Raw genomic sequence first — 57,671 nt, 5'->3', positions numbered from 1 at the left:
TGGAACACCAACATCGACTACACCACCGGCAACTACGGCTTCGTGATGCCAACCGACCAGTACCGGTCCTCCTCCATCCCGAGCAACGAACGGCGGATCATGATCTCCGTTCACTACTACGACCCGTGGGACTTCACCGGGGAGGAAAACTCCACCATCACCCAGTGGGGCCCGGCCGCGACCAACCCGTCACGGAAGTCGACCTGGGGACAGCAGGACTTCATGGACGCGCAGCTGAAGAAGGTCTACGACAGATTCGTCGTGCAAGGGTATCCAGCATTCGTCGGTGAGTACGGCTCGATCGACAAGACGCCGTTCGACTCCACGAACAACAGGTATCGCGCGGACTTCGCCCGCACCCTGGTGGCGTCCGCCAAGAAATACGGAGCGGCCACCGCGTACTGGGACAACGGCTACAACGGGCAGTACGGGTTCGGGCTGTTCAACCGGAGCGCTGTCACGGTGACCCAGCAGGGCATCATCGACGCCATCATGAGCGGCGTCGGTGGCAGCACACCGCCCACCCCGCCGGTCACCACGCCGCCGCCGACCACCACCCCGCCGAGCACGCCGCCGGCGACGACCACGCCACCACCGGGCGGGCGGTCCTGCTCGGCGTCGTACGCGGTGACCGGTCAGTGGCAGGGCGGTTTCCAGGCCGAGGTGCGGGTGACGGCCGGTAGTTCCGCGATCGGAGGTTGGACGGTGACGTGGACGTTCGCCAACGGCCAGCAGGTCACGCAGTCGTGGAGCGCGACCGTGACCTCCAGTGGCTCGACGGTGACCGCCCGCAACGTCACCTACAACGGTTCTCTCGGCGCGGGTGGCAGTACGACCTTCGGGTTCCTGGCGTCGTGGAACGGCACCAACAGCGTTCCCTCGTTGTCCTGCACAGCCAGCTGAACCGGACCACTGGGTAGGGGCCGGGCGTGCCACGCACGCCCGGCCCGTCAGCTCGGATCAGTCGACCCGGTCACCGGAACGCCGACCGCAGTCGCTTGCTGTTGACGGTCGCGATGACGGCTACCAGGAGCAGGCCGCAGACGACCTGCTCGGCCTTGAGCCACAGGGGGAAGGTGCCGGGCAGCGCGAGAACGGCGGCGATGGCGGCCACCATGACGGCGGAGAGGATACGCAGTCGCCGGTACGCCGAGCGCGAGCCCTTGCCCGCCCGGCTCGCGACGACGGTCATGAGCAGGGCGCTGGCCGCGACGATCGTGCCGCGTACCCATACCGCGGTGTTGACCGCCGCCGCGTCGTGGCGGAGCGCGACGATCGCCGCGAGGGTGGCCAGGCTGATGCCGAGGTACCAGCCGAGGAGCACCTTCACGCGGTGAAAGTGGTTCGGTGTCAGGGTGTCCATGGCGTCCTCACTCTCGAATGGGCAGACTCTCGCAGCGGCGCCGTCTGAAATCGTGCGCCCGCCGGCGCACGGCGAGCATCGGCGCGGGGATGGAACCTGGGTCTCCACCCTGGGGTGGTATGGCATCCACCCACGGTCAGGTCCGCCAGCGCGGTCGCGGCCGTAGTGTTCATGACATGAGCACCGAATCGGCGAGCGTGCCGATGCTCGCCGCCCTCGCCGCATCACGGGCGCAGCGGGAAGCGATGGTGCGCTGGCTGCGTCCGCTGATACCGCTGGTCATGGTCGTTGTGGTGTGGGCGGTGTTGCGGGGCCATCCGCGTCCCGGTCTGAGCGGTCGGAGCCTGGCCGTCTCGCTCGCGCTCGCGGGGTTCGTCCTGGCCGGGCTCGGCGCGCTGGCCACGATGCGTCGCCTCGGTCGCGGTCACCTCGCCGCCGTGGCCGGTCTGCTCGCCGTGTCGACGGCGCTGGCCTGGCTCCAGCCCGACGGGGTGGCCATCGCCGGCGTGTTCCTGGGCCTGTCGCTGTTGGCGCCGCGGTCCCGGGGACATGTGCCGGCCCTGGCGATCGTCGTGACGGTGGTGATCCTGGCGTTCGTGGTGGCGGCCGCCGGCGGCGGACCGGTCACCACGGCCGCGCTCAGCGCGATCACGCTCGGCGCCTTCTACGGGATGATGGTCCTCGCCGTCCGGTTCAGCGAGGCCAACCGGATGGCTGAGCGGCTCCTCGTCGAGCTGACCGAGAGCCGGGCGGCGCAGGCGAGGGCGGCGGGGTTGGCGGAACGGCAGCGGCTCGCGCGGGAGATGCACGACGTACTCGCGCACGCCCTGTCCGGGCTCATGCTGCAGCTGGAGGCCGCCCGCATGCTGGCCGCCGCCGACCCGGGTGACCCGCGGTTGCGGCAGGCCGTCGACCGGGCACACCAGTTGGGCCGGACCGGTCTGATCGAGGCGCGCCGGGCCATCGGTACGCTGCGCGACGACGAACTGCCCGGCCCCGAGCGGCTCGCCGGGCTGGCGGCGCAGTTCGAGCGGGATCGGCGTATTCCCTGCGAGTTGACGGTCGCCGGCACCGCGTACCCGCTCGGTTCCGAGGCCCGCTTGGCGCTGTACCGGGTGGCTCAGGAGGCGCTGACCAACATCGGCAGGCACGCCCACCCCGACCGGGTCGAGCTGCGTGTGGCGTACGAGCCGTCCCGCGTCCGCCTGGTGATCGAGGACTTCGCGGTGGGCGACGGCCCCACGACGGCACCACCGGCCGCCACGGGAGGGTACGGGCTGACCGGCATGCGCGAGCGCGCTGAGCTTCTCGGCGGCACGCTGGCGGCGGGCCCGACGTCCGCGGGCTTCCGGGTCGCGCTGGACCTGCCCCGATGAGCGCCCCGATCCGGGTACTGATCGCAGACGACCAGCGGGTCGTCCGGGAAGGGTTGACGCTGGTACTCGGTCTGCTGGCCGGCGTCGAGGTCGTCGGCACCGCCGCCAACGGTGAGGAGGCGGTCGCTCTGGCCGAAGACCTGCGCCCGGACATCGTGCTGATGGACCTGCGGATGCCCCGGTGCGACGGCGTCGAGGCCACCCGCCAACTGGGCACTCGGGTGCCCGCCAGCAAGGTGATCGTCCTGACCACGTACTCCGACGACCGGTCGGTGCTCGACGCCCTGCGCGCCGGCGCCCGCGGCTACCTGACCAAGGACGCCAGCGGCGACGACATCCGGCAGGCGTTGCGGCGCGTGGCCGACGACCAGGCCGCCATCGACCCGGCCGTGCAACACCACCTGGTGGATGCCCTCACCACTACCCCCGCGGCGCCGCCCGCGCGGTTTCCGGACGGGCTCACCGCCCGCGAGGCCGACGTGTTGTCACTCATAGCCACCGGCCTGTCCAACGCCGAGATCGCCACACACCTGTTCATCAGCGAAGGCACCGTCAAGAGCCACATCAACCATCTATTCGCCAAGATCGATGCCCGCGACCGTGCCCAGGCCGTCACCTACGCCTACCAGCACGGACTGGCCCCACAACCTCCGTAAAAAGGTTGGTGGTCGGAGGCAACCGGACCCGCTGGCCCAGGCGTATGTACTCCGTTCCCATTCGCGGAGGCGCCGATGAGTGACGTCGACGGGTTCGACGAGTTCTACCGAGGCAGCCGGCAACGGCTGCTCGGGTTCGTGTACGTGCTGACCGGAGACCTGGGCGAGGCGCAGGACGCGGTGCAGGAGGCGTTCGTCCGTGCGTGGCAGCGCTGGTCGACGGTCGGTCGTTACGACGACCCCGAGTCCTGGGTACGGGTGGTCGCCTCCCGCATCGCGGTGAGCCGGTGGCGGAGCCTGCGCGGCCGGGCGCGGGCCTACCTGCGGCACGGCGCGGCTGACCCGGTGCCCGCTCCGAGCACCGACACGGTCGAGATCGTCGCGGCCATGCGCCGGCTGCCGGAGGAGCAGCGCGTCGCCCTCGCTCTCTACTACCTGGTGGGTCTCCCGGTCGCGGATGTCGCCCGGGAGACCGGGGTGCCGGTCGGCACCGTCAAGGCTCGCCTGTCCCGCGGCCGCGGCGCGCTCGCCGGCCTGCTCACCGTCGACCTCGAGGAGGCCGCTGATGCGTGATCCCGCGAAGCTTCCCGACCTGATGGCCCGCGACCTCGCGGCGGTGGACTGGCTGGCACCCGGCCAGATCCGCGGCAGGGCTCGGCGGCGCACCATTCGCAACGTCGTGGCGGCGCCGGTCGCCGCGCTGCTGGTCGTGGCGTCGGTGTGGCTGCTGGCCGGGCCGGGTCAGGGTGGTGGCCTGGCTGAGGACCCGGTTGGCGGAAACGGGCCATCCGCCAGCTCGCCTCCCAACTCGCCTTCCAGGCCGGCCGCGAGCCTGCCGGCTGGCTGGTTCGGACCGGAGATCCTCCTGCAGCCGCAGGACGTCGGCCCCGGCTACGAACTGGGCAACGAGAATGCCTACGCTCCCGGCGAGTACCCGGCCTGGCCTTTCGCGGTGGAGCAGTGTGCGGCGTACGCCGGGTTGGGGGTGCGGGCCTTCCTCGGCTACACCTGGATGCGGCACAACACCGTTGCCCGGAGAGCGGACACCGCCACGAAGGGCGACGTCCACGCCGAGCTCAGGAGCTACGCCGGGGTGACGGCCGCGAAACAGGTGGTGTCCGACGCACGCGAGGTCGTGACGGCCTGCCGCGAATACAGCTACGACGGCGGTGAAGGCTCCACCGAGGAGCGACCGGGCAAGGTCGTGCACACCTCCACCATCGTGGACCAGGACTTCGCCGGCGACCAGTCACTGCTGGTCCGGCGCGTGACGCGCGGCGTCGACGCGCGCACCGGCGAACTCCTGCCCGGCAACCAGAGCGTCGGCGTCGAGCTCCTGGCGGTGATACGGGTCCAGGACCGGGTCGAGGTGCTCCAGACCGACCAGGACGATCCGGACCGGCTGCGGGCGATCGCGGCGAAGGCCGGTCAACGGCTCTAAAGAGCCTTTCAGGATCAGACTTTGAGCTACCGCGATGCCCGTCGTGGGCGAGACCGCTGCTCCCGCGGCCTCGCCCTCCGCGGCCACACAACCAGTTCGCCGGTCAGTTGCGGGACCAGACCCGGACCGGTACGCGGGGGAACGCCGTGCTGAGGAACTGCTCGGTGCGGCGGTCGCGAAGCAGGCAGTCCGGCCAGGCGTCGAGCACCTCTGGCAGGGTGCGGTAGCCCAGGGCGAGGTGGAGCAGAGCGCCGGGCGGGATGGCGGCGTGGGTCTGTGGGTCGGTGGATGGGCTGACGGTGCCGCGCGTGGCCGTGACCGCCGTCAGCTCACCGCCGGTGAACTCCAGCCGGGCGGCGTGGCCGTACATGTCGACGGTCAGCGTTGGCTCGGGCCATCGCAGGCCGGCCGCTTGCCAGCGGCGCCGCAGCAGCGGTCGCAGCCGGGCGAGCAGGCCGACCGGGTCGCCGGTGCGGGCGTACCAGCCTCTGGGGCGCCTGGGTACGCCGGGCGGCCCGTACCGCGCCAGTGGGTGGTCCGGGTCGAGCAGGAAGCGCGCCGCGGTGAACGGCTGTTTCGCGGCGGCCTCGTACTGCCGGCCGGCGTCACCGAGGTACGTGTGCATGGCGTCGGCGGCCCGCGGCCAGTCAGCCGGTCGATCGCAGGCCGCGGCGACCACGGTCAGCTCGCCGGTGCCGGACAGCCGCGGGATGTGTACCAGGTATCCGCGAACGTCCGCGCCGTCCACGAGTACGGCCACCGCGCGCCGGGCGATGTCCGCGAGGCGGCGTCCGGCGATCTCGTACCGCCATGCCTCGGCGTCCCGGGAGCAGACCAGGGCGTCGCCGCCGGTGAGCCGCTCGTCGATGCCGGCGAGGCCGGGCGCGTCGGCGACGGTGGCCGGCCGCATCGTCAGGGTGCCGCCGGAGCTGTCCGGCTGACCGTGGCCGGCGATCGGCAGCATGGCGGAGGGCACCGTCGGAGCGCCGTCGTTGGCCAGCGCGTAGTCGTAGCCGAGCCGCCGGTAGAAGTACGGGATTCCCTCGATGACCTGGAGCGGCACCCCGTCGTCCGCGTATCGCTGGTGCAGTTGGGCGAACAGCCGTTCGGTGAGCCTGTTTCCGCGATGCTCCGGCGCGGTGCCGACCAGCTCGATCTGAGCCACCGGCAGCGGGATGCCGGCCAGGCTCCAGTCCTGCCGTAGCCCGACGAGGCTGGCAGCCGGCCGGCCGGTGGTGGTGTCCTCGGCGACCAGGAAGTCGTCGGGTACGACCGAGGGGTGACCGTCCAGGAGGTCTTCGACCCAGGCGGCGATGCCCGGGTGCGGCTGCCCGCCTGTCACCGCCTGAAGCTGCACCGACGCGTGCAGGTGAGCGAGTTCGCGCACGTCGGAGGCTCTGCCGGCCCGGATCTTGTAACGGTCGTGCTCCCTTGTCATACCTTACTTTTAGCAGATCGACCCGAGGTGGTGGTCTGGCGACTGGTGCGATAGCGGCCCGGGGTCGTTCCGATGATGTTGGTGAACGCCGCGATGAAACCGCTGGGGTTGGCCCATCCGCAGGCGTAGGCGGTTTGGGTGGTGTCGTGGCCGTCGGCGAGGAGCACGAGCGCGTGGTAGACGCGTAGCTGCGTGCGCCACTGATAGAAGTTCATGCCGAGTTCGTCGCGGAACAGCCGGCTGAGGGTACGGGTGCTGGCTCCGATCGTCTTCCCGAGTTCGGCCAGCGAGGTGTTGTCTCCCGGCGTCTCGTACAGCATCCGGGCGATGGCTTGCAGTCGGTCGTCCCGTGGCTCCGGCAGGTGCAGTGGCTGTTCGTGTGCCTCGCGGAGCTCATCGACGAGGACTCGAAGGAGGCGAGAGCGCGCGGAGCGGCTGTAGTGAGGCGCTGTGTCGTCGTAGTTGCGCGGGCCGGTCAGGGCGAGCAGGACCTCGCGGGCGAGGTCGGAGGCCAGGAACACGGCGGGATGGTCTGGTATGAGCCGGGCGAGGGACGGCGCGAGAAAGACGATCCGTATGTCGGTGTCGCCATGGGCGCGGTGGTAGTGCGTGAACCCGGCGGGGGTCCAGGCGACCCGGTTGGCGGGAACGATCGACGTGCCGCGCTCGGTGTGAACCGCCAAGATGCCGCTGGCCGCGTAAACCAGGTGTCCCCGTGCGTGCGACTGCACCGCGCTTGTTTCGCCGGATGGCCAGAGGTGACGCCCGCCGGACGGCCAGATATGTGACGTCACACCGGCGATCAGGCGAGGTTGGCGGCGAACAGGCATCGGTTGGCATCCTATCGGTAGTGAGCCACACCGTGATCTGGTGACATTGCCTTCTCGATGACGTGGCTTGAGAGAGAAGGAGAGACGCATGGCGACGTTCGTCCTTGTGCCCGGCGCTTGGAAGGGCTCCTGGTCGTATGAGGCGGTGGTTCCGCTGCTGGAGCGTGCCGGTCATGCCGTTCACGCCCTGACCCTGACCGGCCTGCGGCCAGACGACGACAACGCGACGGCGGCGACCGCCAACCTCGACACGCACGCCAACGACGTATTGCGGGTCCTCGATCGCGCCCACATCACCAGCGCGACGCTGGTCGGCCACAGCTACGCCGGGATGGTGATCTCCGCCGCCGCCGATCGTGCTGACGGCCGGATCTCGCGACTGGTGCATCTCGACGCCTACGTGCCGCGCGACGGCGAGTCGTGCTGGTCGTCAACGAACCAGCACTTCCGGGAGGTCTTCGCCGCCGGCGCCGCGGCCACCGGCTATGCGGTCAGCCCGCCGGACGGCGGCGATCCCCGCCGCCGTCCCCATCCCCTCGCATCGTTCTTGCAAACGATCCGGCTCACAGGCAGGGTGGCCCAGGTCCCCCGTCGGGAGTTCGTCTACTGCTCGGGATGGGAAGACCGGACGCCGTTCGCTGAACTCCGCACCCGGCTCCAAGCCGATCCGGAGTGGCGGGTCCACAACCTCCCAACCGGCCATGACGCGATGCACGAGGCCCCGGAGGCGGTCGCCGCACTACTGCTCGGCGAGTAGATCGTGTAACGCATTCACGTACGTGATTGAATCGGGTAGCATCCACGGCGCGGGAGCCGCAAAGTCGATGCGCAGTCCTCGCCTGCGCGTATGCCCAATCACGAACGTGCTGGAGTAATCATGCAAGTTTCCAAGCGGGCTAGACGGCTCGTCATCAGTGTGGTCGCGGCGGTGGTGGCCGGTTTCACGATGGTCGTCATCACCCAGATCACCCCGGCTTCGGCGCACGGTTCGGTCACCGACCCGCCGTCGCGCAACTACGGATGCTGGGATCGTTGGGGTGACGATCACCTGAACCCCAACATGGCCCAGACCGATCCGATGTGCGCCCAGGCGTGGCAGGCCAACCCGAACACCATGTGGAACTGGAACGGACTGTTCCGGGAGAACGTGGGCGGCAACCACCAGGCCGCGGTGCCGGACGGCCAGCTGTGCAGCGGCGGCCGCACCCAGGGCGGGCTGTACGCGTCGCTCGACGCGATCGGCGCGTGGGTCGCCAAGCCGATCCCGAACAACTTCACCCTGACGATCACGGACGGGGCGCGGCACGGTGCCGACTACCTGCTGATCTACATCACCAAGCAGGGCTTCGACCCGACCACGCAGCCGCTCACGTGGGGGAGCCTGGAGCTGATCCAGCGCACCGGCAGCTACCCCACCACCGGGCTGTACCAGGCCCAGGTGAACGCGGGCAACCGCACCGGGCGGCACGTCATCTACACGATCTGGCAGGCGAGCCACCTCGACCAGCCGTACTACCTGTGCAGCGACGTCATCTTCGGCGGCGGCAGCACCCCGCCGGTCACCACGCCGCCGGTGACCCCGCCGGTGACGACGCCGCCCGTCACGCCGCCGGTCACGACGCCACCGCCGGGCAACGGTGGCTGCACCGCGACGTACAGCAAGACCAGCGAGTGGACCGGCGGCTTCGGCGCCAACGTTTCCGTCACCGCGGGCAGCAGCGCGATCAGCGGATGGACGGTGCGGTGGACCTGGGCCAACGGCCAGAGCATCACCAGTTCCTGGAACGCGACGGTGACGTCGAGCGGCTCTGCCGTGACGGCGGCCAACGCGAGCTACAACGGCCGGTTGAACGCCGGCCAGAGTACGAGTTTCGGGTTCAACGGAGCCTGGAACGGCACGAACACCGCACCAACACTGAGCTGTACAGCCAGCTGAGGTAAAACCGGCGGGGCGGCACCGATACGGTGCCGCCCCGCCGCGTCGGCACCGGGCACCAGTTCGTGGTCCTGGCGTAGAAGAACGGCCTAGTGGGCTTGCGCGACGTCATACGTCATACGATGATGCTAGTCTATGTCGATCGCGTGAGGAGACAGGGCTGTGCAACCTCGAAGACTGTCCGCGCCTTGGATAGGGGCGTTCATGGCCGCCATGCTCCTCATCGCGGTCGGGGCGTATGTCGCCACCTCGGTCACGCCAGCGGCCGCGGCCACCACGGCCGGCTGCGGCAAGGCCCCCGGGCTCAACAGCGGCACCCACACCATCCAGAGCGGTGGCAAGAGCCGCAGCTTCATCCTTCGGCTCCCGGACAGCTACAACAACACCTACGCCCACCGGCTCGCCTTCGGGTTCCACTGGTGGGGCGGCACGGCGAACGACGTCGCGTCGGGTGGCACCGACGGATACGCCTGGGCCTACTACGGCATGCTCTCGCAGTCGAACAACACGACGATCTTCGTTGCGCCACAGGGCATCAGCAACGGCTGGGCCAATACCAACGGTGAAGACGTCACCTTCACCGACGACATGATCCGCGTCATCGACAACGCGCTCTGCGTCGACACCACACAACGTTTCTCGGTCGGGTTCAGCTACGGCGGCGCGATGAGCTACTCGCTGGCGTGTTCCCGGCCCACCGTGTTCCGTGCGGTCGCGGCGATCGCGGCCCCCGGGGCGATCAGCGGATGCGGCGGCGGCACCCAGCCGGTGGCGTACATGGGGATCCACGGCATCAGCGACAATATCGAGAGTGGACGATCGCTGCGCGACAGGTTCGTCAGGAACAACGGATGTGCCGCGCAGAACGCCCCGGAGCCCGCGGCGGGCAGCCGGACACACATCACCACCACCTACGCGTGCCAGGCTGGGTACCCGGTGGTCTGGGCCGCGTTCGACGGTGGCCACCAGCAGGGCCCGGTGGACGGGTGCGCCGGCTGTGAGAGCGGCGCGCGGAGCTGGGTCAAGCCGGAGGTGTGGCGGTTCTTCACCCAGTTCGGGTCCACCCCGCCCACCACTCCTCCGCCGAGCAGCCCGCCGCCGTCGAGCAGCCCGCCGCCCGGCCAGCAGAACGTGATGATCGCGGGCAGCCAGTCCGGCCGTTGCCTCGACGTCCCCAACTCCAGCACCAGCAACGGTGCGCGGGTGCAGCTGTGGGACTGTCACGGCGGCACCAACCAGCGCTGGACGTACACCGCGAGCCGCACGCTGACCGTCTACGGCAACAAGTGCCTGGACGCCAGCGGCGCGGGCGGTGGTAACGGCACCGCTGTGATCACCTGGGACTGCCACGGCGGCGCGAACCAGCAGTGGAACCTCAACTCCAACGGCACCGTCACCGCGGTCCAATCAGGACTGTGCCTCGACGCCGTCGGATCCGGCACGGCCAACGGGACGCAACTTCACCTCTGGGCCTGCCACGGTGGCGCCAACCAGCAGTGGGGTCTGCGCGGCTGAGGCTCGCACATCCTGGGAGGCATCGGGTATGAGCAACCGGAAGAGGCTCCGTCAGGGCCCGCCGCCAGCGCCCACCGCCCGGCGGATCGTGCCGATCGTCGTCGCGTTCGCGGTCGGTGCGCTGCTCGCCGGGCCGGTGGGGGTGGTGTCGGCCGGCGCCGGCGACCCGGCGGGCGAGCGGGTCTCCGCGCTGCGCGCCGAGGAGGCGAAGCGTGACGTCGCGCAGGTGGTCGAGCTGACCGCGCACGCCCGGCGGGTCCAGGAAAGCCTCCTGCCGGTACTCGACGGGCTGGCCGCCGCGGTACCGGTAGGCAAGGCGCCCGGCCCCGCGACCAGCATGTCCACTGTGGAGCAGTGGCAGGTGGTGACGGGTAAGGCGGTCGACGACTTCGCCGACCCACCTTCCGGCGGCACCGGCGTCAACGTCGCGCGTTCCGGCTTGGCCGCCGCGGTACGCGCGCTCGACGGCGCGGTGGACACGTATGCCGCCGCGCTCGCCCAGCCGCCGGCCGCCCACGCCAGCCTGTTCGCGCTCGCCGGCCGGCAGCGAGACACCGCGGTAGCCACCTGGTCCAGCGCCGCCACGCAGCTCGACGTGCTCAATGTCGACGCCGGTAATGGCCATGTCCACGTGTTTCTGCCCGCGGCACCGGGGCAGGGGGCGCTGGCCGCGGACGGCGCACCGGAGGGGAAGTGATGCGCGGTTTCCTTACGTTGATTAGCTAAACCACGTGTTTCACCACCGCGCACCGGTCTTCGGCGAGCCGATGCGAGATTCCCAGCTGTCTGCTCCAGCTAAGGAGTTTTCGTGCCAGCAACTCGCCGAGGTCGCCGTGTACGCGGCGCACGACGTACCCTCCTGTTCGCCGCCGCCATCCTTCTAGCCACCGCATCCGCCCTGGTCGGCGGGGTGGCCCCGGCTCAGGCCGCACCAGCGTCCAGCCAGGCGGCCGAGCCGTTCACCATCCTGGTCTTCTCCAAGACGGCGGGCTTCCGCCACGACTCGATCCCGGCGGGCATCGCCGCCATCCAGCAGCTCGGCGCGGACAACGGCTTCACCGTCGACGCGACCGAAGACGCGGGCGCGTTCACCGACGCCAACCTCGACAAGTACGCGGCGGTGGTCTGGCTCTCGACCACCGGCGACGTGCTCGACGCCGCCCAGCAGGCCGCGTTCGAGCGGTACGTCAAGGGTGGCGGCGGCTACGCGGGCATCCACGCCGCCTCGGACACCGAGTACAACTGGGCCTGGTACGGGGACCTGGTCGGGGCGTACTTCGCCTCGCACCCGGCCAACCAGACGGCGACCATCAAGGTCGAGGACCCGGCGCACCCCTCCACCGCGCCGCTGCCCGCGAAGTGGAGCCGCTTCGACGAGTGGTACAACTTCCAGAGCAACCCGCGCGCGGACGTGCACGTGCTGGCCAGCCTGGACGAGCGCAGCTACACGGCGGGCGCCGGCGCGATGGGCGCCGACCACCCGATCGCCTGGTGCCACGACTTCGACGGCGGCCGTTCCTGGTACACGGGCGCCGGTCACACCATCGAGTCGTACTCCGAGCCGAACTTCCTGACCCACCTGCTCGGCGGCATCCGGACCGCTGCCGGCGCGGTCGACGCCGACTGCGCCGCGTCGCAGACCTCCAGCTTCGAGAAGGTCACGCTGGACAGCAACACCAGCAACCCGATGGAGCTCGACATCGCGCCGGACGGCCGGGTCTTCTACGTCGAGCGCGACGGCCGGGTCCAGATCGTGAAGCCGGACACCCGCACCACGGTCACCGCGGTCGACCTCGACGTCTTCACCGGCAATGAGGACGGGCTGCTCGGCATCCGGCTCGACCCGGACTTCGCGGCCAACGGCTGGGTGTACCTCTACTACGCGCCCAACGACGGCGTCGCCCGCAACCGGGTGGCCCGCTTCACCGTGCAGGGCGACTCGATCGCGCTCGGCACCGAGAAGGTCGTGCTGGAGGTGGCCACTCAGCGCAACACCTGCTGCCACGCGGGCGGCAGCATGGTCTTCGACAGCGCCGGCAACCTCTACCTGTCCACCGGCGACAACACCAACCCGTTCGAGTCGAGCTCGTTCACCCCGATCGACGAGCGCCCGGGCCGCCAGGACTACGACGCGCAGCGCACCGCCGGCAACACCAACGACCTGCGCGGCAAGGTGCTGCGGATCCATCCGGAGGACGACGGGACGTACACGATCCCGGAGGGCAACCTGTTCCCGGAAGGCACCGCGCGGACCCGGCCGGAGATCTACGCGATGGGCCTGCGGAACCCGTTCCGGATCGGCATCGACAAGCGGACCGGCACGCTGTACGTGGCGGACTACGGCCCGGACGCCAACGCGGCCAACCCGGACCGCGGCCCCGAGGGCACGGTGGAGTGGAACGTCGTCACGCCCGGCAACTACGGATGGCCGTACTGCCACGGCGCGAACTACGCGTACAACGACTACACCTTCCCGTCCGGTCCGAGTGGCGCGAAGTTCAACTGCGCCGCACCGGTCAACAACTCGCCGAACAACACCGGCCTCACCAACCTGCCGCCAGCGATCTCCGCGACCGTCGACTACGACTACAGCGGCAACCCGCTCTTCCCGGAGATCGGGGGCGGCGGCGCGCCGATGGGCGGCCCGGTCTACCGGTACGACGAGGCCCTCGCCTCGGACCGCAAGTGGCCGGCGTACTACGACGGCAAGGCGATGTTCGGCGAGTGGAACCAGAACAGGATGTACACCTTCCAGCTCGACGAGGCCGCGAAGTCCCTTGTGGACATCAACCGGATCCTGACCGGGATGACGTTCCTGCGGCCGATGGACTTCGAGTTCGGCCCGGACGGCGCGCTCTACATGATCGAGTGGGGCACCGGATTCGGCGGCAACAACGACAACTCCGGCGTCTACCGGATCGACTACATCGCGGCCGACCGGGCGCCGATCGCGGTGGCCACCGCCGAACCCACCTCGGGCCAGCCGCCGCTTACCGTCCAGTTCTCCAGCGAGGGCTCCCGTGACCCGGACGGCGGCGCGCTCACGTATGCGTGGACGTTCGGTGACGGCGGCACCTCCGACCAGCCGAACCCGTCACACCAGTACACGGTGGCTGGCGACTACACCGCCCAGTTGACCGTCACCAACCCCAAGGGCCGCACGGCCGTGGCCAACGTGCCGGTGACCGTCGGCAACACCGTGCCGACCGTGACCATCGAGTTCCCGCCCGACGGCGGCTTCTTCGACTGGGGTGACCAGGTCGCGTACACGGTGAAGGTGACCGACCCCGAAGACGGCACGATCGACTGCGGCAAGGTGACACTGCAGGTCTACCTGGGCCATGACGAGCACAACCACCCGATGCAGTCGTACACCGGCTGCGAGGGCACCGTGCAGACGGCGCTGGCCGCCTCGCACGGCGCGGAAGCCAACGTGTTCACGATCCTCGAGGCGACCTACACGGACGAGGGTGGTTCCGGCGGGTCCAACCCGCTGACCGGCCGCGCGGTCGAGCAGCTCCAGCCGAAGCGGAAGCAGGCCGAGTACTTCTCCGCCACCGGCAAGGCTCCGGACGGCGTGGGTACCGGCGCTCCGGGCGTGCAGAAGGAACCCACCGCCGACAGCGCCGGCGGCTTCCAGAACATCGGGTCCATTGAGGACGGCGACTGGTGGTCGTTCGCACCCGCCAATCTCGCCGGTATCGACACCCTGCGCTTCCGCGTCGCGTCCGGCGCGAACGGCGGCACGATCCAGGTGCGCGCCGGCGCGGTCGACGGCCCGCTGCTGGTCACGGCCACGGTGCCGGCGACCGGAGCGTGGCAGACGTACACCGACGTCTCCGCCGACCTTCCCGCGTCGCAGCCGGCCAGCGGACCGCTCTACTTCGTCGCCCGCGACAACCCGGGTGACACGGGCGGCGGCGGCCTGTTCAACGTGAACTGGGTCGACTTCCTCGGCCGCGGCGTGACCGACAACGCGCCCCCCGTGGTGAGCGTCCAGGCGGCCCCGACCACGGGCACGCTGCCGCTCGCGGTGCGGTTCACCGGTACCGCCACGGACGCGGAAGGCAACACGCCGCTCACGTACGCGTGGGACTTCGGCGACGGTGGCACGGCTGACACGCTGAGCGCCACGCACACCTACGAGACGCCGGGTACGTTCACCGCGACGTTGACGGTGACCGACAGCAAGGGCGCCAAGGGGTACGCCACCGCCACGGTCAAGGTGAGCGCGCCGAACACGTCCTGCTTCGGGGCGCGCTCGGACGACTTCCCGGGCACCACTCTGGACAAGACCCGCTGGTCCACTGTGGTTCGCGAGAATCAGCTGTACTCCGTCCAAGGTGGAGCGCTGGTCCTGCCCACCGCGGCCGGCGACCTGTACGGCGGCGGGAACGACGCCACCAATATCGTGCTCCAGCCGGCTCCGGGCGGTGCCTGGCAGGCCACGACGAAGGTGACGGTCCCCGTTACCGGCAACTACCAGCAGGCCGGGCTCATCGTGTATGGCGACGACGACAACTACGCCAAGGTCGACCTGCTCTACAACGGCGGCCGGCGGGTCGAGTTCATCCGGGAGACGGCCGGCACGCCGCGCAACGAGGGCGCCGACAGCACCGCCGCACCCGCCGGAGACACGATCTACCTGCGGCTCGCGAGTGACGGCACCAACCTGACCGCGGCGATGTCCGCCGACGGCCAGACCTTCACCCCGGTGGGCCGGGCGGCCGAGCTGGCCGGCATCACCAACCCGAAGGTGGGCCTGTTCGCGTTGAAGGGCGGCACGACCGCTCCGGTCGTCGACGCGACGTTCGACTGGTTCCAGATCTCGCCCGACGAGCCCGCCGGACCGGTGACCCCGTCCGACGAGTTCAACGGCACCAGCCTGGACAAGTGCCGCTGGAACGCGATCCTCCACGAGGACCCGGCCGCGTACCGGGTGCAGGGCGGGTCGCTGCACGTCGACGTCCCGAACGGCGACATCTACACCACACCCAACACCGCCCCGACGAACTTCATACTCCAGGAGGCGCCGTCCGGCGACTGGACCATGGAGACGAAGGTGGACGGCAGCCTGCTGAACGAGCAGTACCAGCAGGGTGGCCTCATCGTGTACGGCGACGACGACAACTATTTGAAGTTCGACTTCGTCGTGGACAACTCGCCCGGATCGACGGTGTCGCGCCGGATCGAGTTCCGCAGCGAGATCGCCAGCGTGATTCAGAACCCGCAGCCCGGTCCCACCGGCTTGACGGCGGCCGTGTGGCACCTGCGACTGGCTAAGGAGGGCAACGTCTACACCGCCTCGTACTCGGCGGACGGGCAGGCATGGACCGAGCTCGAGCCGCTGACCAACGCGGCGGTGGGCTCGACACCCAAGGTGGGCCTGTTCTCGCTCGGCGGGCCGCAGACCGCCCGCAAGACGGTCTCGTTCGACTACTTCCGGCTGAGCGCGGACGACGTGGACGAGACTCCGCCGGTGACGGTGGCCACTGTGGACGGTACGGCGGTCGGAGGCTGGTACACCGGTCCCGCGACGGTCACGCTGGCCGCCACGGACGAGGGCGGCAGCGCGGTGGCTCGCACCGAGTACCAGCTCGACGCCGCCACGACCTGGACCGCCTACACCGAGCCGATTTCGGTGGCCGGGGACGGCACGCACGAGGTGCGGTTCCGCTCCGTCGACGAGGCCCGCAACGTGGAGGCGGCAAAGTCGGTTCCGGTGCGGATCGACGCCACCGCGCCATCGCCAGTACAGGTGACGGGTGTCGCCGACGGCCAGCTCTACGGCGACAGCCAGGACGTGCGGGTCACGTTCCAAGCGGTCGACCCGACCTCCGGCATCCGGTCGGTGGTGGGGACGCTCGACGGCCAGCCGTACCAGTCCGGGACCGTGCAGGCCATGTACGACCTGACGCTCGGCTTCCACGAGCTGGTCGTGACCGCCACCGACAAGGCCGGCAACGCGACGACGGCGAACGTCCGGTTCTTCGTCACCACCTCGTTCCGAGACATGCAGAACCTGACCGACCGGTTCAAGGCGACCGGCCAGCTCTCCGCAAAGGCACACCGGCAGCTGACCAACAAGCTGGAGGCCGCGCGGCTCTCCGAGGCCAGCGGCAACGACAAGCGGGCCATCCAGCAGTTGCGGGCGTTCGTCGCACTCGCGTCGGACACCGCGCTGGTCGCCGACGCCGACGTGCGAGGAGTGCTCGTCCGCGACGCCGAAGCCATGATCGTCCGGCTGGGCGGCGAGGCGACGGCGGCCGGCCAGCGAGCCAACGGCGGGAAGTCGCTGGAGGGCGCCGGCCGCCTCGACGGTGACCCGTCTCAGGTTCCGGAGGGCGGCACGCTCTGACCGCACCGTGTGGGTGGGGCCGGCCGGTTCGTCGGCCCCACCTGTTGGATGGAGGATGCAATGCTCCGCAAGCTCCTGGCGGCCCTCGTCGTCATACCGTTGCTGGCGGTCTGGGCCGCGCCAGCCGCAGCGCACGGCGGTCCCGTGGTACTCGACGCGGCGGGCGACGGCGCGACCGGCGTGACGGTCCGCGCGACGTACAAAAAGGACGGTCACCCGGTCGACAACCAGGTACTGCGCCTGGTGCTCAACGCCACCGGCGAGGGCGGCCGGACAGTCGGCCCGATCCAACTCGCCCCGGCCACCGAAGGCCACGGCTTCTACACCAGCGGATCGGTGCTCACCCCAGGCAGGTGGACCATCGTGGTGACCTCAGCCGAGCCCAACCCCGGCAGGGCGGAGGCCACGGTCGAGGCTCGCGTCGCCCAGACGGCGCAACCCGCGGCCAACCCGCGCACCGAGCCGAGCGAGGGCGGGAACGGGTGGCGGTGGTGGGTGGCCGGTGCCGCCCTGCTGCTGGGCGCGGCCATCGCCCTGGCCGTGGGCGCCCGCCGCCGCGCCCTCCGCTGAGCTCGCCTTATCGAGAGACTTCCATGCTTGACATTCAGACATCATACGAATTACGTTTCTGGTCGGCACGGGAGGCGAGCACATGATCCGGATGAACACGAAGTGGTTTGCCGCGTTCGCCGTGTGCGGTCTGGCGGTCGCCGCCACGGTGCTGGGCGCGGGAGCGGCCAGTGCCGAGTCGAACGGCGGGACCAGGGTCATGCCGCTGGGTGACTCCATCACCGAGGGCACCCAGGTGCCGGGCGGCTACCGGATCGGCCTCTGGCAGCGCCTGACCAACGGTGGTTACACAGTGGACTATGTGGGATCCCAGTTCAACGGCCCGTCCAGCCTCGGCGATCACGACCACGAGGGTCATCCCGGCTGGCGCATCGATCAGATCGACGCGAACATCGTCGGCTGGCTCACCACGTACCAGCCGCGTTCCGTGCTGCTGCACATCGGCACCAACGACGTGCTGCAGAACTACAACGTCAGCACGGCGCCCAATCGGCTGTCCACATTGATCGACCGCATCACCAACAACGCCCCGAGCGCCGACGTGTTCGTCGCGCAGATCACGCCGCTGGCCAACAGCGGCCAGGAGGCGGCGGTACGCGCCTTCAACGCGCAGATCCCCGGCATCGTGCAGAGCAAGGTCAGCGCCGGCAAGCGTGTCCACCTTGTCGACATGCACACGGCGCTCACCACCGCCGACCTCATCGACGGCATCCATCCGACCGCCGCCGGATACGGCAAGATGGCCGCGGTCTGGCACAACGCGTTGCTGTCGGTGCCGGGCAGCATCGGCTCGCCGGGCAGCGGCGACAACCGCACCAACGTGCAACTCGTCGGGGCGCCGTCGGGGCGCTGCGTCGACGTGCCCGGCTCCGCCACCACGAACGGCACTCAGGCTCAGCTGTGGGACTGCCACGGCGGCACCAACCAGCGCTGGACCCACACGGCGAGCCGGGAGTTGCGGGTCTACGGCAGCAAGTGTCTGGACGCCAGCGGACGAGGGACCACCAACGGCACCGCCGCCATCATCTGGGACTGCAGCGGGCAGCCGAACCAGCAGTGGAACGTGAACGCCAACGGCACCATCACCGGCGTCCAATCCGGACTGTGCCTGGACGTGGCCGGCGCCGCGACCGCCAACGGCAGCAAGGTCCAACTCTGGGCCTGCCACGGCGGCACCAACCAGCAGTGGAGCATCCGGCGCTGAGCCGAGCAGCGGAGTGAGAGGAACACGTACGTGAAGTCAGCCGTCTCCACCACCGGAAGGTCGCTGCTCGCCGCCGCGGTGTTCGCCGCCGCCGCGTTGACAGTCACCGTCACCACTCACCTGCCGGCTTCGGCCGCGACCCAGGCCACCTACTACGTCGCCCCCGACGGCAACGACGCCAACCCCGGCACGCTCACCTCGCCATTCAGGACCGTGCAGCGCGCGCGTGACGTCGTTCGCACGATAAACGCGAGCATGACGGGCGACATCTACGTCTACCTCCGCGGCGGAACCTACCCGGTGACCAGCACCATCGAGTTCGGGTCGAGTGACTCCGGCACGAACGGCTACCGGGTCGTCTACGCCGCGCACGCCAACGAAACGCCAGTTCTCGAAGGTGGCGTCCAGGTGACCGGGTGGACCCAGCACAGCGGCAACATCTGGAAAGCCCCACTCGACCGCGCCAACAAGCTGCGTGCGCTCTACGTCAACGGCAAGCGGGCGTTCATGGCCTCGAAGACGATCAACTCGGCGGGCTGCCACGGCACATACAACATCACCGCGGGCCAGGCCGCCTGGGCGTGGGAGTCGGGCTCGCAGTGCGAGGGCGCCAGGTACAGCCTGTCGGACTTTCCCGCCATCGCCCGCAACCAGGACGACATCGAGATCGAGACGGGGACCACCTGGACCACGGCCATCGTGGGGGTACGCCAGGTGACCACGACAGCCGATGGTGCGAACCGCGTCGCGCTGTTCCAGCAACCGGGCGCCGCCATCGCACAGGGCGCGTACAACGGCAACGCTCAGGTCGGCGGCAGCCACAAGGTCATGAACGCCTACGAGTTCCTGGACGCGCCGGGCGAGTTCCACTTCGACAAGACAAGCCGGACCCTGTACTACTACAAGGCCGCTTCGGAGAACATGGCCACCGCGACCGTCTTCGCGCCGAACAACGTGCCGACCCTGCTGCGGATCGCGGGCACCTCGACCAACGCCCATGCCCGCAACATCACGGTCACCGGAATCACGGCGCAGCACTCCGACTGGAACCTGTTCACCGTGGCCGGCTCCGCGTTCAAGCAGGCCCAGCAGGGCAACCTCGGCGCGCAGGCATACGCCAAGGGCAACTTCCACGTCTACTACTACCGCAACGTCGACGTCACTCCCGGCATGATCCAGATCGAGAACGCCGATGGGCTGATCCTACGGCGGAACCGAATACAGCATTCTGGCGCCGACGGGATCAACATGGTCAACGATGTGCAGGGCACCCAGCTGATCGGCAACTTCACCAACGACATCGCCGGATCCGCTGTCACCGTCGGCCATCCGCAGCACGTCTACATCGGCGACCACACGTCGGGCAACCGGGAGAAGTACTCCCCGCAGGTCGAGGGGCTGCCGAAGAACATCGAAATCAAAAACAACTACATCTACGACAGCGCCGTACTGTTCAACGGACACAGCCCCATCTCGGCGTACTTCGCCGACACGCTCACGATCCAGCGAAACCGGATCGAGAAGACTCCGTGGTCCGGGATAACCCTCGGCTGGGGATGGTGGAACTTCGACGGGTCATCGGGCTCGATCGCGCCGAACAGGCCGACCACGACGGCGAGAAACAACGACATCAGCTACAACCACATCATCGACACGGTGCAGCGGCTCAGCGACACGGCACCGATCTACACCCTGGGCAGCCAGCCCGGCACCACCATCCACGACAACTACCTGCAAGGCGTGCCGGCCGGCCACAAGTACGGGCTCCACCCGGACGAAGGGTCGGCGTACATGACCTTCCGCGACAACGTCCTGAGCGTGGACAAGAACGTCACCTGGCTCATCAACTCCGACGACTTCGGGCGCAAGCACGATCTGAGCATCACGCAGATCTACGGCCCCATCAACAAGGTCTCCAACAAGAACCTGCCGAACAGCACCATCCACGACATCCTCGTCTCCGCCGACTATGTCTGGCCCGCCGCGGCGTACGGCATCGCGGTGAACTCGGGACTCGAGGATTCCTATCGGGACATCATCCCGCAGAGCAATCTCTCCCTGCCCGACTACGCGCTACCGGCAAGCACCTTCGTCGGCAGCCAGAGCGCGTCTGTTCCGGTACGGAGCACCGGCGACGCGACCAGGACGATCTGGTTGGCGCCCTCCGGCACCACGACCTTCGCCGCTGGACCGACGATGACCAGCGCTGGCGGCACCGCCACGTCCATCGCCGTTCCGGCTGCGCAGGGCGAATACCGGCTCTACGTCGTCGACGCGCAAGGCAACCGGTCAGCCGAGTCCAAGTCGATCGTCAGGCAGCAGAGCGGCGGCGGCAGCCAGCAGAGCGGCCAGATCGTCGGCGGGCAGTCCGGCCGCTGTGTCACCGTGCCCAACTCGACGACCACGAACGGCACCCAGGTACAGCTGTGGGACTGCTCCGGCGGCACGAACCAGCGGTGGACCCACACCGCCAGCAAGCAGCTGACCGTCTACGGCAACAAGTGTTTGGACGCGTATGGCGCGGGCACCAGCAACGGCACGGCGGTCGCCATTTGGGACTGCCACAACGGCCTCAACCAGCAGTGGAATGTCAACGCCAACGGCACGATCACGAGCGTCCAATCCGGACTGTGCGTCGACGCGAACGGCGCGGCCAGCGCAAACGGCACGAGAGTCATCCTCTGGTCGTGCAACGGCGGCGCGAACCAACAATGGAGCCTACGCAACTGACCGAAATCAGGATCGAGCTTTGTGCTGCCGCGGCGTCCGCCGTGGTCCGTGCCGCTGCTCCCGCGGCCTCACCGTCCGCGATTCACGGGCACACACCCGTGCGACTGTCCGGGTTGGTCGTGGTGACGCGGTGGGTAAGGCCGACGAGAAAGAGAGCGACGACATGCGCCGACATGCCCGTACCCTGCTCGGCGGCGCCGCCGCGACGTTCGCGGCCCTCGCCTGTACCGTGCCCGCCACTCCCGCGGCGGCCGCGGACGCCCCGTACGACGTCCTGGTGTTTTCCAAGACGGCCGGCTTCCGGCACGACTCGATCGCGGTCGGCACCCAGGCCATCCGCGACCTCGGCATGGCAAACAACTTCACCGTCACCGCCACCGAAGACGGCAACCAGTTCACCACCGCCAACCTGAGCCGCTACGAGGTGGTGATTTTCCTCAACACGACCGGCGACGTGCTCAACGACATCCAACAGTCGGCTTTCCAGTCGTACATCGGCTCCGGCGGAGGCTACGTCGGCGTCCACTCGGCTGCCGACACCGAATACAACTGGCCCTTCTACGGCGAGCTCGTCGGCGCGTACTTCGCCTCGCACCCGGCCATCCAGCAGGCCAACGTGAAGGTCGAGAACCGGGCGCACGCGGCGACCGCCCACGCGCCGCAGACCTGGACCCGCACCGACGAGTGGTACAACTTCCGGACCAACCCCCGCGCGAGCGCGCGCGTGCTGGCGACGCTCGACGAGTCGTCGTACTCGGGTGGCTCGATGGGCGCCGACCACCCGCACGCCTGGTGCAAGACCTATTCTGGCGGCCGGTCCTTCTACACCGGCGGGGGCCACACCCAGGCGTCGTACGCCGAGCCGGCGTTCCGCGCGCACCTGCTCGGCGGCATCCGGTACGCGGCTGGTCGCACCAAGGCCGACTGCCGGCCCGAGACCGCCTACACGACCCTCTACAATGGATTGACGACCGGCTGGTCGCAGGCGGGACCGGGCGGCTTCACCAATGCCGACGCCACGCTCAGCTCGACCGGCGGCCTCGGCCTGTACTGGTACAGCGCCAAACAGTTTACCAACTACTCGTTGAAGCTTGACTGGAAGTTGCTCGGCGACGACAACTCCGGTGTCTTCGTCGGCTTCCCACCGTCGAGCGATCCCAACTCGGCGATGACGGCCGGCTACGAGGTGCAGATCGACGCCACCGACGCGGCCGACCGCACCACCGGCTCGATCTACGCCGTCAAGGCCCCCGACACCGCTGCCCGGGACGCCGCGCTCAACCCACCCGGCGAGTGGAACACCTTCGAGGCGCTGGTCGAGGGCGAACGGCTCCAGGTCTTCCTCAACGGCGTGAAAATCAACGACTTCACCAACACCGACCCGGCTCGATCGCTGGCTGGTCATATCGGCATCCAGAACCACGGCACGGGCGACGACGTCTCGTTCCGCAACATCCGGATCAAGGAGCTGGGCGGCCCGACGCCGACGCCTGGCACGGGGCCGATCGTGGGGATCGCGGGCAAGTGCCTGGACGTGCGTAACGGCAGTACTGCCGATGGCACGCAGGTGCAGATCTGGTCGTGTTCCGGTGCCGCGAGTCAACAGTGGACGGTGTCCGGTTCGACGCTGCGCGCCTTGGGCAAGTGCCTGGACGTCAGCGGTGCCAGCACGGCGAACGGCGCGAAGGTGCAGCTGTGGTCCTGTAATGGCGGCGCGAACCAGAACTGGCAGGCGAATCCCGACGGCTCGCTGCGCGGCGTGCAGTCGGGCAAGTGCCTGGACGTGTCGGGCAACAGCTCTTCGGACGGTGCGGTCGTGCACCTGTGGAGCTGCCACGGCGGCGCCAATCAGAAGTGGCAGTTGCCCACCGCGTAACAGGTTCCGGCAAACGACAGAAGGAGTTGCTTGATGTCAAGGCGTAGAGCGGTCTTCGGGCTCACCGCCGTCGTGGCGCTGCTCGCCGCGGCAGTGGTCAGCACGACACTGCCCGGCGGCCTCGGCGGCACCGCGTCCGCCGCGGACGTCGGTGTCGCGGCGGCGACCGCCGGATGCGGCAAGGCACCAACGTTGCGGAACGGCACACAGACCATCCAGAGCAACGGCAAGAGCCGGACGTTCATCCTGCGGATCCCCAACAACTACAACAACAGCAACCCGTACCGGTTGATCTTCGGGTTCCACTGGCGGGGCGGCACCGCCAACGAGATCGACTCGGGTGGCACCAGCGGCAGCGCCTGGTCCTACTACGGCCAGCTCGAACAGTCGAACAACACGGCCATCCTGGTCGCGCCGCAGGGTTTCGGAAACGGCTGGGCCAACTCCGGCGGTGAAGACGTCACCTTCGTCGACGACATCATCCGGAGGCTCGACGCGGACCTGTGTATCGACACGACACAGCGCTTCGCGACGGGCTTCAGCTGGGGCGGCGGCATGAGTTACGCGCTCGCCTGCGCCCGGCCGACGGTGTTCCGGGCTGTCGCCGTCATCGCCGGCGCGCAGATCAGCGGATGCAGCGGCGGCACCCAGCCGATCGCCTACTTCGGACTGCACGGCATCACCGACAACGTCCTGAACATTTCGCAGGGGCGGTCGCTGCGTGACACGTTCGTCAGAAACAACGGCTGCACCCCGCAGAGCCCACGCGAGCCGGCGGGCGGCAGCCGCACCCACGTCACGACGACCTACACCGGGTGCCGAGCCGGGTATCCGGTGCAGTGGGCCGCGTTCGACAACGGCCACATGCCGGGGCCGGTCGACGGCACCTACAACGAAAGCGGCGTCACGACCTGGACCAAGGGCGAGATCTGGAGGTTCTTCGCGCAGTTCCAGAACACCACGCCGCCGACCACGCCTCCGCCGTCGTCGCCTCCGCCGTCCAGCCCTCCGCCCTCCTCGCCTCCGCCGGGCGGCGCCGGGTGCACGGCTTCGGTGTCGCTGAACTCGTGGACCGGTGGGTTCGTGGCCACCGTGCGGGTGACCGCCGGCACCGCCGGTACCAACGGGTGGAGCGTCAGCATGACCCTGCCTGGCGGCGCCAGCGTCACCAACACCTGGAGCGCGTCAGCCAGTGGCAACACCGGCACGGTCAGTTTCACCAACGTGAGCTACAACGGCCGGCTGAGCCCCGGCCAGGTGACGGAGTTCGGGTTCCAGGGCAACGGCAGCGGCACCGGCATGACCCCCACGTGTACCGCCAGCTGACCCGGGATTTTGAAAGGACCTCCCATCGTGCCCCAATCCCACGCTAGACGCCACGTGGCCAGAGCGCTGGTCTGCGCTCTGGCCACGCTCGGCGCGACGCAGGTCGCCGTGCTCGGAGTCGCCTCGCCGGCCGCCGCGGACACCACCCAGTTCCGCGGCGTCAACTGGGCCCGCCTGGGCGACAACTTCCATCAGGGACCGCTGGTGCTGCACGGCTTGAGCAGCACCGACAGCTACGCGACGGTGGTGGCCAAGGCCAACGCCGTCTACACCGGCTTCGAGAACAACCTGGGCGCCAACACCGTCCGCCTGCCCATCAACACCTACACCGTCGGCACGGCATGGTGGAACGCGTACACCGGCGCCATCGACGCCGCTACCGCGAAGGGTTTCAAGGTCGTCCTGTCCTACTGGGACGACGGGGTGGCCGCCAGCGGCGGAAGGATCGTCAACACGGCCGCCTTCAACACCATGTGGAACACCGTTGTCGCCAAGTACGGCGGCAACGACCTGGTGTACTTCGAGCCGATGAACGAGCCGGGCGGCCACAGCGCCAGCGACTGGGCAAACGTGGTCAGCACCTGGATCAGCAGCCGCCCGTCGATACCGCGGAGCCGGATCTTCGTCAGCGGCGCCGGCCTGAACACCGACATCAAGTCGATGTGTGCCGACCGGCGCCTCGACGGGACGCTCCTGTCGCTGCACCACTACACGTTCTTCAGCGGCGCGAAGAACTACGACCAGTGGGTGGCGTTCCTGCGCGACGCGATCGGCTCCTGCGCCGCGCGCACCGTCATCGACGAGTTCGGCGCGCCGATGGACACCGGACTCAACTACCACGATGCCGCGAGCGCCGACAACTTCGTGCGGTACTTCCGTGCCACCACGGCGGTGCTGCGCGAGCTGCGGATCGGCTCCATCTACTGGCCGGGCCTGGGCGGCAAGATCAGGGCCGGCCAGAGCGACGACTGGTACGCCATGCAGAAGCTGCACGGCAGCGGTACCAACCTGACCCTCAGCACGCCCAACGCCAGCGGCCTCGACCGCCTCAGGTACGGCTGGGGCCTGGACGGCGGTGGGCCCGGCCCTGGTCCCGGCCCGGCCAGCCTGCTGCGTAATGTGGCCACCGGACGCTGCCTGGACATCCCGGGCGGCACGACCGCCAACGTCCAGGTGCAGGTGTCCGCCTGCGCCAGCACACCCGCCCAGCAGTGGACGTCGACGGCCGCGGGACAGCTCACCGCCCTCGGCGGCCAGAGGTGCCTGGACGCGTACAACGCGGGGACGACGAACGGCACCGTGGTGGGCACGTACGCGTGCAACGGCGGCGCCAACCAGCGGTGGACGATCGGCGCCGACGGCACCATCCGCGGCGTCCACTCGGGCCTCTGCCTGGACGTGAACGCCAGCACCTCCCGGGTCCAGCTCTGGTCGTGCTGGGGCGGCGACAACCAGAAGTGGCAGGCGCAGAGTTCCTGAGAGACGCGAGAAGGCGGCCCCGCGCCCGGCGGGGCCGCCTTCACTGTCCCATCGCTACGCGCGTGCCCAGCGTTGGTTGGTGCCGCCGTGGCAGCTCCACACGATGACCGCGGAGCCGTTGGTGGTGGCGGCGCCGTTGACGTCCAGGCACAGTCCGGTCTGGGCGCTGCTGATGGTGCCGTTGCCGTTGAGTGTCCACTGCTGGTTGGCGCCGCCGTGGCAGTCCCAGATCTGTACCCGGGTGCCGCCGGTGGCGTTGGGTGGGACGTCCAGGCACTTGCCCAGTACCTGCAGGGCGGCGCCGTTCTGGGTGAACTGCTGGTTGGCGTTGGTGTGGCAGTCCCAGATCTGGGTCCCGGTGCCGTTGGCGGAGTTCGCGGAGCTGACGTCCAGGCAGCGTCCGGAGCCCTCGTTCCGCAGCCGGTTCCCGGTCGGGCCCGGCGTGGTAGGGCCGGGCGTCGGCGTGGTCGGCCCCGGCGTCGGGGTGGTCGGCCCTGGCGTGGGAGTGGTGCCCGCGAACTGCGCGAAGAACCGCCACACCTCCGCCCTGGTCCAGGTCCGGGCGCCGTCCTCACAGCCGGAGCAGCCGTCGACCGGGGCTGGCCCGTGGCCGCTGTCGTACGCCGCCCACTGCACCGGGTACCCCGCCCGGCACGAGTAGAGGGTGGTGACGTGTTGCCCGCTGCCCTGCGACGGTTCGCGCGGGTTCTGGCCGGCGCAGCCGTTGTTGCGCACGAACGTGTCCCGCAGCGACCGCCCCTGCGAGATGTTCAGGACGTTGTCGCTGATGCCGTGGAGGCCGAAGTACGCGATCGGCTGGGTGCCGCCGCTGCACCCGCTCAGCTGGGCGCCGGAGTACACCGCGACCGCTCGGAAGACGTTGGCCCGGGCGCACGCGATCGCGTAGCTCATGCCACCCCCGTAGCTGAACCCGAGGGCGAAGCGCTGCGTCGTGTCGACACAGAGGGCATCGTCGATCCGGCGCACCATGTCGTCGACGAACGTGATGTCCTGACCGCCGGAGTTGGCCCAGCCGTTGCCGATGCCCTGCGGCGCGACGAGGATCGCACTGTTGTTCGACTGCTCCTGCATCCCGTAGTAGGACCAGACGCTTCCACTGCTCCCGCCTGAGGAGACGTCGTTCATGGTGCCACCGCGCCAGTGGAACGCGAAGATCAAGCGGTACGGATTGTTGTTGTTGTAGTTGGCCGGTACCCGCAGGATGAAGCTGCGATTCTGGCCGCTGCTCTGGATCGTGTGGGTACCGCTGTTCAGACCGGGGGCCTTGCCACATCCGGCCGTCGCCGCGAGGGGGACGACGTCGGCGGCCGCGGATGCCAGGCGGATGCCGGCGATACCGGCACCGGCCAGCGCGACCGTGCCGGCGACGGCGATCAGCCTACGCAATCGATGCGATCTGGTGCCCTGTCGCATGAGTGTGCTCCGTTCTCTCGGGGGTGTGGGGGTTCAGCGGTAGCCGGCCGCGACGACGTTGGCCTGTACCGCGTTCTCGGTCGCGTCGGACGGATAGCCGGCGACCATCGCGCCTTCGTAGAACGTGCCGGCGCTGAGGTTGGCGCCGCCGCCCGGCTTGCAGCAGTCGCCGCCGCTGCCGAGGATGATGGCCCCCTGCTTCTTCATCGGGCTGTATCCGGGCGGCAGGGCGCCGTCCCAGAGCGTGAAGAGGTTGCCGGACTGGGCGTTGCTGCCCTTGATGGCGAAGCGGGAGGTGCCGTTGTTCTTCAGCGTCGCGGTGACGAACTTGCTGGGGAACGCCCGCTGGTTCGGGTTCCAGGACTGGCTGCCGCCGGGGTAGAGCCCCCATTCGAGGTCCGCCTGTACCCATGGACCGGTGCCGGAACAGCCGCCGAACCAGCACTGGGTGCTGAAGTTGATGGCGTCCATGGCGCCGGCCGCGTCCGCCGATCGCGTCGTCTCGCTGTTTCCGTAGTCGAAGCAGCAGCCGCCGTTGACATGGGTGCCGCTGGTCACCATGTACATGCCTTCGGGGGCGCTGCCGGTCGGCACGCCGGTCAGATGCCCGTCGCGCCAGTAGCTGTTGCCGGGGTTGATGTAGAGCGAGTAGGCCTTGTTGCCGCCGATCGTCAGCGCCTCGGAGGTCGCGATCGCCGGCCGGCTCTGGGTCGACCCGGGCACCACGCTCGATCCCTGGTACCACAGGTCGTTGCCGCGGCCGGACTGGTCGTAGACCACGGTGATGACGCAGGTGGTGCCGGCGCAGAACGAGTCCTGGGCGGCCGCGTTGGCGGCGCCGCCCGCGCTCAGGACGGCGATGTTCCGGGTGGTGTTGTCGGACGAGCGCCGGACCTGGTACAGGTTGCCGTTGTAGGCGCCGTAGAGCGCTCGCACCGTGCTGTGCGCGGCGATGCAGGGCGTGCCGCCGGAGGCGTAGATGTCGCACGTGCCGGCGCCGGACGGCGGCGGGGTGGATGGCGGCGGGGTGGATGGCGGTGGCGTTGATGGCGGCGGTGTGGTGGTGGGCGAGTCCCACCGCTGGTTGCTCTGGCCGTGGCAGCTCCAGAGGATGACTCTGGTGCCGTTGGCCGTGCCGGCGGCGTTGGCGTCCAGGCACAGTCCTGATTGGACGCCGGTGATGGAGCCGTTGGCGTTCACGTTCCACTGCTGGTTGGCCTGGCCGTTGCAGTCCCAGATGATGACCGCGGTGCCGTTGCTGGTGCCCTGCCCGGAGGCGTCCAGGCACTTGTTGCCATACACCGTCAGTTGTCTTGTCGCAGTGTAGGTCCAGGTCTGGTTGGCGGCGCCGGTGCAGTCCCACAGCTGGGCCGGCGTGCCGTTGGCGGTGCTCGAGCCGGACACCTCCAGGCAGCGTCCGGACTGGACGCCGACGACCGGGGCGCTCTGCCCCGTTTGGATCGGTGCCGCCACGACCGTGGTGCCGGCGGCGACGGCGAGGACGAGGGCGGCGCCGAGCACGGACAGCCTTCCGTACCGGCGACGTGCGAGTTTGGGAACGACCATGGCCCTTCCTTACGTGTGGCGGGGGAGCGGGACGTGTGGCGGGGGAGCGGGAAAGGCCCCGGCGCGTGGGCGCGCACCGGGGCAATCCCCTCCAGTTCGGCTAAGCGAGGGTGAAGCGCCACTGCTGGTTCGTGCCGCTGTGGCAGCCCCATTGCAGGAGCCGTGCGCCGTCGGCCGTGGAGCCGCCGTTGACGTCCACGCAGAGTCCACTGGGGACGCTCTTGACGGTGTACACGCCCGAGGTGGCGGTCTGCGTGACGAGGAACTTCTGCTGGTTGCTGTTGTTGCAGGTGAACTGCTGCAGGAACGCGCCCTGAGCGGTGGATCCGCCGGTGACGTCGAGGCACTTGTTGCTGTGCACGGCCTTCAGGTAGACGGCGCCGCCTCCGGCGTCGACGGCCTGCCATTTCTGGTTGTTGCCGCCGGTGGCCGCCCACTGGACGATCTGGGCGCCGTCGGCTGTGGACACTCCGCTGACGTCCACGAGCTTGTTGCTGTGCTGCGCCGCCACGGTCCAGGTCCGGCCCGCGACGCCGCCAGGGTTGGGGTTGGGCGTGCCGACGCCGTCGCCGCCGAACGTGAACGAGTCGAGGTCGAACCAGTTGGTCGACGAGCCCTTGAACACCATGTACAGCGCGTGGCTTCCGCCGAGGGCGGCGGTGTTCACCGGTGGCGTCGACTGGTGGTTGTCCCAGCCGCCCGTGCTCGGCACCGGTGTCGTGGCCAGCAGCGTGCCCGTCGGTGAGTCGGCGCGCAGCTCGATCGTCCCGCCGCCACTCGGCGACGCCAGCCGGTAGCTGACGTTGGTGATGCCGGACAGGCTCATCGGGTTGAACGCGATCCAGTCGTTGTTGGAGATGTCGCCGACCCGCTTACCGCTCTCCGCGCCGGCATGATCGATGACCCGGACACCGGACTGGCTGGTGTGGTACTCGGCCTGCTTGTGCTTGGGCTGCAGCACCGCCTTCGCGTAGCCGGTGAGCGGGGAAGCGCCGCCGGCGCCGCCACCGTCGGTGTAGCGGGCGTTGAGGACGTAGTACAGGTTGGCGCCGTCCGGGTGCCCGCCGAGCAGCTCGGTGGAGATGGTGCCCGTGCAACCCGGGTAGTCCGTGGTCTCGTGCTCGTGGTCATCGTGCCCCAGCCCGGGGTTCACGAGCACCTTGGTGCAGTCGATGGACCCGCCATCCGGGTCCGAGACGCTGACCGTGTACGGCACGCGGTCGCCGAAGTTGAGCATGCCGCCGCTGGCGGGGACGGTGATGGTGACCACGGGGGCGGTGTTGCCGACCGTGATGGGCACGTTGGCGAAGGCGCTCCTGCCCGTGTTGTCGGTGACCTTGAGCTGTGCGGTGTAGTTGCCGTTGCTGGTGTAGGTGTGCGAGGGGTTCGCCGCCGTGGAGGTGGCGCCGTCTGCGAAGGTCCACAGGTAGGTGAGCGTGTTGCCGGGATCGGGGTCGGTCGTGCCCGCGCTGCTGAACTGCACGGTCAGCGGCGCCGTCCCGCTCGTGGGCGTTCCGCTGGCTTTCGCGACCGGCGACCGTCCACCGTGGATGTAGTCGATGCGGTAGAGGCCCGAGTCGTTGTTGCCGCCGCCGAAGTTGGAGCCCCATTCGAGCAGGTACAGCGAGCCGTCAGCGCCGAACTCCATGTCCATCGGCTTGATGAAGTTGCCCGCTGGCAGGAAGGGGTTGGTGCGGGTGACGGCCGTCGCCGAGTCGAAGTGCACCTCCTTGATGTAGTTGCGGGTCCACTCGTAGAAGAAGTGGACGCCGTCGTAGTAGGGCGGGAACTTGGTCGCGGACGGGTTCGCCGCGTCGTATCGGTAGACCGGACCGCCCATCGGCCCCGCGCCGTTGGCGCCGAGCTCGGGGAAGGTCGGCGAGGTGCCGTAGCCGTACCACATGTTCGGCGCGACGATCGGCTTCAGGCTCGTCAGACCGGTGTTGTTCGGTGAGTTGTTGACCGGCGCGTTGCAGTTGAACTTCGCACCGACAGAACCGTTGTCCGGGTTGTACGGCGCGTAGGGCTGGTTGTCGCCGTGGCAGAACGGCCAGCCGTAGTTGCCCGGAGTCTTGATGACGTTGAGCTCGACGAGCCCCTCGGGCCCCCGGTTCGTGGTGGGGCCGCCCCGGTCGGGTCCGTAGTCGGCGAGGTACACCCAGCCGTTGGCCGGGTCGATCGAGAAGCGGAACGGGTTGCGGAAGCCCATCGCGTAGACCTCCGGCTTGGTCTGCGCCGTCCCTTGTGGATAGAGATTGCCGGCCGGGATCGTGTATCCGCCGCCGGCCGAGGGGCGGATGCGCAGCAGTTTGCCCCGCAGATCGTTGGTATTGCCGGCGCTCCGGGCCGCGTCGAGGTGCGACTTGCCGGACCGCCAGTCCAGCGGCGCGTATCCCTGCCACGCCGGGTCGAGGTTCGGCGGGGTGTCGTCGCCGGTGCCGATGTACAGGTTTCCGTCGGGTCCGAACTCGATGTATCCGCCGGTGTGCCCCGGCTCGGGGAACGTGCGGTCCCGGTAGGCCGGGATGTCGATGATGGTGACGGCACTCGACATGTTCAGGGTGTCGCCGGTGAGCGTGTACCGGGATACCCGGTTGACGTCGGTGCTGCTGCTTGCCGGCGAGTGGTACAGGTACACGTAGCCGTTGCTGGCGAAGCTCGGGTCCAGCGCGAGCCCGGTGAGGCCGTCTTCGCCGCCGGTGTAGACGCTGAGCGTGCCGGCCGTGACGGTGGAGTTCGTGGCCGGCTTGAAGATTTTGACCTGGCCTCCCCGCTGGACGTAGAGCACGCGCCCGTCCGGCGCGACGGCGAGGGCCATCGGGTCGGCGGTGTTGTCGTCGAGGGTGCGCTTTTCGAAGTTGCCCCAGACCGTGCCGCCGCAGTCGCCGGGCTCGTTGCCGGCGGCCCACTTGACGCCGCCGAGGACGTGGTTGCGGAAGCTGGTCTCGCTGTAGGACGCGATCGCGTGGCCCATGGCGGTGGCCCACACGCGGCCGCCGGCGGTGTTGCGGCACCAGGAGATCGGGTGGTCGTTGCCCATCGCGCGCGGGCCCGGGTTGTAGGTGCGCTCGTCGGCGGTGACCAGGACGTGCACGTTGCCGCGCGGGTTACGGTCGAAGTTGTACCACTCCTCGCTGCGGTTCCAGCGGTCCGGCAGGCTGGCCGTCGACGGGTGTTTCTTGTCGGCGACGATGGCGGTGCCGGGCAGCACGCCGGGAGAGTGCTCAGGCATGTGGGCGCCCGCGTTGATGGTCTGGTCCCACCACGGGTACTCGTTCTCGATGCCCATGTCGGTGGCGTTGTGTACGGCGACGATGCCCTTGCCGCTGGCGAGGTATCCCTCCACCGCCTGGCGCTGGGCCGCCGTCGTCCACACCATGCCCGAGGTCTGAAACATGATGAGCACGTCGAAGGTGGCCAGGTTGGCCGGGGTGAAGACGTTCGAGTCCTCGGAGTGGACCAGCTCGAAGTTGTTGGCCGCCGCCTGCTCCTGGAACATCGTGACGCCGGCGGGGATCGAGTCGTGGCGGTAGCCGGTCGTCTTGGTGAACAGCAGGGCGCGGAAGGCCGGGGCCGCTGACGCCGGAGGGACGATCGCGAGCGACAGTAGCAGGCCCGCGATCGCGCCAATGATCAATGTGCTGCGACGCATGCCGTCTCCTATTTCGGCGGTATGAGGCTGCGACCACGGGCACGCGTGAGTCACGCCTCCGATGCGCCAGGTGGTGCCCGGGCGGGCCAGAGGCGTGCGTGCCGGTCAGATCGTCATGCCGTCCGCCGCGACGGTCAGTCAGGTCCCTCCGGGACTTACGCAGCGTCATATCAGATGCCACTGTGTCCCGTGGTCTGCCAGATCAGCATGGCGGCGGGCATCGCGAGAAGTCAATACGACTGCGCTCGGATCGATTCGATAACACATTTCCTCAGATCAATCAGGCGTTGCGAATAGCGTGTCGATCCACCTACTCTCGGCATCCCGGCGACCGAACCGATTCGCTGTTTGTGCGTCTGCTCTCGACGATTACGTACGTAGGGGGATTGTCATGGCTGACCCTCCGCCGTCGCCGCTGCTTACTCTCCGTGGCATCGGCAAGTCGTTCCTCGGCGTGCGAGTGCTCGACAGCGTCGACCTCGATGTCCGGCCGGGCGAGGTGCACGCGGTCGTCGGCGAGAACGGCGCCGGCAAGTCCACGCTCATGAAGATCGCGTCCGGGGTGTACGCGCCCGACGAGGGGACGATCGATTTCGCCGGCGCGGTCCGGAGCTTCCGCGGCCCGCGCGACGCCCAGCGGGCCGGCATCGGCATGGTGCATCAGGAGTTCAACCTGCTGCCCGAACGCACCGTCGCGGAGAACGTGTATCTGGGCCGCGAGCCCGTGCGCCGCGGTCTCGTCGACCGCAAGGCGATGCTCAGTCGTACCGCCGCGCTGCTCGACTCGATCGGGGAGAGTTCGTTGCCGCCGCAGGCCCGCGTGGGCCAACTCGGGGTGGCGCGGCAGCAGGTCGTCGAGATCGTCAAGGCACTCGCCACCGACGCGCGGCTGCTCATCATGGACGAACCCACCGCGGCTCTCGCCGACAACGAGGTCGAGCGGCTCTACGCGCTCGTCCGGCGGCTGCAGGAGCGGGGGATGGGCGTGCTGTACGTCTCGCACCGCCTCAAGGAGGTCTTCGACCTGTCCGGCCGCATCACCGTGCTCAAGGACGGCCGCCTGGTGACCACAGTGGACACCGCCCGCACCGACGCCGATCGGCTCGTGCGGCACATGGTCGGCCGCGAGCTGTCCAGCTACTATCCCGCCCGCGCGCGGCCGGACGAGGTGGGCCCGGTTCGGCTCACCGTCCACGATGGAGGCAACCGGAAGCTGCGGGGCGTCGACCTGCGCCTGCGCGCCGGCGAGGTGCTCGGCGTCGGGGGACTGCAGGGGTCCGGACGGTCGGCGCTGGCACGGGCCCTGTTCGGCGCGGCACCGTTCGCCACCGGCGACGTCAGGCTCGACGGGGCGCCGGTGCGGCTCCGCTCGCCACGCGCCGCGATGCGGGCCGGCATCGCCTACATCACCGAGGACCGCAAGGGCGAGGGCATCGTCGCCGGGCAGTCGGTGCTCGACAACGCCCTGCTCGCCAGCCGCGCGCTCCTGCCGGGCGCCGGCCGTGGCGCGCGGGCCGCGCGGGTCCGGGAGCTGCTGGCGGCCGTCGACGTGCGCGCCGCCGGAGAGGACCAGGAGATCCGGTACCTGTCCGGCGGCAACCAGCAGAAGGTGGTACTGGCGAAGTGGCTGGCGCTCGGCCCCCGGATCCTGCTGTTCGACGAGCCCACCCGCGGCATCGACGTGGGTGCCAAGTCGGCCATCCACGACCTGGTCCGGCAGCTCGCCCGGGACGGCGCGGCCGTGCTCATGGTCTCGTCCGAGCTGCCCGAGCTGCTCGGCATGAGCGACCGGATCATCGTCATGCGCGACGGCCGGATCGCCGGAGAGTTGCCCGCCGGCGCGGGTGAGGAGGACGTCGTCGCGCTCGCGGTCGGCGCCGCGCGGGAGGCGGCCACATGAGTGGCGTACTGACTCTGCCGGCCCGCCGGACCGCGCCGGGCGTGTTCGTGGCCCTGGCCGTCACCCTGGCGATCGGTTGGCTGGTCGTCACGGTCGACGGCGGCCAGCTGTTCAGCCTGCCGACGACCGTGAGCCTGCTGCACGTCGCCGCGGGCCTGGGGCTCGTCGCCGTCGGCCAGACCCTTGTCGTCATCGGCGGATCGCTCGACCTGTCGGTGGCGTACGTCATCAGCCTCAGTACCCTCGTCGCGGCCGAGGCCATGAACGGCGACGACGCCGCGCTGCTGCCGGCGATCGGCCTGGCGCTCGCGGTCAGCGCCGCGATCGGCCTCCTCAACGGGCTCCTCGTCACCAAGGCACGGATCAACGCGTTCATCGCGACCGTCGGCGTCGGGCTGCTGCTGAAGGGATACCTCGACAACGGCTACGACGGCCCGGCCGGTAAGACCGCGCCGGCCCTCGTGCAGGGCCTGGGCTACCAGCGCGTCGGTCCGGTGCCCGTGTCGTTCCTGCTGCTGCTGGCCGTCGCCGCCGCGGCCTGGCTGGTGCTCGCGCGTACCCGTTTCGGCCACCACCTGATCGCCGTCGGCGGCGATCCTGAGGTCGCCCGCCTCTCCGGCGTGCGCAACCACCGGGTCCTCGTCACCGCCCACGTGCTGTGCTCGCTCTGCGCCGGCCTCGCCGGCGTCTACCTCGCGAGCCGGCTGGGCTCGGGCGCGCCGCGGGTGGGCACCGAGGGCCTGTACGACCTGGAGTCGATCGCCGCGGTGGTGCTCGGCGGCACGGCTCTCGCGGGCGGTCGCGGCGGCGTCGCCGGCACGGTCGGCGGCGTGCTGCTGCTCGCCAGCATCGACGCCATCTTCAACCAGCTCGAGGTCGACGCGTTCTTCAAACAGGTGATCCGCGGAGTGATCATCATCGTGGCCGTCGCCATCTACGCCCGCCGGGCGCTGCGAAAGGCGGCATCCTGACCATGCGGATCGCCGAGTCTCGCGTACTGCCGCGATTTGCGCGGGTCCGCCCCGGCGGCCTTGCACCGATCGTCGCCATCCTCGTGGTGTTGCTGGTCCTGCTCACCTTGCGCCAACCCGACTTCCTCTCCCCGCCGTCGTTGATGTCGTTCCTCGGCCGCTCGGCGCCGATCGTCCTGCTCGCCGCCGGCCAGTACTTCGTCATCGTCTCCGGCGAGTTCGACCTGTCCGTCGGCTCGCTCGTCACGGCGCAGGTCGTCGTCGCCGCGCGGCTGATCGACAGCGAGCCGTCGCGCTCGTGGCCGGTCGTGGTGGTACTGCTCGCGTTCGGCGCGCTCGTCGGCCTCGTCAACGGCGTGGTGACGACCCGCCTGGGCGTGCCGTCGTTCATCACCACCCTCGGCATGTTCCTGATCCTCGTCGGCGCCGTGTACCTGTGGTCCGACGGCGCACCGAAGGGCGGCCTCTCCGAGGAGTTCCGGCGGTTCGGCCGGCGCGCCTTCGAGGACGTGCCCGCGCTGGGGCGCATACCGTACGCGTTGCTGATCCTGCTCGCGGCGGCCGCCCTGGCGGTACTGCTGAGCCGTTCCGACTTCGGGCGCACCCTTGTCGCGGTCGGCGGCAACCCGCGCACCGCTGGCCTGAGCGGCGTGCGTGTCTGGCGCGCGAAGACCATCGCGTTTGTCCTCAGTGGAGTGTCTGCTGCGCTCGCGGCGATACTGCTCGGCGGGTACAGCGGCGTCTCTTTTCAAGCGGGCGCGGGCCTGGAGTTCGGCGCGATCACCGCCGTGGTCCTCGGCGGTGTCGCGCTGGGCGGCGGCCGCGGCTCGGTCGTCGGCGCGATGCTCGGCGCGCTGACCCTGGAGACGCTCTTCGCGCTCATGAACTTCTACGGCGTCTCCGGCGCCCTCAAGTCGACCGTCCAGGGCGCGATCATCCTGCTCGCCGTGGCGGTCTCATCCGTGCGTTCCTCATCCAGGTAAGGGGATTCCGTGATACGAGTCATCACCGCACTGACCACCGCCGCCGTGCTGGCGCTCGCCGGCTGCGCCACCGACGAACCGTCCCCGTCCGCGTCCAGCCCCGCCTCCGACGCCGCCGGCTCGGGCACGGGGGAGCAGTCGAAGTTCTTCGTGCGGGCCGACTACGACAAGGAGCTCGCGCTGCTCGGCGCCGCACCGACCGGGCCGGCCGGCAAGCCGTGGGAGCAGGCGCTCAACCCCACGATGGCGCAGACCGCGAAGTTCTCCAAGCCTGGCCCGTACAGGATCTGCTTCTCCAACGCCGGGCTCAACAACCCGTGGCGGCAGGTCGGTTTCAAGACCATGCAGGCCGAGGTGGAGACGCATCGCGGCCAGATCAAGGATTTCGTCCATGTCGACGCCGAGGGCAAGGACCAGAAGCAGATCGCGGACATCAACGACCTGCTCGGCCGGGGCTGCGACGCGCTCATCGTCTCGCCCAACACGACCGCGACGCTCACGCCGGCGGTCGAGGCCGCGTGCCAGAAGGGCCTTCCGGTCATCGTCTTCGACCGCGGCGTCGACACGACCTGTCCGGTGACGTTCATCAACCCGATCGGCGGGTACGGATTTGGCCACGTCGCCGCCGAGTTCGTCAGCCAGAAGATGAAGCCGGGTGGCAAGGTGCTCGCCCTGCGCATCCTGCCCGGTGTCGACGTACTGGAGACGCGTTGGTCCGCGGCGAAGGTGGCCTTCGACAAGGCCGGCGTCGACGTGGTCGGCGTGGAGTTCACCGACGGCGACCCGGCGAAGACGAAGAAGATCGTGAACGACTACATCCAGCGGTACGGCACGATCGACGGCGTCTGGATGGACGCGGGGGCGGTCGCGGTGGCGGCGGTCGAGGCGTTTCAGGACGCGGGCAAGCCCGTGCCACCGATCAATGGCGAGGATCAGCTCGACTTCCTCAAGCTGTGGAAGGACAAGAAGCTCACCGCCATCGCGCCCACCTATCCGACCTATCAGTGGCGTACGCCGATCATCGCCGCGCTGAAGGTACTGGCCGGTGAGCCGGTGTCCAACCCGTGGAAGCTGCCGCAGCCGACCATCACCGAGGACAACCTTTCCGAGTACGTCGACGCGAACATGCCGCCGCTGCACTACGCGATGTGCGGCTGCACCGACCTGCCCGGCTACCCGCAGCGCTGGAAGTAGTTCCGTGTACGCCATCGGCGTCAACCCGTGGGTGTGGGCCTCGCCGGTCGACGACGCGGCCCTGGCGAAGCTGGTCCCCCGGATCGCCGCGTTCGGGTTCGACGCGGTCGAGTTGCCGATCGAGCAGCCCGGCGACTGGGACCCGGCGCGTACCCGTGACCTGCTGGCGTCGCACGGCCTGGCCGCGGCCGGCGTCTGCGCGGTCACCCCGCCGGGACGTGACCTCGTGGACGCCCCGCCGGCCACTGTGGAGGCCACCGCGACGTACCTGCGGACCTGTGTGGACAGTGCCGCGGCCGTCGGCGCCGCCTGCGTCGGCGGGCCCGTCTACGCCGCGGTGGGGCGGACCTGGCGCATGTCACCGGCGGCCCGGCTCGCCTGCTACGCCGACTTCCGCCGCGCCCTGCGGCCGGTCGCGGACTACGCGGGGGAGCGGGGCGTGAGCATCGCCGTGGAGGCGCTCAACCGGTACGAGACGAGCGTCGTCAACACGGTCGAGCAGGCCGTGGAGCTCGTCGACGGCCTGCCACCGAACGTCGGCCTCATGATCGATACGTACCACATGAACATCGAGGAGGCCGATCCGTACGCGGCCCTCAGGTTCGCCGGTCCTTGGATCAAGCACGTTCAGGTCAGCGGTACCGACCGCGGCGCTCCCGGTGGCGACCACTTCGACTGGCCGCGCTTCTTCGCCGCGCTGGTGAAGACCGGCTACGGCGGCGCCGTCTGCATCGAGTCGTTCACCGCCCAGAACGAGGCCATCGCCACCGCCGCCTCGATCTGGCGCCCGCTCGCCCCGTCGCAGGACGCGCTGGCCCGCGACGGGTTGTCCTACCTCCGAAAGATCGTGAGCGAATCGACAGGCCTCACTTGACGCGCGGGACAGGGCGCGCCTAAAGTTCGCTCTGATGACGTCATACGTCATATGAATTGCCTGCTAGCCCGGTAGAGAACCCACCATCTCGACCGGTCTTGGTGCCGACCGCCGGACGGCTCGCCGACCGTCCGGCGGTCGGCATCGACCGGCCCCAAGCCGCCTCCGCCCCCACGTCCAGGAGGAACCCCCGGTGCGTAGACACCTACTGGCCGCGGCCGCCGCCACGACATTGGCCGCCGCCGCCGTCGTAGCCTTCGCCGCCCCAGCGTCGGCGGCTCCCACCACCGTCTACGCGTCACCGACCGGCACCGGCACCGCCTGCTCCAGCGCGCAGCCGTGCTCGCTGACCGCGGCCCAGGCCGCGGTGCGGTCGCTCAACGACGCGATGTCCGACGACATCGTGGTGCAACTGGCCGACGGCGTGTACCGGCTGGCCGCGCCCCTGCGGCTGACCGCGGAGGACTCCGGCTCCAACGGCCGCACCGTCGTGTGGCAGGCGGCCCCGTCGGCGCGCCCCGTGATCAGCGGCGCCCGGGCGGTCACCGGATGGTCGCTCGCCGACGCCGGCCGGAACATCTGGCGGGCCACCGTGCCCACCGGAACCGACTCCCGGCAGCTCTACGTCGACGGCGCCATCGCCACCCGGGCGCGCACGCAGGTGAACCGGGCCGACTTCACCGCCTCCAGCACCGGCATGCGGTTCACCAACGGCGCCCTGAGCTACCTGAACAACCTGGCCAACCAGAGCCGCGTCGAGATGGAGAGCGTCAACTCGTTCACCGACCGGTACTCGCCGGTGCAGAGCATCAGCGGAAACCTCATCACGATGCAGCAGCCGGCCTGGAACAACAACAACTTCGGGTACGACACGTTCACCAGCCCGCACCGCGCCGGCCCGCTGTACCTGGCCAACGCGTACGAGTTCCTGGACGCGCCGGGCGAGTGGTACCTCAACCCGGCGACCGGGGTCCTGTCCTACATCCCGCTGGCCGGCCAGAACATGAGCAGCGCCAGCGTGGAGCTGCCGGCGTTGCAGTCCCTGGTGAACGTCGGCGGCACCTACGACGCGCCCGCACACCACATCACGTTCAGCGGCATCACGTTCACCGGCACGAGCTGGCTCGGACCCAGCGGCAACCAGGGCTACGTGGACCAGCAGACCGGCGCCTACATGACCGGCAACTGGAACTGGCCAAGCTTCACCTCCTGCCACAACGGCTGCACGCAGTTCGAGGCCACCCGGCCGAACTGGCTGCAGATGCCGGCCGCCGTGCAGATCTCCGCCGCCAACACCGTCACCTTCAGCGACTCGCAGTTCGTCAACCTGGGCCAGACGGCGATCGGCATCGGCAACGACGCCAACGCGCACGCCAGCGGCGTGGGACTGGGCGCCAGCAACATCACCATCACCCGGTCCGAGATCGCCCGCGGCTCCGCCGGCGGCATCGTGGTCGGCGGCGTACGTGCCGACGCGCACCACCCCAGCGACCAGCGGATGGTCAATCGCGACATTACCGTCAGCCAGAACCGCATCCACGACCTCGGGGCGGAGTACCGGGGCATCGTCTCGGTCCTGAACACCTACGTCACCAACGGCACCGTGTCGTACAACGAGGTCTACAACATGCCGTACTCCGGCATGTCGCTCGGGTACGGGTGGGGGTCCAACGACGCTGGCGGCAACAACAACTACGCCAACCGCGGCCTGTACAACTACCAACCGCGGTACACGACGCCCACCACGGCGTCCAACAACCGGCTCATCGGCAACTACATACACGACGTCATGCAGCAGATGAACGACGGTGGCTGTATCTACACGCTGTCGTGGAACCCGAACGCGCTGATCAGTGGCAACTACTGCCTGCGGACCAACGGCTACTTCGGGGTGTACTTCGACGAGGGCTCGAAGTACTACACCGTCAACAACAACGTGTTCTCCAACACCGGCACCTGGGCGACCGCCAACTACTGGGGTGGCGAGAACATGGGGAACTGGACCGTCACCAACAACTGGTCGACCAACGGAAGCACCAACGTGACCAACGGCGACCGGGGCAACGTCGTCAACGGCAACGTGACGGTCACCAACGGCAACTGGCCGTCGGGTGCCCAGACCGTGATGGCGTCGGCGGGACCGCAGGGCGGCACCACCCAGCCGGGAAAGACGGTCGTCGGCGCGCAGTCCAGCCGGTGCCTGTCGGTGCCGAACAGCAGCACCACCAACGGCACCCAGCTCCAACTGTGGGACTGCACCGGCGCCACGAACCAGAAGTGGACCAACACCTCGAGCCGGCTACTGACCGTCTACGGCACCAAGTGCCTGGACGCCAACGGCCAAGGCACCAGCAACGGCACGGCGGTCATCATCTGGGACTGCAACGGCCAAGCGAACCAGCAGTGGAACGTCAATTCGAACGGCACCATCACCGGCGTCCAATCAGGACTGTGCCTGGACGCCAGCGGCGCGGGCACCGCCAACGGGACCAGGATCCAGCTCTGGTCCTGCCACGGAGGAACAAACCAGCAGTGGGCACTGCGATAGATAGCGCATCAAGGGAGCCGATCCACGTGATGCGGAACCTTCTCATCCTGCTCGCCTTCCGGGCCGGCGAGCTACACGTCAGGGCGCGCACGCGCCACGACGAGCTAGGAGAACAGCAGTGAGACTCGTGTCGAGTCGTACTTCGAAACAGCGCCTGGCGGTAGCCGCCGTCGCGGCGCTCGGATTGGGCGGCCTCTCGGTGGTCCAGGCACTTCCCGCCAGTGCCGCCACCGGTTGCAGTGTCACGTACACGGTCGCCAGCCAGTGGAACAACGGGTTCCAGGGCAGCATCGTCATTCGCAACGTCGGCGACGCCTGGACGAACTGGTCCTTGCGCTTCTCGTTCGCCAATGGACAGTCCGTGAGCCAGGGCTGGAACGGCCGGTTCGCGCAGAGCGGCTCGCAGGTGACGGTCACCAACGAGGGGTGGAACGGCAGTGTCGCCAATGGCGGCAGCGTCAACCCCGGGTTCATCGGCACCCACAGCGGCACGAACGTCGTGCCGACCTCGTTCTCGGTCAACGGAGTGGCGTGCAACGGTCCGGTCGTCACCACGCCGCCGACGAGCCCGACGGTGAGCCCCACCGTGAGCCCGACGGTCAGCCCGACGGTGAGCCCCACGGTCAGTCCGACCGTGAGCCCGCCGCCACCGGGGTCCAAGGTGGACAACCCGTACGCCGGCGGCCGCGGGTACAACAACCCGGAGTGGAAGGCCAAGGCCGAGGCGGTGGCGGGCGGCAGCCGCATCTCCAGCAACCCGACGGCCGTGTGGATCGACCGGATCGCTGCGATCGAGGGCTCGCCGAACAGCCAGTCCAACGGACCCTGGGGCGTGGAAGAGCACCTGCTCGAAGCGGTGCGCCAGGGCGCGTCGTACATCCAGTTCGTGATCTACAACCTGCCGGGCCGGGACTGCTCGGCGCTGGCATCCAATGGTGAGCTCGGCCCGACGGAGATCAACCGGTACAAGACCGAGTACATCGACCCGATCGCGGCGTACCAGGCGGACCCGCGGTTCGCGAACCTGCGGATCATCAACATCGTGGAGATCGACTCGCTCCCGAACCTGATCACCAACGTGTCCGGCCGGGCCTCCGCCAAGCCGATCTGCGACACGATGAAGGCCAACGGCAACTACCAGGCCGGCATCGCGTACGCGCTGCAGAAGTTCGGCGCGATCGGCAACGTGTACAACTACATCGACGCCGGCCACCACGGCTGGATCGGCTGGGACGACAACTTCCGCCCCACCGCCCAGCTGATCGCCGATACCGTGCGGCTGTCGGGCAGTACCGCCAACGTGCACGGTTTCATCAGCAACACGTCGAACTACTCGGCCCTGGTGGAGCCGTACATCACGGTGAACGACCAGACCCGGCCGTCGAAGTGGATCGACTGGAACCGGTACAACGACGAGACCTCGTACGTCCAGGCCCTCCGGCGGGAGCTCATCACGCAGGGCATGCCGTCGACCATCGGGATGGTGATCGACACTTCGCGCAACGGTTGGGGCGGCGCGGCTCGGCCGACCGGTCCGCGTACCACGGGCACGCTCGACGAGCAGATCAACGGATCGAAGATCGATCGACGCATCCACAAGGGCAACTGGTGCAACCAGAGCGGTGCCGGTATCGGTGAGCGGCCGCGGGCCAACCCCGGTCCCGAAGGCATCGACGCCTACGTGTGGGTCAAGCCTCCGGGCGAGTCGGACGGCTCCAGCCGCCTGATCGACAACCCGGACGGGAAGGGCTTCGACCGGATGTGCGACCCGACGTACACCGGCAACGTCCTCAACGGCAACAACATGAGCGGCGCGCTGCCGGACGCCCCGATCTCCGGCGCGTTCTTCCCGGCGCAGCTGACACAGCTGATGCAGAACGCCTACCCGCCGCTGTAGGCGAGCGCCGGAAGCCGGCGGCGGGGCCCGAGTGAGGTGCGGGCCCCGCCGCCACCCCGGTTGGCGAACCTATCGCCGCAGCCGGGTCGGCTCGTCCGGCCCGCTGCGGCGCACCACCCACGCGTCCGTGATGTGAGTGAACATCGCTTCGGCGGCGCCTTCGGGGTCGTGTGCGGCGATCCGTTCGTAGATGCGCCGGTGGCCGCGGTTGGACGCCACGCACAGGGCCCGCGCGGTGCGGCCCACATAGCGGGAGGTCTTGACGACCTGGCTCTCCAGCGCGCGTACGACGGCGCGGGCGATGCGATTTCCGGACGCCCGCATGATGGTGTCGTGGAAGGTCGCGTCGTGGGCGTGGTAGGCATCCAGGTCGTCGACGAAACCGTCCATCTCGTCGACCAGGCGACGTAGCCGGTCGACGGTCTCGTCGTCGGCCAACCTGGCCGCGACGTTCGCCATGTCGGACTCCAGCACGCGGCGCGTCACGACCACGTCGTCGAGGATGGCGAGGCTGTCATCCAGCGCGATGGTCGCCCCGAGCACGAGCTCGTCGAGCATGTTCCACATCGCGGGTGGCGTGACGGTGGTGCCTGTGCCTTGGCGGACCTGCACCAAACCCTTCTCCTGCAGAACCTTCATCGCCTCGCGGATGACGGTGCGGCTGACCGAGAAGGTCTCGCACAACACCGGCTCGGGAGGCAGTGAGGTTCCCGAGGGGTGGACTCCACGGACGATCCGCTCGACCAGTTCGGCGGTGATCGCCGTGGCGAGGTTGGCCGGTCGTCTGGTCCAGGCAGGGGACCCGGCGACGCCTGTGGCCGGCTGTGCTGGTGCCGTCATCTCACCCTCCGTGGCTCGCGGGGCCGCCGCGGGCGCCCCTCACTATACGCGAGTGTATTGACGTCATACGTCATACGAGTTACCTTGCCGTGTATTCGCCGGCCGCCTCGGACGAGGGAGCAGCAATGAAGCAGCGTGCACTGTGGACGGCCGCCCTGATCGCCGCGCTGGCGTTGGCCGGCTGTGGAAGCGCCTCGGATTCCAACTCGTCGTCCGGCGCTTCGGACGGCAAGCTCGTCGTCTGGGACTGGAAGTCCGGCGACGCCACCGCGGCCTCATATATCGAGAAGGCGAAGGCCGACTTCGCCAAGAAGCACCCCGGCGTGAAGGTGGAGTTCGTCGCGCAGCCGTTCGAGCAGTACTACACCTTGCTCGGTGCCGCCATCCAGTCCGGCAAGGGTCCGGACGTCATGCTCTTCAACGGCGGCGGGCAGATCCGCGACCGGGTCGACGCGCTCCTGCCACTGGACCAGTACGTCGGCGACGACAAGCAACGCCTCGCGGGCTGGGACGCGTTCACCAAGGACGGCAAGACCTACGCCGCCCCGGTGACGCTGCAGGGCCACCCGATCTACTACAACAAGTCTCTGTACAAGAAGGCGGGGCTGGACCCGGAGCGGCCGGCCGCCAACTGGAACGAGTTCGTCGCCAACTGCGCGACCATCGCCACGAAGACCGGCGCCAAGTGCTTCGCACAGGGCAACAAGGAAGGCATCGGCATCCAGTTCTTCCTGTCCGGCCTGGGGTCCGGCGTGCTCACGCCGCAGGAGTACGACGACTGGATCGCCGGCAAGCGGAACTGGGCCTCGCCGAACGTCAAGCGCGTCTTCGCCCTCTGGAAAGAGGTCAACGACAAGGGCCTGAACAACGACGGGGCGAACTCGACCGCGATGTTCAACGACGCGTTCGCGGTGTTCCAGTCCGCCAAGGCCGCGCACGTCATCGGCTTGATGTCGGACATCGGGCACTGGAAGGACTTCGCCGAGTTCCTCAACGCCGAGAACGTGGGCGTCATGACGTCGCCGGTCGTGACGGCCGGGGCGACCCCGAGCCTGCCCTACGACGGTGGCATCGGCTACGCCGTGGCGAAGTGGACCAAGGACCCCAAGGTCGCCGCCGACCTGGTGCGGTCGCTGACCTCCACCGAGGCCCTGAAGGCGTTCTACGCCGACGCGGGAGCCATCGCCGCGGACACCACGATCGACGTGTCCAGCGCGGGCCCCGCCGTGGCGACGATCGTCTCGGAGACCAAGGACGGCAAGCCGGCCCTGCACGTGGCGCTCTCGTCCAAGACGGTGGAGCTGATGGGGCGGTTGTCGCAGCAGCTGCTGAGCGGATCGGTCACCGTGGACAAGGCGGTCGAGGAGCTCGCCAAGTCGGACCAGGCGAGCTGATCCAGTTGCCGGGGCGGGGTATGCCGGGCGGGCGGCGCGCCGAACGGCTCGCGCCGTACGTACTGGTCGCACCCGCCGTCCTGATCATCGTGGTGCTGCGGTTGTGGCCGCTGCTGCTGGGCGTCAACTTCTCGTTCACCGGCGACGGCGCGCGCAACGGCATCGCGGTCGGCCTGGACAACTACCGTGAGCTGCTCGACGATCCGCTGTTCCGCACCGCGCTGCGAAACGTGGGACTGCTGGTCCTGCTGCTGCCGGTCGCGGTCGCGATACCGGGGCTGCTGGCCACCTTCATCTACTTCCGGGTACCCGGGCACCGCCTCTTCCGCGGCGTCTACTTCTTCCCGGCGGTGCTCTCGCCGGTGATCGTCGGCGCGATCTTCAACCTGCTGCTGGCCTTCGACGGCCCGGCGAACGCGGTACTTGGAGGGCTCGGTATCGGGCCGATCGACTGGCTCGGCGACCCCGATGTGGCCATCTTCGCCGTCGTCGGCGTGCATGTGTGGGCGACGTTCGGGATGGGGCTGGTCGTGTTCCTGGCCGGATTCGCCACGCTGGACTCCGCCCTCGTGGACGCCGCCCGGGTCGACGGCGCGTCGCTCGCGCAGACCATCTGGCACGTCATCGTTCCCGGCCTGTCCCGCACCATCCAGTTCGTCTTCGTCACCACGATGATCGGGCTGCTGACCTCCATGTTCGGGCTGCTCTACATCATGACCAGCGGCGGCCCGGAAGGCTCGACCTACCTGCCCGAGTACTACATCTGGATCCAGCAGGGACAGATGAACCGCCCGGCGCTCGCGTCGGCCGCGTCCACCGCGTTGTTCTTGATCATGCTGGTCGTCGGCTTGCTGCAGGTCAGCCTGCTGCGCCGGGCGGGACGAGAAGACTGATGTCCCGCACGCGGTTGAGCAGATGGCTGATCGCCGTACCCATGGCGCTCCTCGCCGTGGCGACGATCTACCCGCTGCTGTTCACCGCCAACGTGGCGATGAAGACGCGCCGGGAGTACATCCTCGACCGCTTCTCCCTGACGGGCACCCTGCACTGGGAGAACCTCACCACCGCGTGGAACAGCGCCGGCATGGCGCGCTACTTCCTCAACTCGCTCATCGTGGTGACCTGCGCCGTGGCGCTGCTGCTGCTCATCGGATCCATGGCCGGCTTCGCGCTGGGCCAGCTGCGGTTCCGCGGGTCGTCGGCGCTGTTCCTGGTCTGCCTGGCGGCGCTGTTCATCCCGTTCCAGGTGATCATGGTGCCGCTGGCGAGGATCATGGCCGACGGCGGTCTCATCGACACCTATCCAGGGCTGGTCCTCGCCTACGTCGCGCAGTTCCTGCCGTTCACCGTCTTCCTGATGACCAGCTACTACCGGGCGGTGCCACCCGAGATCATCGACGCCGCCCGCATCGACGGCAACACCTCGTACGGCGTCTATCGGCGCATCATGCTGCCGATCGGCGCCCCCGCCCTGCTGTCGGTGGGCATCCTCAACGCGCTGTTCTGTTGGAACGACGTGCTCATCTCGTTGCTGATGATGCCGTCGGCCGATCACCGCACCCTCATGGTGGGCGTCACCTCGCTGCGTGGCCAGTACTCCGACGACATCCCCACCTTCGCGGCCGGCGTCCTGATCGCCGCCGTGCCGGTCCTGGTGATCTACCTGTTCCTCCAGCGCCAGATCGCCGACGGCGTGACCGCCGGCGCGACGAAGGGCTGACATGCGGATCACCGGATACCGGACCCTGACCACGGTGCAGGAGTGGGGCCGACCCGTCGGTGACGCCAACGGCGTCTACGCGGACGGCGTCATGTCCGTGCCGATCATCATCGTCCACACCGATGAAGGGATCACCGGAGTCGGCCTCGGGCCCCACGTGGAAGCCGAGACGGTCTTCGCCGCGCTGGACGGGCAGGACCCCCGCGCGGTGACCGCGTTGTACGACCGGATGCTGCGGCAGACCTTCAAAGCCGGCCACACCGGCGTCGTGTTCGGCACGATCGGCGCGTTCGACACCGCGTTGTGGGACATCAAGGCACAGGCGGCCGGCGAGCCGCTGTGGCGGCTGCTCGGCGGCCGCGAGCGCACCGTCCACGCCTACGCCTCCGGCCTCGACTTCGGCCTGACCGACGACGAACTCGTCGCGGCATACCAGGTCTACGCGGAGCTCGGGCTCCGAGCGGCGAAGCTCAAGGGCGGCCTGGACATCGAGCGTGACCGGCACCGGCTGGCGCTGGTGCGCGAAATCTTGACCGAGGCGGCGCACGGGATGCGGCCGGGGCTGATGCTCGACGCGAACGAGTCGTGGAGCCGCAAGCAGGCGGTCCGCCACGTCAGCGAGTTGGAGCGCACCTTCGACCTGGCCTGGATCGAGGAGCCGGTCCGCCGCTGGGACGCCGACGGCCTGGCCACCGTCAGCCGCGGCGTACGAGCGGCGGTCGCCAGCGGGGAGAACCTGACCGGGCTCGAACAGTTCCGCCCCCTGATCGCGGCGGGTGGCCTGGACATCGTCCAGACGGCCGCGGTCTGGGGAGTCACCCATTTCCTGCGCGTCGCGGCGCTGGCGCACGCCTTCGACCTGCCCGTCAGCCCTGTCGGCACCACGCCCGTCGGCCTGCTGCACGCCGCGACGTCGGTGCCGAACCATATCGCCAGCGAGCTGCAGGACCTGCGGCCGCCGGTCGGCGTCGCGCTGGACCTGCACGTGGCGGACGGCGCCTTCGTCCTCGGAGACCTGCCGGGGCTGGGCGTCCGGATCGACGAAACCGTCATCGCCGCGGCGCGTCATGGAAAGACGAGCGCGCCCAGCGGACCGCACGTGCGTCCCGAGCATGCCGGCCGCCGGCTGGTCGTCACCGCGGACCGCGGCGGCGCCGCGCACCAGCCGCACCCGGTGGACGTGCGTCCGGTGCCGGTGAACGCCGAGGTGCCACAGGCCGCCCGAGGCTGACCTCGAGGCTGTGATGCCGGCCGGCAACGAGGCGAGTCTGGTCGTCGCGGCACGGGCCGGCGACCGGCGGGCGCTCGACCAGCTCGTCACCGAGTACCTGCCGCTCGTGTACCTCATCGCGCGCCGGGCGCTGGGCGAGCTGCCCGATGTCGACGACGTCGTGCAGGAGACCATGCTCCGCGCCCTGCGCGAGCTGCGGACGCTGCGCACACCGGAGAGTTTCCGGCCCTGGCTGATGACGATCGCGACCCGGCAGGTCAGCACCCACCTGCACCGGCGGCAGGCCGACGCCGAACGCACCGCGGCCCTCGACGAGGTGACCGAGTCGCCGGATGTCGACGCCGAGGACCTGGCCGTGCTGTGCGCGGAGCTGTCCGGCCAGCGCAGGCAGGTGGTACGCGCCAGTCGGTGGCTCGATCCGGACGACCGGGAGCTGCTGCCCCTGTGGTGGTTGGAGACCGCCGGCCGGTTGACCCGCACCGAGGTCGCGGCGGCGCTGTCGGCCAGCCGGGCGCACACCGGCGTTCGCGTCCAGCGCATGCGTCAGCAGCTGGACCTGTGCCGGTCGCTCGTCGCCGCGCTGGACGCGCGTCCACGGTGCCGGCGGCTGTCCGCTCTGGTGGAGGGGTGGGACCGCCTGCCCAGTCCACTGTGGCGCAAGCGCGTCACCCGGCACACCCGGTCGTGCGCTCTCTGCGCCCGCGCCGCCGATGGTTTGCTTCCCCTCGAGCGGCTGCTGCCCTTTCCACTGATGCTCACACCGAACAATCACGGTCAGGAATGTGTTACCAACGGGCGGGCTCGAAAGTCCACCAATGCATCGATGTTCGCCTCTTGAAGGCCTCGAAACATTCTGGCAATCTCACATTCATCGATGCTCGTGCGTGCGTGTATTTCGAAGGGTACTGACAATGAGAAATCTGCTCCATTCGAGCGCTCCGGCGCGACGGCGGCGGAGGACCGCGATCGGTTCCTTCGCGGTGGCCGGGCTGCTCGCCGCGGGCGCGGCGCTGGTGTTCACGGGCACGGCCAACGCGGGTACGACGTTGGGCGCCTCGGCGGCGGAGAAAGGCCGCTACTACGGCGCGGCGGTCGGGACGTACAAGTTCAACGACAGCACATACATGACGGTTCTCAACCGTGAATTCAACAGCGTGGTCGCCGAGAACGAGATGAAGTGGGACGCGACCGAGCCGCAGCGGGGAGTGTTCAACTACGGAGCAGGTGACCGGATCGTCAGCCACGCCCGCTCGCGTGGCATGTCGGTGCGCGGGCACACGCTGTTGTGGCACGCTCAGCAGCCGGGGTGGGCGCAAGGGCTGTCCGGTGGTGATCTGCGGAACGCGGCGATCAACCATGTGACTCAGGTGGCGACGCATTTTCGTGGTCAGATCCACTCGTGGGATGTGGTGAACGAGGCGTTCGCCGACGGTGGCAGCGGTGGTCGTCGGGACTCGAACCTGCAGCGGACCGGCAATGACTGGATCGAGGCGGCTTTCCGTGCCGCGCGTGCGGCTGACCCGAACGCGAAGCTCTGCTACAACGACTACAACACCGATGGGGTGAACGCGAAGTCGACCGGTATCTACAACATGGTGCGGGACTTCAAGGCTCGCGGGGTGCCGATCGACTGCGTCGGGCTCCAGTCTCATCTGGGCACGTCGATCGACTCGTCTTACCAGGCGAACATCCAGCGCTTCGCCGACCTCGGCGTTGATGTGCAGATCACCGAGCTTGACGTCATGCAGGGCGGTAACCAGGCGAACATCTACGCGACGGTGACGCGTGCCTGCTTGGCGGTGTCGCGGTGCACGGGTATCACGGTGTGGGGCGTGCGGGACTGCGACTCGTGGCGTGGTTCGGACAACGCGCTGCTGTTCGACTGCGCGGGCAACAAGAAGCCGGCCTACACGGCGGTCCTCGACAGGCTCAACGGCGGCGTGACACCGACCCCGACGAGCCCGAACCCCACGAACCCCGCCGGCAACCGGCTGCGGAACGAGGGCTCCGGACGCTGCCTGGACGTCAGCTCCGCGAACTCCGCCAACGGCACCGGGACCCAGATCTGGGACTGCCACACCAACACCAACCAGCAGTTCACCCAGAACGGCGCCGCCCTGCAGGTACTGGGCAAGTGCCTCGACGTCCCACCCAACGCCACCGGCGGCACCCGGGTACAGATCTGGGACTGCCACGGCGGCGCCAACCAGCAGTGGACGTTCAACGGCAACGGCACCATCAGCAGCGCCCAGACCGGACTATGCCTGGACGTCAACGGCGCCGCCACCACCAACGGCTCCGCGGTCATCGTGTGGAGCTGCCACGGCGGCACCAACCAACGCTGGGCACGAGCGTGACCACCTCCGCGACCAAACGGCACCCCTCGACATAACAGTTTTTGGTCGATAGTAAAAAGTGTTATGTGCTGGCGTCGTCGAAAGTCGTTCGTCGAAAATTGTTTGCCACTTACGTATTGACAACTCCCTCTTGATGGATGCGAAACAATCTGGCAATCTCTCAAGCACTAATCGGGAGCGCTCCCACATATCGATAGGGAGCTTTCCAACATTGCTGGGAGTTGCAGATGGTGAGGCGCAGATCCTTCCTGAGTGCCGTCGCGATAGCGGCGGCACTCGTGGTTGCCGCGGCGGGTGTGACGCTCAGCGGCAGGCTCCACACCGCGTCAGCGGCGGACGTCGGCACGCTGGCGGCTTCCGCTGGCTGTGGAAAGGCGCCCACGCTTACGAGCGGCACGCGGTCGATCCAGAGCAGTGGCAAGAATCGCAGCTACATCCTGCGGATCCCGGACGGGTACGACCGGAACCGGCAGTACCGGTTGATCTTCGGGTTCCACTGGCGGGGCGGTACCGCGGTGGATGTCGACACTGGACAGACCGTGCTGCGGGACGTCTGGTCGTACTACGGCCTGCGCCAACTGGCTAACAACAGCGCCATCTTCGTGGCACCGCAAGGGCTCGGCAACGGCTGGGGCAACGCCGGCGGCGAGGACGTGGTGTTTACCGACGACATGATCCGTCAGATCGAGGCGGACCTGTGCGTCGACACGTCGCAGCGGTTCGCCTTGGGCTTCAGCTGGGGCGGCGGGATGTCGTACGCGCTCGCCTGCGCGCGAGCCACCGTCTTCCGCGCGGTCGCGGTCTATTCGGGCGGCCAGATCAGCGGCTGCAGCGGCGGCTCGCAACCCATCGCGTACCTGGCCGCGCACGGCGTCAGCGACGGCGTCCTCGGCATCTCCGGTGGACGGTCGCTACGCGACAGGTTCGTCAGGAACAACGGCTGCGCGGCCCAGAACGCGCCCGAGCCCGCCCGGGACAGCCGGACGCACATCACCACCACGTACTCGGGCTGCCGGGCCGGGTACCCGGTGGTCTGGATCGCGTTCGACGGCGGCCACGACGCCAGCCCGGCCGATGGGGCCAACCGCGACGCACCGGCGGCAGTCAAGGGTCGCGTGACCTACCTGCCGGGGGAAACCTGGCGGTTCTTCACCCAGTTCGGCGGCACGACACCGCCGAGCAGCCCGCCTCCCAGTAGCCCACCGCCGAGCAGCCCGCCGCCGAGCAGCCCGCCCCCGAGCAGCCCGCCCCCGAGCACCGGAGCCTGCCGCGTCACCGCGGCCGTCAACGCCTGGAACAGCGGCCTGACCGAGGACCTCACCATCACCAACACCGGCACCGCCGCGATCAACGGCTGGTCGCTTCTATTCACCCTCCCCAGTGGACAGACCATCACCTCCGGCTGGAACGCGACCTACTCGCCGTCGTCGGGACAGGTGACAGCCAGGAATGTCTCCTACAACGCCGCCATCGCGCCCGGCGCGTCGGTGAGCGTCGGCTTCCAGGCGAACCACACCGGCAACACGGCCAAGCCGCCGTCCTTCACCCTCAACGGCGCGTCCTGCGCCACCAGCTGACGTGCCTGTCATCCCTATTCCAGGAGTGTTTCGATGAGGAAACCCAGAGCGACCACCGCCGCCTTACTGTCGGCCGGCGTCGTGTTGCTGGCGTCGGCGGCGGTCGCCGTGGCGCTGCCCGCCTCCGCGGCCGCGGGCTGTTCGGTGAACTACGCGGTCTCGTCGCAGTGGCAGGGTGGGTTCGGTGCGAACGTCACCATCACCAACCTCGGTGATCCGCTGACGAGCTGGACACTGACCTGGTCCTACAGCGCGGGCCAGACTGTCACGCAGGCGTGGAACGCGACGGTGTCCCAGAGCGGCGCCGCCGTAACGGCCAGGAATGTCAGCTACAACGGGGCGGTCCCGACCAATGGCACGGTCTCGTTCGGGTTCAACGGTTCGTGGACCGGCAGCAACCCCGTACCGACCAGCTTCGCGGTCAACGGCGTGGCCTGCACCGGTGGTCCGGCGCCGACCACCCCGGCCACCACGCCGCCGACCACCCCGCCCACGACGGGACCGACCACGCCGCCGCCCTCCGGGCCGGCGGACATCACGGTGAACACCGGCACCAGGTACCAGACCATCGACGGGTACGGCGCCGCGACGGCGATCTGGGGCGGCAACTGGTCGACGGCCGAGACCCAGACGCTGGTCGGGATGGGCCCGAACCAACTTGGACTGTCCATTGTGCGCACCGGCATCTCGCCCGTGTCCAGTGAGTGGGCGACGCATGTGAACGCGTTGAAGACGGCGAAGTCGTACGGATCCAACGTGAAGATCCTCGGCTCGCCGTGGACGGCACCGGCGGCGTGGAAGACGAACAACAGCCGGATCAACGGCGGCAAGCTGCGCACCGACTACTACGACGACTACGCCAACCACTTGAACAGCTACGTCCAGTACATGCGTGGCCAGGGCGTGACCATCGACGTCACCTCGGTGCAGAACGAGCCGGACTGGCACCCCGACTACGACTCGATGGACTGGAGCGGCACCGAGCTGCGCAACTTCGTCCGCGACCAGGGCGCGAAGGTGCAGAACACCAAGCTGATGGTCGCCGAGGCGGTCAACCTGAACTACAGCTACACCGACCCGACGCTGAACGACGCGGCCGCCCGCAACAACATCGGCTACATCGGCGGTCACCTGTACGGCACCGAGGCATCCGGCCGGCTGAGGTCGTACCCGCTGGCCGACCAGCACGGCAAGCCGGTGTGGATGACCGAATGGAACCTGCACGCGGCCGACGGCAACGGCTCCAACATCTGGGGCAATCCCGGCAACCAGACGGTCTGGAACGAGACCCTCGACGACATCATGCGCACCGTGCACCGGGCGATGGAGGGCAACTGGAGCGCCTACGTCTGGTGGTACGGCAAGCGCTACTACTCGTTCATCGGCGATGGTGAATCAGCCTATGGCACCACCGCCGGCGCACCTCTCAAGCGCGGGTACGCCTTCTCGCAGTACTCCAAGTACGTGCGCCCCGGCTATCAGCGGGTCGCGCTGACCAAGAGTTCGAAGGCGTCGCCGCTGGAGGTGACCGCGTATCAGGGTGGCGGCAAGGTCACGCTGGTGATCCTCAACCGGTCGAACAGTGCCGTCAACAACGCCATCGTCCAGGCGCCGCAGAACGTCACCCGGGCCGAGCACTTCCTCACCTCGGTCACCGCGAACGCGGCCAGCCAGCCAGTCGGGGTCAACGGTGGACAAGCCACCATCAACGTCCCCGCACGCAGCATCTCCACGGTCGTGTTCACGCTCTGAAAACCGTGACCGGGCCCATCACATCCCCGTAAGGAAGGTGCTTATGTCAAGACTCAGGGCGACCGTCGCCTTGGCCTCGACCGGCGTCGCGTTGCTGGTGGCGGGAGCGGCCGTCGTCGCACTGCCCGCCGGTGCCGCGGCAGCCGGCTGTTCGGTCAACTATGCCGTGTCGTCACAGTGGCAGGGCGGGTTCGGCGCCAACGTGTCGATCACCAACCTGGGTGATCCGTTGACCAGCTGGACGTTGACGTGGTCATTCGGCGCCGGGCAAACCGTGACGCAGGCGTGGAACACGTCGTTGACGCAGAGCGGTTCGGCGGTGACGGCGAGGAACGTGAGCTACAACGGCTCGGTTCCGACGAACGGTACGGTGGCATTCGGTTTCAACGGTTCGTGGACCGGCAGCAACCCGGTGCCGACAAGCTTCGCCGTGAACGGCGTCGCGTGTACCGGTGGCCCCGTGCCGACGACCCCGGTGACGACGCCGCCGACCACGAACCCGACCACCCCGCCGCCAACCACGCCGCCGCCGACCACGTCGCCACCCAGCACGTGCAATCTTCCGTCGAGCTACCGGTGGTCCTCGACGGGTGCGTTGGCTACCCCGCGCTCGGGGTGGGTGTCGCTGAAGGACTTCACGCACGCGCCGTACAACGGCCGGCAATTGGTGTACGCGACCACGCACGACTTCGGAACGCGCTGGGGTTCGATGAACTTCGGCCTGTTCACGAACTTCTCCGACATGGCTTCGGCCAGCCAGAACCCGATGCCGTTCTCCGCGGTGGCGCCGTCGTTGTTCTACTTCGCGCCGAAGAACATCTGGGTATTGGCCTACCAGTGGGGCGGCCCGGCGTTCTCATACCGGACCTCGACCGATCCCACGAACGTGAACTCGTGGTCCGCGCATCAGACGCTGTTCACGGGAAGCATCTCCGGCTCGGGTACGGGGCCGATCGACCAGGCGCTGATCGGTGACGGCACGAACATGTACCTGTTCTTCGCCGGGGACAACGGCCGGATCTACCGGGCCAGCATGCCGATCGGGAACTTCCCGGGCAACTTCGGTTCGGCGTACACCACGATCATGACCGACTCGACGAACAACCTGTTCGAGGCGGTGCAGGTCTACAAGCTCCAGGGCCAGAACCGGTACCTGATGCTCGTGGAGGCGATCGGCGCGCAGGGCCGGTACTTCCGCTCGTTCACGGCCACCAGCCTGGGCGGTACGTGGACGCCGCAGGCCGCGACCGAGAGCAGCCCGTTCGCCGGCAAGGCCAACAGCGGCGCCACCTGGACCAACGACATCAGCCACGGCGAGCTGATCCGCAGCAACGCCGACCAGACGATGACCGTTGATCCGTGCAACCTGCGGCTGCTGTATCAGGGCCGCGCCCCCAACTCCGGCGGCGACTACGGCCTCCTGCCGTACCGGCCGGGCCTGCTTACGTTGCAGCGTTAAGGATGTATCCGCGGCGGCGGGGTTCGGCACAAAAGAGCCCCGCCGCTTTCCGGCCGCGTGTCCCCGGGCCGTGACCAAGCAACACCCGTCGACATAACAAAAGTCTCGAATGTTTTTGCTACTTGCGATTTTCTGATTCGATCGACGCATCGACAGTTTCCTCTTGATGGATGCGAAACAATCTGGCAATCTCACAAGCACCCATCGGGAGCGCTCCCACATATCGATGACAGACATTCTGCTACTCAGGGTTGTTAGCGCTAACACGCTGCTGCGGAGGAGTCACATGATGTTGAGGCGCAGATCCTTCCTGGGAACCGTCGCGGTGGCGGCGGCTCTCGTGGTGGCCGCGGCGGGCGCGATGCTGAGCGGCAGTCTCCACACCGCGTCGGCAGCGGACGCCGGCACCATGGCGGCGACCGCCGGCTGCGGCAAGGCCCCGACGATCGCGAGCGGCACGCACACCATCCAGAGCGGCGGCAAGAACCGCAGCTTCATCCTGCGGGTGCCGGACGGCTACGACCGCAACCACCAGTACCGGCTGGTCTTCGGGTTTCACTGGTGGGGCGGGACCGCCACGGACGTCGCCACCGGGCAGACCGTGCAGCGCGACGTGTGGGCCTACTACGGCCTGCTGCGCCTGTCGAACAACAGCACCATCTTCGTCGCGCCGCAGGGCATCAGCAACGGCTGGGCAAACTCCGGCGGCGAGGACGTTGTCTTCGTCGACGACATGCTGCGCAGGATCGAAGACGCCCTCTGCGTCGACACCACGCAGCGCTTCTCGGTGGGCTTCAGCTACGGCGGCGGCATGAGCTACGCCCTGGCGTGCGCCCGGCCCAACGTCTTCCGGGCGGTCGCGGTGCAATCCTCTCCCGGCACGCTGAGCGGTTGCAGCGGAGGCACCCAGCCCATCGCGTACCTCGGCGTGCACGGTATCGGTGACAGCGTCGCGAGTGGACGGTCACTGCGCGACCGGTTCGTGCGAAACAACGGCTGCGCGGCGGCAACGCCACCGGAGCCGAGGGCCGGCAGCCTGACCCACACCGTCTTCTCGTACTCGGGTTGCCGTGCCGGATACCCGGTGGTCTGGGCGGCCTTCGACGGCGGTCACATCGCCGCACCGCAGGACGGCGCTGGCGGCGACAGCGGCTCGCGCACGTGGGTTCCCGGTGAGGTGTGGCGATTCTTCACCCAGTTCCAGGGCGTCCCGCCCACCACGACACCGCCCACCACACCGCCGACCACGCCTCCCACCACCCCGCCGTCTACGCCGCCGACCAGCGAGCCCGCGGGTGCCTGCGCCGCCACCTACCAGATCACGAGCCAGTGGCAGGGCGGCTTCCAGGCAGAGGTGAAGGTGACCGCCGGTGCGAGCGCGCTGACCGGTTGGCGGGTCAGCTGGACGTTCGCCAACGGCCAGGCCATCACCCAGATCTGGGGCGGCCGCAACGCGCCCAGCGGCAGCACCCAGAACGTCTCCAACGAGACCTGGAACGGCAACCTCGGCGCCGGCGCGTCAGCCACGTTCGGCTTCATCGGCTCCTGGAACGGCACCAACAGCGTTCCCGCTTTGACCTGCGCGCGGGCATGACCGGGGGAGTGGCTATGAGATTCGCGAAGCTTCCCGCCTGGATGACTGTCCTGCTCTGCGTGCTGGCCCTGTCTCCGGGAATCGCCAGGGCCGACAACCCGATCGTGCAGACCATCTACACGGCCGATCCGGCTCCCTTGGTGCACAACGGTCGGGTGTATCTCTACACCGGGCACGATGAGGACGGCTCGACCTATTTCACGATGCGTGAGTGGCGGGTGTGGTCGTCCGCGGACATGGTGAACTGGACCGACCACGGCTCTCCGATGAACCTGGGCACCTTCAGTTGGGCGAGCGCGGACGCGTGGGCGGGTCACACCATCTACCGCAACGGCAAGTTCTACTGGTACGTGCCGGTGAAGAACCGGGCGACGAACTCGATGGCGATCGGGGTCGGTGTCTCCGACAGTCCCACCGGGCCGTTCCGGGACGCGATCGGCCGCCCTCTGGTGGTCAACGGTGAGATCGATCCGGCGGCGTTCATCGACGACGACGGGCAGGCGTACCTGTACTGGGGCAACCCGAACCTGTGGTACGTGCGGTTGAACCCGGACATGGTCTCGTTTTCGGGCAGCGCGACCCGGATCCCGTTGACGACCGCTGGATTCGGCACCCGCAGCGGCAACCCGA

Annotated in this window: 41 protein-coding genes (1 of these 41 running past the window's edge); 34 read left to right on the top strand and 7 right to left on the bottom strand. The window is 68.8% G+C overall.

The annotated features are described in order from the left end of the window. Positions 1-903, top strand: partial view of a cellulase family glycosylhydrolase gene (locus tag QMG73_RS24695; RefSeq protein ID WP_281899456.1) — the 3' portion only. Its footprint begins 612 nt before the window's first position; the window shows 903 of its 1,515 coding nt (coding positions 613-1,515); the start codon falls outside the window, past its left edge; its stop codon occupies positions 901-903. A 70-nt stretch (positions 904-973) separates the two neighbouring features. On the opposite strand, the gene QMG73_RS24690 is transcribed toward QMG73_RS24695, so the two are convergent. Next, entirely contained in the window at positions 974-1,363 is a 390-nt protein-coding gene (locus QMG73_RS24690) for a hypothetical protein (RefSeq protein ID WP_281899453.1), read from the bottom strand. Between the two features lie 176 nt (positions 1,364-1,539). Between QMG73_RS24690 and QMG73_RS24685 the strand changes: the two genes are divergently transcribed. The 4 genes from QMG73_RS24685 (at position 1,540) to QMG73_RS24670 (ending at position 4,836) form a co-directional block, all read left to right on the top strand. Then, positions 1,540-2,739, top strand: coding sequence for a sensor histidine kinase (locus QMG73_RS24685; protein ID WP_281899451.1), 1,200 nt, complete (start codon positions 1,540-1,542; stop codon positions 2,737-2,739). Next, positions 2,736-3,395, top strand: a complete 660-nt coding sequence (locus QMG73_RS24680) for a response regulator (RefSeq protein WP_281899449.1) — start codon at positions 2,736-2,738, stop codon at positions 3,393-3,395. Before QMG73_RS24685 ends, QMG73_RS24680 begins: the two co-directional genes overlap by 4 nt. Before the next feature lie 75 nt (positions 3,396-3,470). Continuing rightward, positions 3,471-3,968: a SigE family RNA polymerase sigma factor gene (locus QMG73_RS24675; RefSeq protein ID WP_281899447.1), complete on the top strand. Its 498-nt coding sequence runs from the start codon at positions 3,471-3,473 to the stop codon at positions 3,966-3,968. Continuing rightward, positions 3,961-4,836 carry a hypothetical protein gene (locus tag QMG73_RS24670; protein ID WP_281899446.1) on the top strand — a complete coding sequence of 292 codons (876 nt, stop codon included), beginning with the start codon at positions 3,961-3,963 and terminating at the stop codon, positions 4,834-4,836. The genes QMG73_RS24675 and QMG73_RS24670 overlap by 8 nt, the downstream gene beginning before the upstream one ends. Before the next feature lie 103 nt (positions 4,837-4,939). On the opposite strand, the gene QMG73_RS24665 is transcribed toward QMG73_RS24670, so the two are convergent. Both QMG73_RS24665 and QMG73_RS24660 read right to left on the bottom strand, forming a co-directional pair. After that, a complete protein-coding gene (locus tag QMG73_RS24665) occupies positions 4,940-6,274 on the bottom strand; it encodes a GNAT family N-acetyltransferase (RefSeq protein ID WP_281899445.1) in 1,335 nt (444 codons plus the stop codon). Then, positions 6,271-7,005: an AraC family transcriptional regulator gene (locus tag QMG73_RS24660; protein WP_281899444.1), complete on the bottom strand. Its 735-nt coding sequence runs from the start codon at positions 7,003-7,005 to the stop codon at positions 6,271-6,273. Before QMG73_RS24660 ends, QMG73_RS24665 begins: the two co-directional genes overlap by 4 nt. A gap of 187 nt (positions 7,006-7,192) precedes the next feature. Here QMG73_RS24660 and QMG73_RS24655 point away from each other — a divergent pair, with 187 nt between their 5' ends. The 11 genes from QMG73_RS24655 to QMG73_RS24605 all read left to right on the top strand — a co-directional run bounded on the left by QMG73_RS24655 (position 7,193) and on the right by QMG73_RS24605 (position 26,098). Then, positions 7,193-7,861, top strand: a complete 669-nt coding sequence (locus tag QMG73_RS24655) for an alpha/beta fold hydrolase (RefSeq protein WP_281899443.1) — start codon at positions 7,193-7,195, stop codon at positions 7,859-7,861. A 120-nt stretch (positions 7,862-7,981) separates the two neighbouring features. Next, a complete protein-coding gene (locus QMG73_RS24650; RefSeq protein WP_281899441.1) occupies positions 7,982-9,040 on the top strand; it encodes a lytic polysaccharide monooxygenase auxiliary activity family 9 protein in 1,059 nt (352 codons plus the stop codon). A 204-nt stretch (positions 9,041-9,244) separates the two neighbouring features. Then, the gene (locus QMG73_RS24645) at positions 9,245-10,555 is read left to right on the top strand and encodes a ricin-type beta-trefoil lectin domain protein (protein WP_407676853.1); all 1,311 of its coding nucleotides are present in this window, start codon (positions 9,245-9,247) and stop codon (positions 10,553-10,555) included. A gap of 28 nt (positions 10,556-10,583) precedes the next feature. Beyond that, positions 10,584-11,252 carry a hypothetical protein gene (locus QMG73_RS24640; protein ID WP_281899439.1) on the top strand — a complete coding sequence of 223 codons (669 nt, stop codon included), beginning with the start codon at positions 10,584-10,586 and terminating at the stop codon, positions 11,250-11,252. 111 nt (positions 11,253-11,363) lie between these two features. Continuing rightward, positions 11,364-16,913 (top strand): ThuA domain-containing protein, encoded by a 5,550-nt coding sequence (locus tag QMG73_RS24635; RefSeq protein ID WP_309299523.1) that lies wholly within the window; start codon positions 11,364-11,366, stop codon positions 16,911-16,913. 60 nt (positions 16,914-16,973) lie between these two features. Then, positions 16,974-17,483 carry a hypothetical protein gene (locus tag QMG73_RS24630; protein WP_281899437.1) on the top strand — a complete coding sequence of 170 codons (510 nt, stop codon included), beginning with the start codon at positions 16,974-16,976 and terminating at the stop codon, positions 17,481-17,483. 91 nt (positions 17,484-17,574) lie between these two features. Continuing rightward, positions 17,575-18,687, top strand: coding sequence for a ricin-type beta-trefoil lectin domain protein (locus QMG73_RS24625; protein ID WP_281899541.1), 1,113 nt, complete (start codon positions 17,575-17,577; stop codon positions 18,685-18,687). Positions 18,688-18,717: 30 nt separating this feature from the next. Next, positions 18,718-21,417, top strand: a complete 2,700-nt coding sequence (locus tag QMG73_RS24620; protein WP_281899436.1) for an RICIN domain-containing protein — start codon at positions 18,718-18,720, stop codon at positions 21,415-21,417. 163 nt (positions 21,418-21,580) lie between these two features. Continuing rightward, a complete protein-coding gene (locus QMG73_RS24615; RefSeq protein ID WP_281899540.1) occupies positions 21,581-23,293 on the top strand; it encodes a ThuA domain-containing protein in 1,713 nt (570 codons plus the stop codon). Positions 23,294-23,326: 33 nt separating this feature from the next. Continuing rightward, a complete protein-coding gene (locus QMG73_RS24610) occupies positions 23,327-24,619 on the top strand; it encodes a cellulose binding domain-containing protein (RefSeq protein WP_281899434.1) in 1,293 nt (430 codons plus the stop codon). 54 nt (positions 24,620-24,673) lie between these two features. Further along, a complete protein-coding gene (locus QMG73_RS24605; protein WP_281899431.1) occupies positions 24,674-26,098 on the top strand; it encodes a ricin-type beta-trefoil lectin domain protein in 1,425 nt (474 codons plus the stop codon). 54 nt (positions 26,099-26,152) lie between these two features. Here the strand turns inward: QMG73_RS24605 and QMG73_RS24600 are convergent, their stop codons facing one another. From QMG73_RS24600 to QMG73_RS24590, 3 genes are all read right to left on the bottom strand, one after another. Beyond that, entirely contained in the window at positions 26,153-27,505 is a 1,353-nt protein-coding gene (locus QMG73_RS24600) for a ricin-type beta-trefoil lectin domain protein (RefSeq protein WP_407676852.1), read from the bottom strand. Positions 27,506-27,565: 60 nt separating this feature from the next. Next, positions 27,566-29,098 carry an arabinofuranosidase catalytic domain-containing protein gene (locus tag QMG73_RS24595; RefSeq protein ID WP_281899430.1) on the bottom strand — a complete coding sequence of 511 codons (1,533 nt, stop codon included), beginning with the start codon at positions 29,096-29,098 and terminating at the stop codon, positions 27,566-27,568. A 100-nt stretch (positions 29,099-29,198) separates the two neighbouring features. Then, entirely contained in the window at positions 29,199-32,750 is a 3,552-nt protein-coding gene (locus tag QMG73_RS24590; RefSeq protein WP_281899429.1) for a ThuA domain-containing protein, read from the bottom strand. A gap of 391 nt (positions 32,751-33,141) precedes the next feature. Here QMG73_RS24590 and QMG73_RS24585 point away from each other — a divergent pair, with 391 nt between their 5' ends. The 7 genes from QMG73_RS24585 to QMG73_RS24555 all read left to right on the top strand — a co-directional run bounded on the left by QMG73_RS24585 (position 33,142) and on the right by QMG73_RS24555 (position 43,117). After that, entirely contained in the window at positions 33,142-34,650 is a 1,509-nt protein-coding gene (locus QMG73_RS24585; RefSeq protein ID WP_281899427.1) for a sugar ABC transporter ATP-binding protein, read from the top strand. Then, the gene (locus tag QMG73_RS24580; RefSeq protein WP_281899425.1) at positions 34,647-35,621 is read left to right on the top strand and encodes an ABC transporter permease; all 975 of its coding nucleotides are present in this window, start codon (positions 34,647-34,649) and stop codon (positions 35,619-35,621) included. The genes QMG73_RS24585 and QMG73_RS24580 overlap by 4 nt, the downstream gene beginning before the upstream one ends. Before the next feature lie 2 nt (positions 35,622-35,623). Further along, the gene (locus QMG73_RS24575) at positions 35,624-36,604 is read left to right on the top strand and encodes an ABC transporter permease (protein WP_281899423.1); all 981 of its coding nucleotides are present in this window, start codon (positions 35,624-35,626) and stop codon (positions 36,602-36,604) included. A gap of 9 nt (positions 36,605-36,613) precedes the next feature. Continuing rightward, positions 36,614-37,798, top strand: a complete 1,185-nt coding sequence (locus QMG73_RS24570) for an ABC transporter substrate-binding protein (RefSeq protein WP_281899421.1) — start codon at positions 36,614-36,616, stop codon at positions 37,796-37,798. A gap of 4 nt (positions 37,799-37,802) precedes the next feature. Beyond that, complete coding sequence (locus QMG73_RS24565; RefSeq protein ID WP_281899419.1) at positions 37,803-38,672, top strand: sugar phosphate isomerase/epimerase family protein; 870 nt, start codon at positions 37,803-37,805, stop codon at positions 38,670-38,672. A 388-nt stretch (positions 38,673-39,060) separates the two neighbouring features. After that, on the top strand, positions 39,061-41,220 hold the full coding sequence (locus QMG73_RS24560; protein WP_407676854.1) for an RICIN domain-containing protein: 2,160 nt from the start codon (positions 39,061-39,063) through the stop codon (positions 41,218-41,220). A 118-nt stretch (positions 41,221-41,338) separates the two neighbouring features. After that, a complete protein-coding gene (locus QMG73_RS24555) occupies positions 41,339-43,117 on the top strand; it encodes a glycoside hydrolase family 6 protein (RefSeq protein WP_407676851.1) in 1,779 nt (592 codons plus the stop codon). 69 nt (positions 43,118-43,186) lie between these two features. On the opposite strand, the gene QMG73_RS24550 is transcribed toward QMG73_RS24555, so the two are convergent. Beyond that, the gene (locus tag QMG73_RS24550; RefSeq protein ID WP_281899416.1) at positions 43,187-43,957 is read right to left on the bottom strand and encodes a FadR/GntR family transcriptional regulator; all 771 of its coding nucleotides are present in this window, start codon (positions 43,955-43,957) and stop codon (positions 43,187-43,189) included. A 125-nt stretch (positions 43,958-44,082) separates the two neighbouring features. Here QMG73_RS24550 and QMG73_RS24545 point away from each other — a divergent pair, with 125 nt between their 5' ends. From QMG73_RS24545 to QMG73_RS24495, 11 genes are all read left to right on the top strand, one after another. Continuing rightward, complete coding sequence (locus tag QMG73_RS24545) at positions 44,083-45,351, top strand: ABC transporter substrate-binding protein (RefSeq protein ID WP_281899414.1); 1,269 nt, start codon at positions 44,083-44,085, stop codon at positions 45,349-45,351. Positions 45,352-45,356: 5 nt separating this feature from the next. Beyond that, a complete protein-coding gene (locus tag QMG73_RS24540) occupies positions 45,357-46,244 on the top strand; it encodes a carbohydrate ABC transporter permease (protein WP_281899412.1) in 888 nt (295 codons plus the stop codon). After that, positions 46,244-47,071, top strand: a complete 828-nt coding sequence (locus tag QMG73_RS24535) for a carbohydrate ABC transporter permease (protein ID WP_281899411.1) — start codon at positions 46,244-46,246, stop codon at positions 47,069-47,071. Before QMG73_RS24540 ends, QMG73_RS24535 begins: the two co-directional genes overlap by 1 nt. Position 47,072: 1 nt before the next feature. Next, the gene (locus QMG73_RS24530) at positions 47,073-48,302 is read left to right on the top strand and encodes a mandelate racemase/muconate lactonizing enzyme family protein (RefSeq protein ID WP_281899410.1); all 1,230 of its coding nucleotides are present in this window, start codon (positions 47,073-47,075) and stop codon (positions 48,300-48,302) included. A 13-nt stretch (positions 48,303-48,315) separates the two neighbouring features. Beyond that, complete coding sequence (locus tag QMG73_RS24525) at positions 48,316-49,140, top strand: RNA polymerase sigma factor (protein WP_281899408.1); 825 nt, start codon at positions 48,316-48,318, stop codon at positions 49,138-49,140. Between the two features lie 73 nt (positions 49,141-49,213). Then, positions 49,214-50,659 (top strand): endo-1,4-beta-xylanase, encoded by a 1,446-nt coding sequence (locus tag QMG73_RS24520; protein WP_281899407.1) that lies wholly within the window; start codon positions 49,214-49,216, stop codon positions 50,657-50,659. A gap of 227 nt (positions 50,660-50,886) precedes the next feature. Continuing rightward, entirely contained in the window at positions 50,887-52,236 is a 1,350-nt protein-coding gene (locus tag QMG73_RS24515; protein ID WP_281899405.1) for a cellulose binding domain-containing protein, read from the top strand. Positions 52,237-52,269: 33 nt separating this feature from the next. Further along, a complete protein-coding gene (locus tag QMG73_RS24510) occupies positions 52,270-53,988 on the top strand; it encodes a cellulose binding domain-containing protein (RefSeq protein WP_281899403.1) in 1,719 nt (572 codons plus the stop codon). Positions 53,989-54,031: 43 nt separating this feature from the next. Next, on the top strand, positions 54,032-55,447 hold the full coding sequence (locus tag QMG73_RS24505; RefSeq protein ID WP_281899400.1) for a non-reducing end alpha-L-arabinofuranosidase family hydrolase: 1,416 nt from the start codon (positions 54,032-54,034) through the stop codon (positions 55,445-55,447). A 289-nt stretch (positions 55,448-55,736) separates the two neighbouring features. Continuing rightward, positions 55,737-57,041, top strand: coding sequence for a cellulose binding domain-containing protein (locus QMG73_RS24500; RefSeq protein WP_281899398.1), 1,305 nt, complete (start codon positions 55,737-55,739; stop codon positions 57,039-57,041). 41 nt (positions 57,042-57,082) lie between these two features. Then, positions 57,083-57,671, top strand: a 589-nt coding sequence (locus QMG73_RS24495; RefSeq protein WP_281899533.1) for a family 43 glycosylhydrolase, incomplete at its 3' end; no start/stop codon positions are given.

Source organism: Phytohabitans aurantiacus (assembly GCF_027923225.1).
GTDB lineage: Bacteria > Actinomycetota > Actinomycetes > Mycobacteriales > Micromonosporaceae > Phytohabitans > Phytohabitans aurantiacus.
Note: the sequence above shows the minus strand (reverse complement) of the source record. Positions and strands in the feature narration are given on the sequence as shown.

Excerpts from the sequence above, each read along its gene's own strand:
- QMG73_RS24690 (WP_281899453.1), bottom strand. The coding sequence starts at position 1,363 with ATGGACACCCTGACACCGAACCACTTTCACCGCGTGAAGGTGCTCCTC.
- QMG73_RS24685 (WP_281899451.1), top strand. The coding sequence starts at position 1,540 with ATGAGCACCGAATCGGCGAGCGTGCCGATGCTCGCCGCCCTCGCCGCA.
- QMG73_RS24680 (WP_281899449.1), top strand. The coding sequence starts at position 2,736 with ATGAGCGCCCCGATCCGGGTACTGATCGCAGACGACCAGCGGGTCGTC.
- QMG73_RS24675 (WP_281899447.1), top strand. The coding sequence starts at position 3,471 with ATGAGTGACGTCGACGGGTTCGACGAGTTCTACCGAGGCAGCCGGCAA.
- QMG73_RS24670 (WP_281899446.1), top strand. The coding sequence starts at position 3,961 with ATGCGTGATCCCGCGAAGCTTCCCGACCTGATGGCCCGCGACCTCGCG.
- QMG73_RS24665 (WP_281899445.1), bottom strand. The coding sequence starts at position 6,274 with ATGACAAGGGAGCACGACCGTTACAAGATCCGGGCCGGCAGAGCCTCC.
- QMG73_RS24655 (WP_281899443.1), top strand. The coding sequence starts at position 7,193 with ATGGCGACGTTCGTCCTTGTGCCCGGCGCTTGGAAGGGCTCCTGGTCG.
- QMG73_RS24650 (WP_281899441.1), top strand. The coding sequence starts at position 7,982 with ATGCAAGTTTCCAAGCGGGCTAGACGGCTCGTCATCAGTGTGGTCGCG.
- QMG73_RS24645 (WP_407676853.1), top strand. The coding sequence starts at position 9,245 with ATGGCCGCCATGCTCCTCATCGCGGTCGGGGCGTATGTCGCCACCTCG.
- QMG73_RS24640 (WP_281899439.1), top strand. The coding sequence starts at position 10,584 with ATGAGCAACCGGAAGAGGCTCCGTCAGGGCCCGCCGCCAGCGCCCACC.
- QMG73_RS24630 (WP_281899437.1), top strand. The coding sequence starts at position 16,974 with ATGCTCCGCAAGCTCCTGGCGGCCCTCGTCGTCATACCGTTGCTGGCG.
- QMG73_RS24625 (WP_281899541.1), top strand. The coding sequence starts at position 17,575 with ATGAACACGAAGTGGTTTGCCGCGTTCGCCGTGTGCGGTCTGGCGGTC.
- QMG73_RS24615 (WP_281899540.1), top strand. The coding sequence starts at position 21,581 with ATGCGCCGACATGCCCGTACCCTGCTCGGCGGCGCCGCCGCGACGTTC.
- QMG73_RS24610 (WP_281899434.1), top strand. The coding sequence starts at position 23,327 with ATGTCAAGGCGTAGAGCGGTCTTCGGGCTCACCGCCGTCGTGGCGCTG.
- QMG73_RS24595 (WP_281899430.1), bottom strand. The coding sequence starts at position 29,098 with ATGGTCGTTCCCAAACTCGCACGTCGCCGGTACGGAAGGCTGTCCGTG.
- QMG73_RS24590 (WP_281899429.1), bottom strand. The coding sequence starts at position 32,750 with ATGCGTCGCAGCACATTGATCATTGGCGCGATCGCGGGCCTGCTACTG.
- QMG73_RS24585 (WP_281899427.1), top strand. The coding sequence starts at position 33,142 with ATGGCTGACCCTCCGCCGTCGCCGCTGCTTACTCTCCGTGGCATCGGC.
- QMG73_RS24580 (WP_281899425.1), top strand. The coding sequence starts at position 34,647 with ATGAGTGGCGTACTGACTCTGCCGGCCCGCCGGACCGCGCCGGGCGTG.
- QMG73_RS24575 (WP_281899423.1), top strand. The coding sequence starts at position 35,624 with ATGCGGATCGCCGAGTCTCGCGTACTGCCGCGATTTGCGCGGGTCCGC.
- QMG73_RS24560 (WP_407676854.1), top strand. The coding sequence starts at position 39,061 with ATGTCCGACGACATCGTGGTGCAACTGGCCGACGGCGTGTACCGGCTG.
- QMG73_RS24550 (WP_281899416.1), bottom strand. The coding sequence starts at position 43,957 with ATGACGGCACCAGCACAGCCGGCCACAGGCGTCGCCGGGTCCCCTGCC.
- QMG73_RS24545 (WP_281899414.1), top strand. The coding sequence starts at position 44,083 with ATGAAGCAGCGTGCACTGTGGACGGCCGCCCTGATCGCCGCGCTGGCG.
- QMG73_RS24535 (WP_281899411.1), top strand. The coding sequence starts at position 46,244 with ATGTCCCGCACGCGGTTGAGCAGATGGCTGATCGCCGTACCCATGGCG.
- QMG73_RS24530 (WP_281899410.1), top strand. The coding sequence starts at position 47,073 with ATGCGGATCACCGGATACCGGACCCTGACCACGGTGCAGGAGTGGGGC.
- QMG73_RS24525 (WP_281899408.1), top strand. The coding sequence starts at position 48,316 with ATGCCGGCCGGCAACGAGGCGAGTCTGGTCGTCGCGGCACGGGCCGGC.
- QMG73_RS24520 (WP_281899407.1), top strand. The coding sequence starts at position 49,214 with ATGAGAAATCTGCTCCATTCGAGCGCTCCGGCGCGACGGCGGCGGAGG.
- QMG73_RS24515 (WP_281899405.1), top strand. The coding sequence starts at position 50,887 with ATGGTGAGGCGCAGATCCTTCCTGAGTGCCGTCGCGATAGCGGCGGCA.
- QMG73_RS24510 (WP_281899403.1), top strand. The coding sequence starts at position 52,270 with ATGAGGAAACCCAGAGCGACCACCGCCGCCTTACTGTCGGCCGGCGTC.
- QMG73_RS24505 (WP_281899400.1), top strand. The coding sequence starts at position 54,032 with ATGTCAAGACTCAGGGCGACCGTCGCCTTGGCCTCGACCGGCGTCGCG.
- QMG73_RS24500 (WP_281899398.1), top strand. The coding sequence starts at position 55,737 with ATGTTGAGGCGCAGATCCTTCCTGGGAACCGTCGCGGTGGCGGCGGCT.